Consider the following 53907-nt stretch of genomic DNA (forward strand, 5'->3'; position numbering starts at 1 on the left):
ACAAAACGTCATAAAACGCTAGTGAAATATGATTAATTTTAAAAATAAAAAAAGCCTGTCAGCCGCTAAATAAAAGGCTTTCAAGCTACAAGCAAACATGTGATGCTGCAAAACTGTGGAGTAACCGTATCATTCACTGCACTTACTTCGGATTCCTCGATCTTAGGGTTCTCATCCCCGGAAGCATTTTCTTCCTTATTCACTGTACTGACATTCTGCACGGCAGCTTCTTCACCAAACACGGTAACAGGCATTAGCGTCGAAACGCATAATGCCATCATCAATATCTGTTTCTTCATGAATCTGTATCTCCTTACTTGTCTGTTTTATGAAAAGTTCATCGTTTCTTACTCTTTCCGATAAACATCAGCTTCCCCCTGCTCTTTGTTTATCATATCACAGCCCCCTCTGGTTTTCAAACCCTAACCCCTATTTAAATTTTTTATTTTTTTAAAAAAACATTTGACAAATTACTCTTTATCGTGTAATATACATATTGTCGCTGATACAGATAGCGAAACATAAGAGATGCGATAGTGGCGTAGTTGGTAACGCGCGACCTTGCCAAGGTCGAGACCGCGGGTTCGAGCCCCGTCTATCGCTCTAAGGCTCCGATTGCATCGGAGCTTTTTTATTGCTTGTTCTATAAAAATTCTTTCTATAATAAAAGCCCTGCACTTTCAGGAAAGAATATCCGCATTCAAAAATGCATTCCGTCCGTTTTCCTGGTGCAGGGCTTATTTTTATTTGCTTTTAGTGGTGGAACAGTCTGATTCCGGTAAATGCCATGGCCATATTGTATTTGTTGCAGGTCTCAATGACATCTGCATCTCTTACAGATCCGCCTGGCTGTGCAATGTATTTCACACCGCTCTTGTGAGCTCTCTCAATATTATCGCTGAATGGGAAGAATGCATCAGATCCAAGCGTAACCTCTGTCATCTGATCCAGCCATGCCCGTTTCTCCTCTTTTGTAAATACAGATGGCTTTTCGGTAAAGGTCTTTTCCCAATTTCCATCTGCCAGAACATCCATATATTCATCCCCGATGTAAACGTCGATTGCATTGTCACGTTCTGCTCTTGAGATGGTATCTTTAAATGGAAGATTCAGAACCTTAGGGCTCTGACGAAGGAACCAGTTGTCTGCCTTCTGTCCTGCAAGACGTGTGCAGTGTACTCTGGACTGCTGTCCTGCTCCAACTCCGATTGCCTGTCCGTCTTTTACATAGCATACAGAATTGGACTGGGTATATTTCAGAACGATCAGAGAAACCTTCATATCACGCTTGGCTTCCTCAGATAATACTTTGTTTTCTGTTACAAGATTGGAAATCAATGCATCATCAATGGCAAGCTCCTGTCTTCCTTGCTCAAAGGTTACACCGAAAACCTGTTTATGTTCCAGCGGAGCAGGTACATATTCCGGGTCGATCTCGATCACGTTGTAGTTACCCTTTTTCTTCTGCTTCAGAATTTCAAGAGCTTCCTCTGTATATCCGGGAGCGATCACGCCATCGGATACTTCTCTCTTGATCAGAAGTGCTGTATCTTTGTCGCACACATCAGAGAGGGAAATGAAATCACCGAAGGAGGACATTCTGTCAGCACCTCTGGCACGGGCATAGGCGCAGGCAAGAGGGGAAAACTCTTTCCAGTTCATGTCGTTTACCCAGTAGATCTTCGCCAGGGTCTCTGTCAGCGGAAGTCCGATTGCTGCTCCTGCTGGAGAAACATGCTTGAAGGAAGTTGCTGCCGGAAGTCCGGTTGCTTTTTTCAGATCGCGCACCAGCTGCCAGCCGTTAAATGCATCCAGGAAGTTGATGTATCCAGGTCTTCCGGAAAGAACTTTGATGGGAAGCTCGCTTCCATCCTCCATGTAAATTCTGGAAGGTTTCTGGTTGGGATTGCAGCCATATTTTAATTCTAATTCTTTCATGCCAATTTCCTCCGTTTTATCCTCAAATTCATCCATTTCAAATGGAAAACTGTCTTTTTACTTTTATAAATCTTCTTCTCAGTGATTTTTGTTGATGATCTTTGTCTCATATTTTCCAGTTGCAATATCAATATATCTCACAAAAAGGGAAACCTTATTGTCTTCATTCAGGCTCTCCCACAGCATACCTGCAAATGCATCCATATCATCCGGGATGGCAACCAGCTTTGGCTCTCCCTCAAAACTTGGAAGAGGATTTCCATCGCATTTGTAGGTGTGGATGAAATGTCCCTCGCCAGCCTTGGCATTCTGGTATGCGAAGGTGTAGCGGTTGCAGGAGGAAGGATCTCCATTGTTGCTTTTCAGAATGGACATTGCGTAGCTGTAGCTTCCGTTCTCCACATGCATGATTCCGGAAATACGAGGCGTATAGTTCGGGCCGTCCGGCTCAAACTCTCTAGAACGCAGGGACTGCTCGAAAGTAAGCTGATGATCCATTCCCTCGTAAATGGTATCTGTCTGATCTCCGTTGGTCACGATTGTTTTATTTCCAAGTACGCGTACAGGTGCATAAATGATCAGGCTTGGATCTACCAGCTTGGAAGGATCAAAGGCCTGTGTACGGATTCCCTCTCCGTCCTCTACAAACACACGGTTGCGGCTGTTCTCGCTTCTTCCCATGATAAAATACGCGGTAACTGCCTTGGTTCCGTCAGCGGAGCGACCGATTACGATTCCTCTTCCCGGATAAGAATTCTCTTTCAGTTCTTTGTCAAGTGCTATCATTTCCATGCAGATGTTCTCCTTTCAAGATTAGAACGTATTATCCTGTGGTATAAAAAAACGCCTGGGAAGCCCTTCTTCCAGGCTGCCCAGGCGGTCGGCACAAATTCAGCACTGCACTCCCTGTGGGTATTCCCACGATCCGCCAGTCATGCAGTTCTTTTTTATACTACAATATTTCCAAAGGTATTTCAAGATGGAAAAAATTTTATTTATGCGGCAATTTTTTTGTAACGCTATGCATAAGAGAATTTCAGGAAATTCCCATAAGCCCCTGATCCACTGTGATCTGCGCTGCAATGTCCGCTTTCATCTGCTCCCAGGCATCCGGATGATCCACATAATATTTTGGGCACTCTTTGCCGGTTACATCATAATGGCGGATCACCTGCTCAGAGGTCAGTCCGAATCTGGCGCACAGCCAGGCAGTCAGCTTCACTGTAGAATCATAGGTTGCCTGCTCGAACACCCCAGTCTCGTCATTGTGGCAGCACTCAATGGAAATGGAGTCCACATTTCTGGAATTGGTGGCATAGGACATCTCCGAAGTAGGGATGCACTGGATCACTTCCCCCTCTAACCCAACCACAAAATGACTGCTCACCTTGGCCTCATGAGTAGTGGCAAGATTTTCAAAATAATCCCTGTTATTCTGGGCTGTGGCACCTGGATTGGCCGTATAATGAATGGCAATGTAATCCACCTCATTCAGAGGCAGCTGAGGTCTGGAATACTCATTGGGCGTCAGAAGCTGCACATCTATGTACGGTGCCCCCTGTTCCATCCACTGCTGCGGTCCGCTGCTGTCCGTATTTTCTGCTTCTGAAACCGTCCTCGCTGCCTGTTTATTTCTCTGGCCATGATACACCACCAAAATAATAATTCCAGTCAGCGCCAGCAGAAAAAGGAGGGCCAGAAGCGCCACTCTTTGGTTTCTCTGACGGGTTCTTCCCGCTTTGTCTAATTTTCTCTTTTTGTTAAAAGAGGGCCGCCTTGAAAAAGACGGCCCAGCAGATTTTCTTTTCATTTATTTGTCATCTACACTGTAGTTTGGTGCTTCTTTTGTAATGTGGATGTCATGCGGATGAGACTCTTTTAAGGAAGCAGCGGAAATCTTCACGAATTTACCGTTCTGCTTCAGAGCTTCAATGTTCTCAGCACCACAATAACCCATACCGGAACGAAGTCCTCCGATCAGCTGGAATACAGTATCCTCAAGGTGTCCCTTGTAAGCTACACGTCCTTCTACGCCTTCCGGTACAAGCTTCTTGGCATTCTCCTGGAAATAGCGGTCCTTGCTGCCGTTCTCCATGGCTGCAATGGATCCCATGCCACGATATACCTTGTATTTTCTTCCCTGGTACAGTTCGAATGTTCCCGGGCTCTCATCGCATCCGGCGAACATGCTTCCCATCATGCACACATTGGCTCCGGCTGCAATTGCCTTGGTAACATCTCCGGAGTACTTGATACCGCCGTCTGCAATAATCGGAATGCCGTAGCGCTTGGCAACCTCATAGCAGTCCATAACGGCTGTAATCTGCGGAACACCGATTCCGGCAACAACACGGGTCGTACAGATGGATCCAGGTCCGATACCAACCTTCACTGCATCTACGCCAGCATCGATCAGCGCCTTGGTAGCAGCTCCGGTAGCAACGTTGCCTGCAATAACCTGCAGTTCCGGATATGCTGCTTTGATTTCACGTACAGCACGGAGAATATTCTCTGAATGTCCGTGAGCGGAATCTACAACAATAACATCTACATTAGCCTTCACAAGAGCATCTACACGAGCCAGCACATTAGCTGTAATGCCAACAGCAGCACCGCAGAGCAGACGTCCCTGCTCATCTTTGGCAGCGAGAGGATATTTGATCTGTTTCTCGATGTCCTTGATGGTGATAAGACCCTTCAGGTTAAAATCATCATCTACAATGGGTAATTTCTCTTTGCGGGATTTCGCAAGGATCTGTTTCGCCTCTTCCAAGGTGATGCCTTCCTTGGCTGTGATCAGCCCCTCAGATGTCATGGACTCTTTGATCTTCTTGCTGAAATCTGTCTCAAACTTCAGATCACGGTTGGTAATAATACCTACTAACTTCTTGCCTTCTGTGATCGGGACTCCGGAAATACGGAATTTTGCCATTAAGTCATTGGCATCCTTCAGTGTATGCTCTGGAGATAAGAAAAACGGATCTGTGATAACTCCATTCTCAGAACGCTTAACCTTGTCCACCTCTTCTGCCTGAGCTTCGATAGACATGTTCTTGTGAATGATACCGATACCGCCCTGTCTTGCCATGGCGATTGCCATATTGTACTCAGTAACGGTGTCCATTCCTGCGCTCATCATGGGAATGTTCAGTTTAATCTTCTTTGTAAGGTAAGTTGAAACGTCAACCTGATTCGGGATTACTTTGGAATATGCCGGAACTAAAAGGACGTCATCAAAAGTAATACCTTCACCAATGATAGTACCCATTGCTTTTCCTCCCTTGTCTTATAGTAACTTTTGGTTTGTAGATTAGTGTAGCAAAAAACTAAAAAGGTGTCAATCCAGTAAATTAATCCAAAAATACCTTGCTGGGAGCGGTATTTCTCATGGTTTTTGCCAATGTTTCATCTGGCTCAATGATTACCTTACAGGTATCTGCACCATCACGGGCAATAATCGCGAAGCGCTTATGTTCAGGATTTCCAGAAGAAAAATCCTGTATTTTCAGCTTCTGATTGCTGTTGTAATAGTCCATTCTGTGGGAGTTAAGAGGTGCCATCAGATCACATTCTGAAATGTTTAAGTTCTTTACTCTTTTTCGTTTGGACTTGGCCATGATCTTGTCAATGTCAAGCTCTCCGTTGACAAACAGGTACTCAAATTCCAGGTCTGTGCCGGGAATGACTACAAAGTAGGCCACAATGCCAAGTGCGATGGCCACAAAAAGAAGCAGGGGCATAAATAAAATTCCTGCCAGGCCGAAGATCACAACCAGTGCGATCATTCCGCCCTTCATCAGCTTGTCCTTCATGGTCCGCTCTTTTTTGACAAGCAGTTCTGAATACAAATCACTCATATTACTGTTCTCCTTTGTTTCTAAAATTAAGCATTAGTATAACACACAAAAGGGCCAGCGTCTATGACACCGACCCTCTCTAATTCTAAACTTTTAGTGAATTGTTGTAAAATCTCCAGGACTTTTTATTACATCATGCCCATACCCTGGCCGCCTGCTGGCATTGCCGGAGCATCCTCTTTGATATTTGCAACAACAGATTCTGTTGTAAGCAGAGTAGATGCAACGCTTGTTGCGTTCTGAAGAGCGCTTCTTGTAACCTTTGCAGGATCCAGGATACCCTCGTCTACCATGTTTACATATTTCTCATTCAGAGCATCAAAACCAACGCCTGGCTCAGACTCTCTTACTTTGTTGATAATGACTGCGCCTTCAAGGCCAGCGTTTGCTGCAATGCGGAACAGCGGAGCTTCCAGTGCTTTCAGAATGATGTTTGCACCAGTCTTCTCATCTCCCTCAAGTTCAGCTGCAAGCTTTGCAACCTCTTTGGAAGCGTGGATGTATGCGGAACCGCCGCCTGCGATGATTCCCTCTTCCACTGCTGCTCTGGTAGCTGCAAGAGCATCTTCCATACGAAGCTTAGCCTCTTTCATCTCTGTCTCAGTAGCTGCACCAACACGTACAACTGCTACGCCGCCTGCCAGTTTTGCAAGTCTTTCCTGAAGTTTCTCTCTGTCGAAATCAGATTTTGTCTCCTCGATCTGAGCACGGATCTGAGCAACACGGTTTGCGATCTGATCCTTGTCGCCCATACCATCAACGATAACAGTTGTCTCCTTTGCAACCTTAACGGATTTTGCACGTCCTAACTGAGCCATTGTAGCATCTTTCAGTTCCAGGCCAACCTCATCAGAGATTACAGTACCGCCTGTAAGGATTGCGATATCCTGAAGCATTTCTTTTCTTCTGTCGCCATAGCCAGGAGCTTTGACAGCTACTACCTGGAAGGTTCCTCTTAATTTGTTTACGATAAGTGTTGTAAGAGCCTCGCCCTCAACGTCCTCAGCGATGATGAGAAGTTTTGCGCCAGCCTGTACGATCTGCTCCAGTAACGGAAGAACTTCCTGGATGTTGGAAATCTTCTTGTCTGTGATCAGGATGTATGGATCTTCAAGAGTTGCTTCCATTTTCTCCATATCAGTAGACATATATGCGGAAATGTATCCGCGGTCAAACTGCATACCTTCTACCAGGTCAAGCTCTGTATGCATGGTCTTGGACTCTTCTACAGTGATAACGCCGTCATTGGAAACCTTCTCCATTGCATTTGCAACAAGCTCTCCAACCTCTTTGTCACCAGCGGAAATAGATGCAACGTTTGCGATCTGTTTCTTTCCGCTTACTTTCTGGCTCATATTCTTGATTGCTTCTACAGCAGCGTCAGTTGCCTTCTTCATACCGCGTCTCATAACGATCGGGTTCGCACCTGCTGCAAGATTCTTCATTCCTTCGTGAACCATTGACTGAGCAAGTACAGTAGCAGTTGTAGTACCATCACCAGCTACGTCATTTGTCTTGGATGCAACCTCTTTGATCAGCTGAGCACCCATGTTCTCAAAAGCATCCTCAAGCTCGATTTCTTTTGCAATTGTAACACCATCGTTTGTAATAAGCGGAGCACCGAACTGTTTGTCAAGTACTACGTTTCTTCCTTTCGGTCCAAGTGTTACTCTAACGGTATCAGCCAGTTTATTTACACCAGCCTCTAATGCTGTTCTGGCTTCTGCGCCATATTTAATCTCTTTTGCCATGATAAATCAATCCTCCTGTTTTCCTACTTTTGCGGCTATTATTTTACAATTGCAAGGATATCACTCTGTTTTACGATAATATACTCTTCGTTGTCAAGCTTTACCTCTGTTCCTGAATATTTGGAATAGATAACCTTGTCTCCTACAGCAACTTCCATTTTTACTTCTTTACCATCCACAACTCCGCCAGGTCCTACAGCGATTACTTCTGCCTGCTGTGGCTTCTCCTGAGCCTGTCCCGGAAGAACAATACCGGATTTGGTTGTTTCTTCTGCTTCTAACTGTTTTAATACAACTCTGTCACCTAATGGAACTAATTTCATGATCTATTTCCTCCTTTAGATTTCTTTCTTTCTATGATTTACTAGCACTCATTATTATCGAGTGCTAACTACTGTCCATTATATTATTGAATTATTGCTTTTTGTGCAACTCTTTTCATTGTTGTATTTTTAAGTATATTCTTTCTTATACTCATTTATTCTTTTATTTTCTCTTATTTTCTCACTTTTATAATTTTCTGAAATTTTCACACAGGATTCTTTACGCAGAAAAAAAGCTGACCCTTTCCGCAAAAACAGGCACGCATATATTCTATGCAGCTTTTCCGCAAAAAAATCAGCTTTTGTATTTTCGTACTATGTGTGGTGCAGGAAAGCACCTTTCTTCTCAGGCTTTCTTATTTCTCTGTGCCTTGATCTCCTCAAGCTCATCGAAAATAACCTCATTGAGAACCTTGATATAAGTTCCCTTCATGCCGGAAGAACGGGATTCAATAACCCCTGCACTCTCAAACTTGCGCAGTGCATTGACGATAACGGATCTGGTAATGCCTACCCGGTCTGCAATCTTGCTTGCTACAAGAATTCCCTCGTCTCCGTCCAGCTCATCAAAAATATGGATGATGGCTTCCAGTTCAGAGAAGGAAAGGGTATTAAACGCAGACTTCACAACCTGTTTCTTACGGTCCTCCTCCGCATTCTCCTCGTGTACGGCACGCATCATCTCAAGTCCAACGACTGTGGTGCCGTATTCGCTGACAATAATATCCTCAATGTCGTAAGGATTGTCCTTGCGGTACATAAACACGGTTCCAAGACGCTCTCCTGCAATATCGATAGGATTGATGATTCCCTGATAACTGCTGGAAACATGCTCAAAGCCCAGTGTCTGAAGATTCACATTCTCCTTGGTGGACAGAACTCCCAGAAATCTCTCGTTGAGAAGAGGGTCAACATGACCGCCAACCTCATCTGCAATCAGTTCCTGTATCTCCTCAACACCAGGGCAGAAGCTTACGCCAAGCACCTTCCCTTTCTTGCTGAGAACAAGGATATTAGAACTTAAAGTGTCCATCAGGACCTGACAGATATCGTTAAATACCACCTTACTGGAACTGCTGTTGTGCAGAAGCTTATTGATTTTTCTAGTTTTATCAAGTAACTGAACGCTCATTTTGTCCTCCCTTCGCTTTTGTTCCGTAAAATTCACTTGTTACCCTAATACTACACGTTTTTCGAACTATTTACAAGCTATTTTTTACTATTTTTCAATTTTGTTTAGCTTTTCTGAAAATATAACGTTTTTGGAACTATTCACCAAACAACATCAGTAATCGGTTTCCGGTTTTTGCTTCCAAAAACGTACAAAAAATCTCCCCGCCAGGCGGCAGGGAGACATTTTATCCATTTATCATTCAGACTTCAGCACTTCTTAGTCTTCTTTTTCTTCCTTTGGCTTAGGCTCCACGTAGCTGCAGGTTTCCTGGCTGCACACCAGCTTATTGCCTTTCTCTACCATGTAGCTTCCGCAAACCGGACATTTCTTGTCAGACGGCTTCTGCCAGGACATGAAATCGCACTCCGGATTATCCTCACAGCCGTAGTACTTACGGCCTTTTTTCGTCTTTTTCAGGACTACTTCCTTGCCGCATTTCGGGCAGGCTACGCCAATCTTCTCGTAGTATGGCTTGGTATTTCTGCATTCCGGGAAACCCGGGCAGGCAAGAAATCTTCCGTGAGGACCATATTTGATCACCATATGGCGTCCGCAGCTGTCACAGACCACATCGGTCTCCTCGTCATGGATGTCCACCTTCTCAAGCTCTTCCTGTGCTGCATCCACATCATGCTTCAGATCCGGGTAGAAATTGCGCACAACGGTCTTCCACTGGACAGTGCCATTCTCCACGCAGTCAAGAAGCCCTTCCATAGTCGCGGTGAAATTCACATCCACAATACTTGGAAATGCCTGCTTCATAATGCTGTTTACCACTTCACCAAGCTCTGTCACATACAGGTTGCGCTGCTCCTTGGAAACATAGCGGCGGCTGATAATGGTGGTAATGGTTGGCGCATAGGTACTTGGACGTCCGATTCCAAGCTCCTCCATGGTCTTAACCAGGGAAGCCTCTGTATAATGTGCCGGCGGCTGGGTAAAATGCTGCTCCGGCTTTAATTCCTTTAAATTCAGTTTCATGCCCTTGGTAAGGCTCTGGCTGAGCACATTGCTCTTCTTCATATCCTCTTCCTGCATGTACACGGAAAGGAAACCGTCAAATGCCACCTTTGAGGCAGATACGGTAAAGGTATATTCCCCGCCGGAAACCTTTACGGAAGTGGTTTCATATCTGGCTGGAGCCATGCGGCTTGCAGTAAAGCGCTTCCAGATCAGCTGATAAAGGCGGAACTGGTCCCTGGTCAGGGATTCTTTGATCTGTACAGGCGTACGGCTGATGTCAGTAGGACGAATGGCCTCATGGGCATCCTGGATCTTCTGTCCCTTCTTCACGGTCTTGGCAGCTTCAGACACATAGTTCTCCCCGTACTGGCTGCCGATATAGCTTCTTGCCGCAGCATCCGCCTCATCGGAAATACGGACGGAATCGGTACGAAGATAGGTGATCACACCCACAGTGCCGCTTCCCTTAATGTCAACGCCCTCATAAAGCTGCTGCGCCAGACGCATGGTCTTCTGGGTGGAAAAATTCAGGGTCTTGGAAGCCTCCTGCTGCAGGGTACTGGTGGTAAACGGCAGGGGAGCATTCTTAATTCTTTCCCCCTTCTTTACCTCGGAGATCTCGAACTCCTCATCTTTCAGATTCTCAAGGATGGCATCCATCTCTGCCTTGTTATGGATATCCATCTTCTTGTCTGTTCCATAGAATTTGGCTTCCAGAGGCTTCTTCTCCCCGTCTACCAGAAATTCTCCGGATAAGCTCCAGTACTCTTCCGGAATGAAAGAGTTGATCTCTTCTTCCCTGTCACAGATGATTCGAAGAGCCACAGACTGTACACGGCCTGCACTTAAGCCTCTTTTTACCTTTGCCCACAGAAGGGGGCTGATGGTATATCCAACCATACGGTCCAGCATTCTTCTTGCCTGCTGCGCATCCACAAGGTTCATGTTCAGGCCTCTTGCGTGCTTCAGGGAATCCTTTACTGCAGTTTTGGTGATCTCGTTGAAGGTGATTCGGTGCATTTTGTCCGGATCCTCCTTCAGAGCCTGCATCAGATGCCAGGAAATGGCCTCTCCCTCACGGTCAGGGTCAGTTGCAAGATAAATCTTATCTGCCTTCTTGGCTGCCTTGCGAAGCTTGGCAAGCAGCTCGCCCTTTCCACGGATGGTAATGTATTTCGGCTCGAAATCATTCTCCACATCTATTCCAAACTGACTCTTGGGAAAATCACGCACATGGCCGTTGGAAGCCTCCACATCATAATTTGCCCCAAGAAATTTCTTTATTGTCTTTACTTTTGCAGGTGACTCAACTATCACCAGATATTTAGCCATACTACCTCTCCTACTTTGTATTCATATTGCGCAGCTGCTTGCTTACCAGCTACTGTCCGCCCCGGGCACAATAACCTTAACCAATCCTTTCACAGCTGCCATATTTTCGCCGGATGCAGATCAGTTCTCTGGCACCCGGCAATATTTTCTTCCTGTCTCCTGCACCAGCCCCATAAGCTGTAATTCCGTGAGAATGGTGCAGACCTTTGCTGCTGAAAAGCCTGTTTTTCTTATGATATGATCCATATTTTCAGGTCGTAAATCGAGACCACTATACACCAAATCCAAATCCGGCGCAAGCCCCAACTTCTTTTTTTGTATATTTGCAGGAGGATTTTCCACCTGGATTCCCCACTCCATCAACATGATCTCCGGAGTGTAGGCAATGCCTGCGCCGTCAAAAATCAGCTTGTTGCAGCCCCGGCTCAGCTCATCTGTCACAGCCCCCGGCACTGCGTAAACACTGTGTCCATGCTCCAAGGCAAAGTTTGCTGTGATCAGGGAACCGCTCTGTTCCTTTGCCTCCACCACAAGTACTGCATCTGAAAGGGCGCTGATGATCCGGTTTCTTGCAGGAAATGTCCAGTTCTGGGGCTTTGTTCCAGGGGGAAGCTCACTGATGATTCCGCCGCCCTTTTCCAGAATCCGCTCATAAAGCCGGCGGTTGGATTCCGGATAGCACACATCCACGCCGCTTCCCAGGACAGCAAAGGTAGGCGTATCCGTATCCAGTGCTCCCTTATGCCCCTCCGAATCAATTCCTCTGGCCATGCCGCTTATGATCTGCACGCCATGCTCTGCCATAGTCCTTGCATACTTAAATGCCTGGCATCTTCCGTAAGGGCTGCTCATTCTTGCCCCCACAACTGCTGCCGAAGGCTTTGCCGGATCCGGCAGGTTTCCAATATAGTACAGCTTTTTCGGCATGCCGGTAAGCTTTTTCAGCCGCTCCGGAAAGTTCGCATCCTCCCTGTTTACCCAGTGTATTTCGTATTTCTTCCTTTCTTCCATTCTAAAATACCTCCAAAAGCTCTTTTTTATGAATACTTCTTCCGGCATCATTTGTATTTTTTATCAAATGCCCTGTAAGTAAGAGCTTCCGCAACATGTCTGGAATGGATTTCCTCCTCCCCCTCCATGTCCGCAATGGTTCTGGAAACCTTCAGGATCCTGTGGTAGGAACGGGCACTTAAATCCATCAGTTCAAACGCATTCTGGGCCATCTTAAAGGCATGCTCAGTGAGCACGCAGTATTTTTGGATCTGTTTGCCGGACAGCTCCCCATTGAAACAGATCGGCTCCTTTTCATACCGTTTGCTTTGGATCTGCCGGACCCGTTCCACTCTTTCCCGGATCACGGCAGAGCTCTCACCCGGCTTTACACAGGAAATCTGGGAAAAATCCACAGGCGGCACATCTGCGCAAAGGTCGATTCGTTCCAGAAGGGGCTGGCTTAGCTTATGAAGATAATGGCTCACCTCTCCCGGACTGCACCTGCATTTGTTCATATCCGGGTAGTACCCGCAGGGACAGGGATTCATAGCTGCCACCAGAATAAATCCTGCCGGAAACACATAGGTTCCGCTTGCCCGGGAAAGCTGGATCTGCTTATCCTCCAAAGGCTGGCGCAGCACCTCCAGTCCTCTTCTGGAAAATTCCGGCATCTCATCCAGAAACAGAACGCCTCTGTGGGCCAGCGTCACCTCGCCTGGTCCTGGAATTTTTCCGCCGCCAGCAAGGGAGGCCGCAGAGCTGGTGTGGTGAGGGCTGCGGAAGGGCCTTGCCCGGATCAAGGGCCTTTTGGGGGTTAAAAGTCCTGCCACGCTGTAGATTTTGGTCAGCTCCAGGCTTTCCTCAAAGGTAAGGGAGGGCATGATCGTTGGAATTCTTCTTGCCAGCATGGTTTTGCCTGTTCCAGGAGGCCCGATAAACAGGATATTGTGAAATCCGCTGACTGCAATTTCGGCTGCCCGCCTGGCGCTTTCCTGTCCGCAGATCTCCATGAAATCTGCCTGGGTCTGTTCTTCCAGTGCCCTCCCTTCTTCGCCTGTCTGTTCCTGTTTGAAGCTGTCCGGATCTGCAAGAAAGTTCACCATTTCCGTTATATTTCTCACCCCGATCACCTTCATGTCCCGCACAAGCCTGGCTTCCTCCAGATTTCCAAAAGGGACCATACAGTATCTGCACCCCAGCTCCCTGGCCCGGATCACCCTTGGCAGCACCCCGGAAACACTTCTTACCTCACCGCTTAAGCTGATTTCCCCCATAAGCATCGCCCCGTTCAACTGCTTTGGCTCCAGAAAACCAGATGCACCAAGCACTGCTGCCGCCACGGGAAGGTCAAAGCCTGCCCCTTCTTTTCTTAAGTCAGCAGGTGCCAAATTCACCGTCACTCTTTTGGGCGGCAGGCTGATGCCGTTGTTGCGAAGGGCTGTGCGCACCCGGTCCTGAGCCTCCTTCACCTGTGTGCTTGGAAACCCAACCATAGTAAAACAGGGAAGCCCGTCACTGACATCCGCTTCCACATTCACCGGACAAACTTCCATCCCGGAAATTGCCGCTGACATTACACTTGCAAACAAATTTTTTCCTTTCTGCAGACACCGTTCCTCCCCGATTCCAAAACGATTCTGCCATTTCAATGTCTCCCTGGAATATAAACGAGTAAAAGATCAAAAGATATGATAAAAAGATATATAAAATTTATTATAGCCCATTTTGCTCTGTATTGCAATAGTGCATTTCGTTCTGATTTATACTTTTTGAAATTACAGAAGAAAAAGAGGTGAACCCATGAAATTTCAGCGAATTCAGGATCTGAGAACAGACGCTGACCTGTCTCAGAAGCAGATCAGTGAGATTCTCCACATCAGCCAGCGTTCCTATTCTCATTACGAAACAGGCTCACGGAATATTCCCATCGAAATGCTGATCCGTCTGGCCAACTACTATGAAACCAGTATTGATTATCTGGTAGGCCGCACTGACAAGAAGAAAATGCCAAAATAAGGGGGAAAACTGATTTCCCCCCTCACATCTGCCCTCTTTTCAAAGGGCAACACCTCTTTTATTCTCTACTCGCCTTCACTTCGGCGTTGTTCCTCTGTATCTGCGATTTTGGAAATGTTGGCCACCTCATATTCATTGAAAATATACCCCTGATTGTTGTCAAAAGTCTCCGGATCCTCCGTTCCCTTGTACCAGGATTTGCTGTTAAAGTAGTCTGCGATCCTTGGCGTCACAAACTTCCTGCCGTGCCGGGCATAAATCTCATTTTTCGCAAGCTCCAGCTCAGAAGAAGAATATCCCTCCAGATCCGCATCTGTGAGATAGCGGCTGTCGCTGTCCGGGAAAATATAATCCCGGTCTGCAATGTCCCCGCTTACGGACGCAGTAGGAGTCGGCGCAGCTGCAGCTGTATTCTGTTCCCTTGTAAGCACCTCATCCACAGAAGGAGACATGCCTGCTCCGTCAGCGATCTGGGTCGTGCTAAGCTTCAGATAAAGCTTGCCCTGGTCAAAGGTCATATTTCCGCTGACCTTATTGCCCCAGGAATCCGTAAAGGAAATCTTCGCTGCATTTCCTGCAACCTTGGCTGTGCCGGAGGCTTCGCTCACCTTAGTGCCTGCGCTGTCAGAGGCCTGGGAAAAAGAATAGGAAACAGACTTCAGGGTCAGCTCCTCAATATTCAGACACGCCAGGCCGTCCTTACTGTACCACATTCCATAGTAATCATTTGCATCAAAAGCAGGCGCACGCGTAATAACCGGTGTCGGCGTTACCGTAGCAGTCGGCTCCGGAGTAGGCGTAGCAGTTACCGCCGGAGTGGGCGTCACCGTAGGAACCTTTTCCAGTGCCTCAATGGCCGCATTCTTCTGCTGCTCCTTCTGCAGCTTCTTTTTGTGCTCGGCAAACAGAAGGCCGGCAGCCCCGATCATAATAAATATGGCAATCAGCGCAAACAAAGTTGCCCGAAGCACGTCTTTGTTATGCTTTTTCATACGCAGTTACCTCCTTGGAAAACAGGTTTACTCCTGTCCGTTCCAGCAATAAGTGCAAAGCTTGCATGGTTCAATGTCAATGGATTTCTTCAGGTCATCCAGGCGATGATATTTCAGGGATGTGAAATTCAGCTCGCTGCGGATTTCCTCCAGCATTTCCTTATAGTTGGTGGAATCCGGATTTGCATAGTCCTGCAGGATCTTATCGGACACATTGTCTCCCTCACGCTTTGCGATCACACGTCTTGTGATCAGATCCATCTCGGATTTGGAGCGGGAGAAATTCAGGTACTTGCATCCATATAAAAGCGGCGGACATGCCGGACGGATATGCACCTCCTTGGCACCGTTGTTGTAAAGGAATTCTGTTGTCTCACGAAGCTGGGTTCCCCTTACAATAGAGTCATCGATCATCAGAAGGCTCTTATCCTTAATCAGTTTATGTACCGGAATCAGTTTCATTCTTGCGATCAGATTTCTCTGGCTCTGCTGGGTCGGCATAAAAGATCTGGGCCAGGTTGGAGTATATTTGATAAACGGCCGTGCAAAAGGCACCCCGGAACGGTTGGCATAGCCGATGGCATGGGCAATACCGGAATCCGGCACGCCTGCAACCAGGTCCGGATTTACCTCCCCCGCATCTCTTCCTGCCAGAATGTCACCGCATTTATAACGCATTTCCTCTACATTCACACCCTCATAGGTGGAAGTCGGATAGCCGTAATATACCCACAGGAAGGAACAGATCCGCATCTTATCCCCTGGCTTTTGCAGCACCTTTACGCCTTCCGGGGTGATAAAGTCGATTTCCCCTGGTCCTAACTCCTTCAGATCCTCATATCCCAGATTGATATAGGCATGGCTTTCAAAGGAGGCACAGCAGGCATCCTCTTTCTTTCCGATTACAAGAGGAGTTCGTCCGTAACGGTCACGGGCTGCGTAAATGCCATCTCCTGTCATCAAAAGCAATGTCATGGAACCCTCGATCATCTCCTGGGCATAGCGGATTCCCTCCACTATGCTGTCCTTCTGGTTGATCAGGGCCGCCGTCACCTCTGTAGGATTCACGCTGCCGCCGCTCATTTCCAGAAAATGGGTATGTCCATCGCGGAAGCATTTCTCCACCAATGCTTCTATATTATTGATCTTGCCAACTGTGGTGATGGCAAAATTTCCCAGATGGGAGCGCACCAGAAGAGGCTGGGGCTCGTTGTCAGAAATACAGCCGATTCCCAGATTGCCTTCCATCTCTGCCACATCCTTGTCAAACTTGGTACGAAACGGAGAATTCTCAATATTATGGATCACGCGGTTAAATCCGCTCGCTTTTCCATATACTGCCATTCCACCTCTTCTTGTTCCCAGATGGGAGTGATAATCAATTCCAAAAAACAGATCCATTACACAATCAGACTTTGACGCAACACCAAAAATTCCACCCATTTTTCCTAAGTCTCCTTATTTTTTCTCCTTTATAACGCCTTTTCTGTAGGCCTCCAAAAGCTGTTTCAGCTCCTGAATTCGTTCTTTGAGTGCCTTGCCGTTATCGGTGTCCCCCACAAGAGCCCTTCTTGGATTGTAGCGCACAGCCACACGGTTTGACACAATGTCCCTCTCTGTCGCCACTGCATCCTCTGCTGAGGTAAAAGGCTCATGTGCAGTCAGGCTTAAGCCGTAGGAACTGTAGATCAGAGTATATCCGGCAATACCGGTTACATTCCGGTACGCCTCACAGAAACCGCCGTCAATGACGATCACCTTGCCGCCGCACTTCACCGGATTTTCTCCCTCCAACTGGTGCACAGGCACATGACCATTGATAATATGCCCGTTCTCCGGGTCAAGCCCGAATTCCTCAAGCATACGGTTCACCACCTCTTCATTCTCCCAGAGATGGTAGTAGGCATTCTTTTTCTCCCTGTGTGTCTCCTTGTCTGCGATAAAATACCGCTCAAAGGTTGTCATCTTATCTTTTCCATAAAGAGGAGAGTTTGGTCCCGCCCAGATGTACCACAAAATATCCTGGCTGTCCTTCTGCTCCTTCTCGTCTACGGTAAAAAATGCTTTTCTTACGTAGGCTTCCAGTTTATCATAAAGTGCCTTGCCTTTACAAGTCTCTCCGTAAATCTGAACCTCCTTGAAGGTTCCGTCCTCATTCAGGGGAATGCTTCCATGGAATAGAAGATTGCCGTTATAGGTCTTGTAAAGCCCGCCCTTGTCCAGAAGAAGCTGCATATGGTTCTGAAGCTTCTCACAGTTGCGGAAGGCTGAGGTCAGACGCTCCATCACATCTTTTTCCCCATCTGTCAGCTCATAAGGATGTTCCCAGTCGATGGTCGGGAAATTGTGGTCCAGAAGCTCATGCACGCTTCCGTCCGGCAGCCTTACCGTTCCCTCCACAGGATCAATTCCTTCCAGCACGCAGCGGTTCTCCATGTGAAAATCCGGATGCTCCTTGGCCAGGGCACCCTCCAGCTTAAACTGGATCATGGCGATGGCCTTGTGCATCTTCCGGCTCAGTTCCTTCTCCAGTGCATTGTAATTGGAAGGATTTCCATGCACCTCAAAAACCTGGCAGGGATCATCCCCGTACACCTCCATGGCAAACGCAGCCAGAGGCATCATATTGATTCCGTATCCATCCTCCAGAATGTCCAGATTGCCGTAGCGGATGCTGTTTCGGATCACCGTTGCCATGCAGGCAGCCTGTCCCACAGCGGCTCCCATCCACACCACGTCATGGTTTCCCCACTGGATGTCAAGGGAATGGTAATCCATCAAGCGATCCATGATAAAGTGCGGGCCAGGTCCTCTGTCATAAATATCCCCAAGCACATGAAGATGATCCACAACCAGTCTCTGGATCAGCTCTGCAAGGGCAATGATGAAATTCTCCGCTCTTCCAATGTCAATAATGGTATCCACAATGGAGTCGTAATAAGCTTCCTTGTCCAGAACCTCTGCCTTCTCCGTGATCAGTTCCTCGATCACATAGGCGTAATCAGCAGGCAGGGCCTTGCGTACCTTGGATCTGGTATATTTGGAGGCAGTCGTCTTGCACAGCTCGATCAGACGGTACAGGGTGATCTTGTACCAGTTCTCCATGTCCGTCTCTTTTTTCTTCACATAGGCAATCTTTTCCTTGGGATAGTACACAAGAGTTGCCAGGGAACGTTTGTCACTGTTGCTTAAGGTATGACCGAATACATCGTCTATTTTCTTTCGCACTGCACCAGAGCCATTGCGGAGCACATGGGAAAAAGCCTCATACTCTCCATGGATATCGGAAAGGAAATGCTCGGTTCCCTTTGGCAGATTGAGAATAGACTGAAGGTTGATGATCTCTGTGGATGCCTTGCCAATGGTGGGGTAAAGCTCCGCCAGACGTTGTAAATAGCGCAGTTCTTCTGTCTTCATGAAACCTCCTGTTATCTGTAAAAGCAGTTATCCAACATTACTTGTAAAATCAAACAGTGAAATCTGGTTGGACTGTGGGATATCTCCGAACAGTCCTAATTTATCCATTAAATCAATCACAGTCTTGCTGACCTTGGTGCGGTCGCGGAAATCATCCTTGGAAAGGAATCTTCCCTGTACAGCGGCATCCACCACAGCATCTGCTGCCTTGTCTCCAAGACCCTCTATGGAATCAATGGACGGCATTAGCTTGCCCTCTATGATCTGGAAACGGTGGGCCTTTGCCCGGTAAATATCAATGGGCATGAAATCATAGCCTCTGGCGTACATCTCCTGGACAATACGCATATCCTTCAGGGTATCCTGCTCCTTCTTGGAGGCAGAGTCTCCCTTCTTTCGGATCTCAGCCATATAAAATTCCAGCTTTTCTTTTCCCATGCACATCAGCTCATAGGAAAAGGCTGTGGCACGGATACTGAAATATGCCCCATAATAAGCCAGCGGCTGGAATACCTTGAACCAGGCAATTCGGTACGCCATCATAACGTAGGCGGCCGCGTGGGCTTTCGGGAACATGTACTTGATCTTTTTACAGGACCAGATGTACCAGTCCGGAACGCCGTGTTCCTTCATGGTGGTGATCCACTCGTCACGAAGGCCCTTTCCCTTACGGACGCTTTCCATAATGGTAAACGCAAGACCACTCTCCACACCCTGGCCGATGAGATAGATCATAATGTCATCTCGGGTACAGATTGCAGTGGAAATGGTTGCCTTTCCTTCCTCGATCAGGGTCTGGGCATTTCCCAGCCACACGTCTGTACCGTGGGAAAGTCCGGCAATACGTACCAAGTCGGAAAAATATTTCGGCTTGGTATCCACAAGCATCTGCATGGCGAAATCAGTACCAAACTCCGGAATTCCCAGGCAGCCAAGCTTGCAGCCGCCAATATCCTCCGGCTTAATTCCAAGAGCTTCGGTGCTGGCAAACAAAGACATGACCGCCTTGTCATCAAGAGGAACCTCTCTGGCATTTAAATCTGTCATATCCTCAAGGGTACGGATCATGGTGGGATCATCGTGTCCCAGTATATCCAGCTTCAGAAGGTTTCCGTCAATGGAGTGGTAATCAAAATGGGTGGTGATAAATCCACTGCTGGAATCGTTGGCCGGATACTGGACCGGGGTAAATTTCTCGATTTCTTCTCCCATGGGAAGTACGATAATACCTCCCGGGTGCTGTCCTGTGCTTCGCCGGATTCCGGTGCAGCCCTGGACAATACGGTTGATCTCGCAGGAACGCTTGTGCTGTCCCCGCTCTTCAAAATAATTCTTCACGTATCCGAATGCGGTCTTATCCGCAAGAGTACCGATAGTACCGGCCTTGAAGGTCTGGCCTTTTCCGAATATAACTTCTGTATAATGATGGGCATTGGACTGATATTCTCCTGAGAAGTTCAGGTCGATATCAGGCTCCTTGTCTCCCTTGAAACCAAGGAAGGTCTCAAATGGGATATCAAAGCCCTGCTTGGTCATCTTGGTGCCGCACTTCGGGCAGATCCGGTCTGGCATGTCGCATCCTGCCATACCTGCAAATGCCTTGATCTCCGGCGAGTCAAAATCACTGTACTTGCACTCCGGATTGGGGCACAGATAATGAGGCGGCAGCGGATTTACTTCCGTAATACCGGACATGGTGGCTGCCAGGGAAGATCCTACGGAACCTCGGGATCCAACCAGATAGCCGTCCGCATTGGATTTCCACACCAGCTTCTGGGCAATGATGTACATCACCGCATATCCATTGGAAATAATGGAGTTCAGTTCCTTGTCAAGACGGTCCTCCACGATCTTCGGAAGCACTTCCCCGTACATCTCGTGAGCCTTCTGGAAACACATGTCCTTCAGATCCTGGTCAGAGTTCTCGATGACCGGCGGATACTTGTCCGGATGGATCGGTGACATTTTCTCTATCATATCCGCTATCTTCACCGTATTTGTAATTACCACTTCCTCTGCCTTCTCACTTCCCAGATAGGAAAATTCCTCCAGCATTTCTTCTGTGGTACGAAGATACAGCGGTGCCTGATTGTCCGCATCCTTGAAGCCGCTTCCTGCCATAATGATCCGTCGGTAAATCTCATCCTGGGGATCCATAAAATGCACGTCGCAGGTGGCCACTACAGGTTTGTGGAACTGGTCGCCAAGCTTCACGATCTTCTTGTTGATCTCGATCAGGTCTTCCTTGGAATGGATGGTGTCGTTCTTCTCATCCTCGATCATGAACATATTGTTTCCAAGAGGCTGGATTTCCAGATAATCGTAGAAGCTCACCAGCCTTGCGATCTCCTGCTCCGGCGCATTTCGAAGCAGAGCCTGGTAAAGCTCTCCCGCCTCGCAGGCGCTTCCGATGAGAAGTCCGTCCCGGTGCGCCTCAAAAACACTCTTCGGCACACGGGGCCTGTGGTTAAAATATTTGATGTGGGACTGGCTTACCAGCTTGTACAGATTGATTCGCCCGGTCTCGTTGCGCATGAAAATAACCGCATGGTAGGTAGGCAGCTTCTTGATGGTATCCGGGGAAATTTTTCCCTGCTCATTGAGCTGGTTGACATCGGTAATGTCCTTATCCGCGCACATTCCCACAAATTTCTCAAATATGCGTGCCGTACATTCCGCATCGTCTACCGCACGGTGGTGATGATCCAATGACACGCCAACCGCCTTGGCTACGGTGTCCAGCTTAAAACGGTTCAATGCAGGCAGAAGAAATCTTGCCATGCCCACCGTGTCTACATAGGTAAAATCATTAGGGATGCCCATGCGATTACAGTTCTCTATAATAAAGCTCATATCGAAATCCGCGTTGTGGGCTACCATAGTCGCCCCTTCGCAGAATTCCAGGAACTTAGGCAGAATCTCCTCAATAGTGGGTGCGTCCATGACCATGCCGTCATTGATGCTGGTCAGCTGTTCAATTCGAAATGGAATGGGCACCTGGGGGTTGACAAAGGTGGAAAAACGGTCTGTGATCTTGCCATTTTCCACCAGAACCGCGCCGATCTCAATGATCTTGCAGGTCAGCGGGGAAAATCCGGTGGTCTCAATATCAAAGACAACAAATCTGCCGTCCAGCGCCTGGCCCTTGGGATTGGTTACCATACCTTTCAGATCATCTACAAGGTACGCCTCCATACCATAAAGCACCTTGAATTTGGAGTCCTTCGGCACACAGCCGCCCCAGGCATCAAAGCAGTGGTTTGCCTCAGGGAATGCCTGTACCACACCGTGGTCTGTGATGGCAATGGCAGGATGTCCCCACTCATAGGCACGCTTTACCAGAGCTTTCGCCTCTGTGACGCCGTCCATGTCGCTCATCTTGGTGTGGCAGTGAAGCTCCACTCGCTTCTGAGGACTGGTGTCCACTCTGGCGCTTCTGAAATCTGCAATCTTCTTGATTCCGGAAATGGAACCAATGGTAAGCTCGCTGTCGAAACGGTCGATGGAGGTGACGCCCTTGATTTTCAGGAAGGCGCCTTTTTTCACATGCTCTGTTACTTCCGGCACCTGCTCGTTGCGCAGGAACATTTTTACTGTGATGGAATCGGTAAAGTCTGTAACCGGGAAAATCAGAATAGTTTTCTCGTTTCGTATTTCCCTCGCTTCCACTTCCATAACCTGGCAGCGGACAATGACCTCGCCCATCTCCTGGACAATACTCTCAAGAGGAATGGGCTCGCCTTCGAAATCCCTTCCATATATAACATCCGGGTTGGGGTCCTTGCGGTAACCGCCGCGGAAATCTCCCCATTTGCCCTTCTTTTCGAATGGCTTTTTCTCGAAGGATTTCTTCTCCTGTGCAGCCTCCTGCTTTTTCTCCGGCTTTGCTGCTGGGGTTTTTTCTGCCTTTTTGCCCTCTTTTTCCTCTTTTGCAGTTTCTGCTTCTGCCGCTTTATTAGCCTCGGAAAGCTTGGCATGCTTCAGCACATTTGCCACTTCCTGCTGGATCTGGATTGCCGCATTTCTGCGGTATTTGCTCTCCTCAGTTTCCACATAATCCAGGGAAACCTTCAGGTCCATACCGCAGCGCTCGCAGAAAATCTTGTGCAGATACTCGATGAGGATCTCGCTTTTCTGTCTGGCGATGACGGAATCCGGCAGTACCATGTGCAGACAATCCTCCTCCGGGAAGGTAATCTGTGCCTGCTTGAACAGGTTGTACTCCAGCATGTTGTAATTGCGAAGCTCCAGTTCCATGCTGGAACGATAGGTGTCCAGAAAGTTCTTCGGCGTGTACTGTCTGGACAGATGAAACTTCTCAATGACCTTCACAGATACCTCAAGCCCCGGGAAGCACTGTCTTTTGATCTGCTCTTCCAGGCTGAAAATATGCTTTTTGTGGATCCAGCGGTCGCTTCTCAAATAGACGCGCACACAAGTTTTGGCTGCGTTGCACGCTACCTTGGTGACGATTACCTCTTCCAGAAGCTCACTTAGTTCCTGTTTCAGTTTTAAGTTTGGAAATACATCAAAAAATTCTTTTTCCATTTATAAAGTCTTCACCTTTAATCACTGTTGTTCCTTGCTTTCCCAGTTCATTAGCTCTTCCCGCAGGGTATCCAGAAGCTGATCCTCCGGCACTTTTTTTACGATCTCGCCGTCTTTGATCAGCAGTCCCACGCCGACGCCTCCTGCGATTCCAATGTCCGCTTCCTTGGCTTCTCCCGGTCCGTTTACCACGCAGCCCATAACGGCTACCTTGATATCAAGAGGGATATCCTGAACCATAGTTTCCACTTTGTTGGCAAGGCCGATCAAGTCAATCTGGGTTCGGCCGCAGGTGGGACATGATACTACCTCTACGCCGCCTTTGCGAAGCCCTAATGTTTTCAGGATCCGCTTGGCTGCTTTCACTTCCTCAAGAGGTGCGCCTGTCAGGGATACGCGGATAGTGTCTCCAATTCCCTGGTATAAAATGATTCCAAGTCCGATGGCAGACTTGATGTTTCCGGAGTAAAGGGTTCCCGCCTCTGTGATTCCCACATGAAGGGGATAGCTGGTCTGCTTTGCGATCAGCTCGTGAGCTTTGGCACACATCATAACGTCAGAAGATTTGATGCTGATCACCAGATTGTCATAGCCAAGCTTTTCAATAATGTGTACCTTGTCCAGTGCGCTCTCCACCAGACCCTCTGCAGTAACGCCGTGGTATTTCTCCACCAGTTCCTTCTCAAGGGAACCGCTGTTTACACCAACACGGATGGGGATATTCCGTTCCTTTGCCACGTCAACTACAGCCTTGATCCGCTCTGTACTTCCAATGTTTCCCGGATTGATGCGGATCTTATCTGCGCCGTTCTCCATGGCCGCAATGGCAAGTCGGTAGTCGAAATGAACGTCTGCAACCAGGGGAATATGAATCTGCTTCTTAATCTCCTTCAGCGCCCTGGCAGCTTCCATGGTCGGCACTGCACAGCGGATGATGTCGCAGCCTGCTGCCTCCAGGGCAAGGATCTGGGCTACTGTTGCTTCTACATCTTCTGTTTTGGTATTGGTCATGGACTGGATCAGAATGGGATTGCCTCCGCCGATCTTTTTGTTTCCAATCTGTATTACTTTTGTATGGTCTCTGTACATATTTTTCCTCCTATATCTAAAGGGCACGAAAGGGATGCCGTAATCTGACAGACACCCCTATTGTTTTCAGTGCTGGATCTCCAACAGTTTATTCTTAAGCTCGTCTTCCATTCTGCGCATTTCCACCTCTGCCTGCTGTCTCTTGATGCGGCCTTCCTTCTGGATCTTCATCACATCATCCAGTGTACTGATCAGCTCCTGGTTGGTCTGCTTCAAGGTCTCAATGTCCACAATTCCCCTCTCGGATTCCTTGGCTGTCTCTGTGGATGCAAGGTGAAGGGCCTGGGCATTCTTTTTCAGAAGCTCGTTGGTAAGGTCGGTTACCTGTCTCTGGGCCTGGGCTGCCTCTGTGGAATGGGCGATTCCAAGCGCAAGAACCATCTGGCTCTTCCACAGCGGAATGGTATTTACAATAGTAGTCTGGATCTTCTCTACCATAAGCGTGTCGTTGTTCTGTACCAGACGGATCTGGGGCGCAGTCTGCAGGGAAATGGTTCTGGTCAGCTCCAGATCATGAAGCTTCTTCTCGAAACGGTTGCACTTGCTGTCCAGATCCTTGGCTTCCTGTGCATCCTCCGGAAATCCGCTGGCTGCTGCCTTGGCCTCTAAGTCTCTTAATTTGCCCTCGCGTACCTCCTGCAGCTTCTGCTTGCCTGCCAGAATGTACATGGTCAGTTCTTTATAGTAGTTCAGGTTCTGGGCGTACATTTTCTCAAGAACTGCTGAATCCTTCATCAGACGCATCTGGTGGTCCTGAAGGGAAGTGGTGATCTTCTGCACATTCACCTCTGCCTTGGCATAGCGGTTCTTCATATTCTCGATCTTGTTTCCCTGCTTTTTGAAAAAGCCAAGGAAGCCTTTTTCCTCTTCTGTGGCGTCAAAGTCACGGAGCTCGCCTACCACCTGTGTGATCAGCTCCCCTACTTCGCCCAGATCCTGTGTGCGCACATTCTCAAGGGCTGCATCGGAAAAATCAGCCATCTTCTTCTGGGTTCCAGCTCCGTACTGAAGGATCTGGTTGGTGTTCTCAATGTCGATTTTCTGTGCAAAGCTGTCTACCATCTGCTGTTCCTCTGGGGTAAGAATGGTCTGCTCCATCTCTTTTTTCACAGCTTCTGCTTCCGGCACTGCAGGGGCTGCTGGCTTCGCCTCCCCAAGATCCGGTTCCAGTGTCAGTGTAGGTGCAGTTTCTTCAAAGCCTTTCAATTCATCTCCCATGATATCCTCCTTATGTGCAGATTTCCTGATGATCTGCAGCTGTATCCTGATATGGTTCTATTTTCTTTTATGCCTTCTCTTTCGCTTCCCGTCTCATGCGGGTAAGCTCGTCTTCTGTCAGGCCCTCCTGGGCAAGTACGGTGTTCAGCACGGAAATGTCGCTGGAAACGTCAATTGCCGTATCCTCAAACACAGAATCCAGAAGCTTCTCAAACGCAACGTTCAATGTGTCAATGGTGTCCTCAATCTCCTTCTTGGAAGAAGCAATATTCTCTCCCTGTATGGGCTGGCTGTCCATGTCCTCATAGGCATTCAGAAGCTTCACCGTCATCGGCAGGTAATAATCCATCAGTCGGTTCAGATCTGGAATGATCTCCGGGTGTGCCTTGGCACGCTCAAAAATCTTCTGGACGATCAGCTCCATTCTGGAGATCTTCCTGGAGATTTCTTCTCCTGGAATGGCATCGTTGCTGCGGCGAATCTTCTCCAGAAAGTCATTGCCTTTATCCAGAACCAGCTGTACCTCCGGGGAAATCTCTGCCCGTTCTCTTTCTTTTGCCTCAGCTTCCTTCCGGGCTTTTGCATCTGCCTGCTTTTGAAGTTCTGCCTCATGGCTCGCCCGCTCTTCGTCCTGGCGTTTTCTTTCTTCCAACTGCTTCTGAGTGCTTACGTACTGGTCGTATGTCTCATTGCTGGTGATCAGGCAGGTCTCCTGGGTATCCACATGTCCCTGCAGAAACCAGCCTTTGTCTATCATTTTCTTAATGTCTCTTTTTACAAATTTCACAGGCTTGCCAACAGCAAGGGACAGATTTCGGAAATCACAGTAGGTGTGGTCTCCAAGTGCCCGAATGTATTTGCTACGGCGCTTCAGGCCTGCAAGATTGCTGCAGCCATTGCCAAGAAGCACGCCGCCCGCTGCGGTAAAAGCACCGAAGATTCCGGTGATCACCATGCCTCCCGTTCCCACGCCGAAGATCCCCATTCCGATCAGGCTGACCATAAGCCCTATTCCCATGGTTCCAGTGAGAATGCCGCCGAACACGGTTTTCAGGATTCCTTTCACCTTAATGCCGTTAGTTGGCATGTATAGGGCAGGAAGTTCCGGCTTCTGGCTGCTGCCTGAATTTCTCTGTGTGTAATTCCATGCTTCTGAACGTTCTTTCTGGCCTGTGCCCGTCTGGTTCTTCTGAAAATCCCAGGTACGGTTCTGTCTGTAATCGTAAGAGCTTCCGGTGCGGTAATTGGTGTATTTGCCACTGTTCCCGCCAAATGTATTGTTCAGGGCATCCCGCAGCGCCTCGCTTCCATTGTCGATTGCCTTATTTACAGTCTGATTAATGGTCTGGTTCAGTTTCTGGTAGTTCTTCTCATTGATTGCACTGTCAATGATGTCCTGGATTTTTTCTCCAAGCTCATCTAATTCGTGATATCCCATTTTTTCCTCCGGATATTTTATTCCATAACGCCTGTCCTTTCATTATACAAAAATCCCTCTAAAAAAACAAGACAGCATAAAATATAAACACGCTCCAGATCCTTTTCCCCAACTTTTTCACAGGAAAAAACTGAAAAATCTACTTTTCCCATTGAATTTCACACGTAAAAGTTTTACAATGGTAAAAACGTTGTGGATTCACATTCAGAATCTACCCCAAGAAACCACGCTAGGAGGAAATTGTTATGGAGAAAAAAGACATTGACTGGGGCAACCTGGGCTTTGGTTATGTAAAAACAGACTATCGTTATGTATCCAACTACAAGAACGGTGCCTGGGATGAGGGTGGCCTGACCACAGATGATACTGTTACTATCAGCGAGTGCGCAGGTGTACTTCAGTACGCACAGACTGTTTTTGAAGGTATGAAAGCATACACCACAGAAGACGGACGTATCGTTACTTTCCGTCCTGACCTGAACGGAGAGCGTATGGAGCACTCCGCAGCAAGACTGGAGATGCCGGTATTCCCGAAAGACCGTTTTGTTGACGCAGTTGTTCAGACAATTAAAGCAAATGCTGCATATGTACCGCCATACGGATCAGGCGCTACTTTATATGTACGTCCGTACATGTTCGGAAGTGACGCTGTTATCGGTGTTAAGCCAGCGAACGAGTATCAGTTCCGTGTATTCACCACACCGGTTGGACCATACTTCAAAGGCGGCGCTAAGCCGATCACAATCCGTGTCAGCGATTTCGACCGTGCTGCACCGAACGGAACCGGACATATCAAAGCAGGCCTTAACTATGCAATGAGCCTTCACGCAATCGTAGATGCTCATAAGAACGGATTCGATGAGAACATGTATCTTGACTCCAAGACACGTACTAAAGTTGAGGAGACAGGCGGAGCCAACTTCCTGTTCGTAACAAAGGACGGCAAGGTTGTAACACCGAAGTCTGACAGTATCCTTCCATCCATCACACGCCGTTCCCTGATCTATGTTGCCAAGGAATACCTTGGACTTGAGGCAGAGGAAAGAGAAGTATACTTCGATGAAGTAAAAGACTTCGCAGAGTGCGGTCTTTGCGGTACTGCTGCTGTTATCTCTCCTGTTGGAAAGATTGTTGACCACGGCAAAGAGATCTGCTTCCCAAGCGGCATGAACGAAATGGGACCGATCACCAAGAAGCTGTACGAGACACTTACCGGAATCCAGATGGGCCGCATCCAGGCTCCAGAGGGATGGCTGAAGGTAATCGAGTAATTTTTCCGGAATTTGCATTTTCGTATCTGAGGATATGAATTTTACACAGCACATAAAGAATCCGGCATTTTCATTCTTGAAAGTGCCGGATTTTTTTATATGCCGTATGACAAATTCCATCTTTTATTTATTTCTCTCGTAACGTACAAATTTGTACTCCAGGTCAAAATAGGTCTGCTCTTCGCTCTCGGCTGCTGCATGCCATTCCGGGTCTTCGTCCAGATTGGGGAAATAGCTGTCTGCAATGTAGGCGAAATCAATTTTGGTCACCTGTGCCACGTCGCAATATGGAAGAAGCTGTTTGTAGATGGTGTCACCGCCGATGCAGTAAACATCTTCTGCATTGTATTTTTTCAATTCTTCTAACAGTTCCTCGATGGAATGAACAATGATTGCGTCCTTTACCTTGTAATTCTGATTGTGGGTCAGTACAATATTAGTACGGTTCTTAAGGGGAAGTCCTCCTGGAAAGCTTTCCAGGGTTTTTCGCCCCATGACGCATACCTTTCCGGTGGTCTCCTGACGGAACATTTTCATGTCTGCCGGAATGCTTACCAGAAGCTTGTTGTCTTTTCCAATTCCCCAGTTTTTATCTGCTGCTACGATAATTTTCATTACTTATAATCTCCTTTATACAAACTCAGTTTCCTATTCCATGCTCAAATTGCAATGGGAATATTCTTGATCTGCGGCCAGGTCTGATAGTTCTCTACTATCAGATCATCTGTAGTAAAATCATAGAAATTCTTCACATCCGGATTCAGCTTCACAGTTGGTGCCGGATAAGGGGTTCTGGAAATCAGCTCCTTAATTACCGGGATATGTCTGTCATAAATATGGCAGTCTGCGATCACATGCACCAGTTCTCCGGCCTCCATGTCACAGCTCTGGGCAATCATCATTAGAAGAATAGAATACTGGCACACATTCCAGTTGTTTGCAGCCAGAATGTCCTGGGAACGCTGGTTCAGGACGGCATTCAAGGTAAGCTTGTCCTTTCCCGGCTCCTTTGTCACATTAAAGGTCATGGAATATGCACAGGGGTACAGATTCATCTCATGGAGATCCTCATGCACATAAATATTGGTCATGATTCTGCGGCTGTAGGGATTGTTCTTCAGATCGTAGAGGACGCGGTCCACCTGGTCCATCATGCCTTCCTTGTACTGGTGCTTCACGCCCAGCTGATAGCCGTAGGCTTTTCCAATGGAACCGTCCTCGTCTGCCCAGCTGTCCCAGATGTGGCTGTGAAGATCATGGATATTGTTGGATTTCTTCTGCCAGATCCACAGGATCTCGTCCATGGCACTTTTCAGCGCAGTTTTTCGAAGGGTCAGCGCCGGGAATTCCTTTCTCAGATCATAACGGTTCACCACACCGAAACGCTTGATGGTATAAGCGGAAGTACCGTCCTCCCATACCGGGCGCACCTTTTCCCCTTCCGTACTGGTTCCGTTCTCAATTACATCCTTGCACATATCGATAAATATATTATCTGCTAAACTCATGCCTGTCCTTTTCCTCCTGTTTCATCACGTTCTTCACTCAATGCTTCACCAATTTTAGCATAGATTTTCATAAATAACAAGGTTTTAGAGACTTCGGGTAAATTACCTTTTTTCTTTACATTCCCTCAATCCCATGTTATAGTAGACCCCATGAAGAAAATTTTAATCCATTTACTGAAACCTCTTTCTTTTCTTCCTGCAATTCTGATGATGTATCTGATTTATTCATTTTCAGCCCAGACAGGGGAGGTGTCTGGTGCCCTAAGCTATGAAGTCAGCTACCAGATTGTAGAGACAAAGAATGAAGTTCTAAACGAAAACAAAACGGAGACAGAGCTTGCCTATTCCGCAAGTTCCATCGAATTTTACGTAAGAAAAGCAGCGCACATGACAGAGTACTGTATTCTTGCCATTGCCATCTCTTTTCCCTTTTATGTGTACGGGGTGAGGGGCATCTGGCTGATTCTGTTGGCTGGTGCGGTCTGCGTAGGCTTTGCAGGTCTTGATGAATATCACCAGTCTTTTGTGAATGGACGCGGTCCTTCTGTGAGAGATGTGTGCATTGACAGCAGCGGTGCCGCCATCGGAATCCTGCTTGTGCAGGCCTTCTGCTGGTCCACCACCCACAACCCCAGCAGCAAAAAACGCCGCCGAAAACGCCGTTAAACATACCACGATATCGAAAAAAGAGGAAGGATTCCACGTAATTATGGAATCTTTCCTCTTTTTTGAATTTTTACAATTTGGACTGTGACCCTCTGATTACATAGAAACCCGTAAGGGAATCAGTCGGAAAGGAGGGCTAGAGCGTGCTCCCAAAAGGCTTTCTGCGAGATGTACGTCACAATTTGTGGGAGATTTTGTTCGGATGAGGGCGCCGTAGCGGGCTACGGCAACTGAATTCGGGCAAAATATACCGCAAAGTGGGGCGTGCAGATTGCGGGAATGATTTTGGGGGCACGCTCTAGGCCAATGAGACTTCTTATTTCTCTTCCTCATCCTCCTGCGCATCCCCCAGCTTGCTTACCAGGTTGGCGCGGTCTGCGATGGACATCTTTTTGCCAGGTTCTGTACTGTTTTTTGTCTGTGGCAAAACTGCAGCAGATGCGCTTTCGTTGGCAGCGCCCTGTGCCTGCTGCGCGTTCTCAGCATTCGCCTGCTCTTTTTGCGCTTTGCTGACCTTTAAGCTGCCGCGGATTCCATTGATCACGAAAATCACGCCCAGCACAATAAACACAACGCCAGCCACCATAAATCCCGGGCTGCTGCCCTCTGCGCCTTTCATCACGCCCTGGCAAAGGGACACGCCAAGATAAGCCACATAAGCCCCTGCCAGTATCATGATCAAGTAAGTGCGCAGGGGAACCCCGCTCTTGGGATTCTCCCCGCCTGCCTTCTCATCGGAAGCAGCTGCCGCTGTATTTTCTTTTATTTTCCCCTCACGATTTCTGTTTTCGAAATCTCCCATCCTACATCCTCCGTTCTTTTTTGCAGATACCATCTGTTCGAAATTTGATGATCTGCCAGACAAATCACCGCACTCTCATATTAGGACACTGCAAACTGGCTCTCATACAGGTTCGCATAGAAGCCCTTCTTCGCTAACAGTTCCTCATGCTTGCCCTGCTCAATAATATTTCCATCCTTCATAACCAGGATCAGGTCAGCCTCCTGAATGGTAGAGAGACGATGGGCAACAATAAAGCTGGTTCTTCCCTCCATCAGCTCTGCAAAAGCCTTCTGGACTTTCACCTCTGTACGGGTATCAATAGAAGAAGTCGCCTCATCCAGGATCAGCATTGCAGGATGCATCAGCATAACCCTTGCAATACATAAAAGCTGCTTTTGTCCCTGGGAAATATTTCCGCCGCCCTCAGAGATCACTGTATCGTAGCCATTTGGCATACGCTTGATAAAGCTGTGGGCATGGGCATGCCTGGCCGCCTCCATTACCTCCTCAAGAGTCGCATCCGGCTTGCCGTAAGCAATGTTCTCACGGATGGTTCCAGCCTTCAGCCAGGTCTCCTGAAGCACCATACCAAAGTTTCTTCTTAAGCTGTCACGGGTCAGCTCCTTTACCGGATGTCCGCTGACCAGAATCTGTCCCTCATCCACATCATAGAAACGCATCAAAAGATTGATCATCGTTGTCTTGCCGCATCCGGTAGGACCTACAATGGCAATTCTCTGTCCCGGCTTCACGTCAATGGAAATATCGGTAAGAAGCGGAACCTCTTTTCTGTAGGAGAAAGAAACATTCTCCACATTCACTCTTCCGTCTGCCTTTTCCAGTTCTATTGCACCCGGCGCATCCGGCTCCTGTACCGGAGTATCAATAAAGTCAAACAGTCTCTTGGCACAGGCAAGGGCATTCTCCAGCTCCGTAACAACGCCTGAAATCTCATTAAACGGCTTGGTATACTGGTTGGCATAGTTCAGGAAGCTGGTAAGCTGTCCCACTGTCATGCCGCCCCTGATAACGGTAAACGCACCGAAAATTCCAACTGCCGTATAAACCAGACCATTCACAAAACGTGTGGACGGGTTGGTGATCGAGGAGAAAAAGATTGCCTTAATACCGCAGACCCGAAGCTCCTCATTCACCTTGCCGAAACGCTCATTCGCTCTCTCCTCATAGGAAAAAGCCTGCACGATCTTCTGATTTCCCACAAGCTCCTCCACAATGGAAGTCATCTCGGCTCTTTTCTCAGACTGCTCCTGGAACATGCGGAAGGTTCTGCCCGCAATAAAGCTTGCCACAAACAGGGAAATCGGGGTAAGCAAAATAACGATCACCGCGATCTTCACACTGATGGAAAGCATAAATCCAATGGTTCCAAAAATCGTCAGCACACCGGTAAACAACTGGGTAAATCCCATAAGAAGTCCGTCGGAAAACTGGCTGACATCAGACACGATACGGCTCAAAATATCTCCCGGCTGGTTGGCATCGATATAAGATACCGGAACCTCCTGAAGATGGGCAAATGCCTGGCTTCTTACATCCTGTACCACGCTGTAGGTGACCTGGTTGGTCAGAAGGTTCATCACCCACTGGGAAACTGCATTTCCTATAACAACCACCGCAAGCGTGCCAAGAACCTTCAGAAGTCCTGCCACATTTACATTTCCCGGACCAACAATATTATCCACTCCATTACCAATCAGAATCGGTGTATACAAAGTAAAACCAACTGTGACAAGCGCTGTCAGAAGCATAATAATGATCTTTGCTTTGTAAGGGCTGATAAACTTCAACACCCTTTTCATGGTATCTTTATTCTTTCCCATCAGCGGTTCACCTCCTGCTCGGAAAGCTGTGACAGACAAATTTCTCTGTAAACCTCACAGGATTCCATAAGTTCTTTGTGCGTTCCCACGCCTACCAGCTCCCCATCATCCAGAACCAGGATCTTGTCTGCCTGTTTGATGGAGGTTGCTCTCTGGGAAACAATAAATACGGTCATTCCCTTGGTCTGCTGGTGAATAGCATGACGAAGGGCTGCATCTGTAGCAAAATCAAGGGCAGAAGCACTGTCATCCATGATCAGGATCTCAGGATCTCCCACCAGTGCTCTTGCAATGGTAAGACGCTGGCGCTGGCCGCCGGATAAATTGGCGCCGCCCTGGCTTACCATAGTGTTCAGCCCCTCCGGCTTGCTGTTTACAAAATCACTTGCCTGTGCAATGGAAAGGGCGCGCTGAATTTCTTCCTCAGTGGCATCCTCCTTGCCCCATTTCATATTGTCGCGGATGGTTCCCTTAAACAGAACTGCCTGCTGCGGCACCATTCCCACTTTTTTACGAAGCTGGGAAAATGGATATTCTTTTGCATTATTTCCGTCAATTACCACACTTCCTTCAGACGCATCATAAAAACGGGGGATCAGGTTCACAAGTGTGGACTTTCCGCATCCGGTACCTCCGATGATACCGATGGTCTCACCCGGCTTTGCAGTAAAGGAAATATGGGAAAGTGCAGGCTCCTTGCTGCCTGCATAGGTAAAGCTTACATCCTCAAATGCAACTCTGTCTGCTTTCGCCTTCTCCTGCTGCGTGCTGCTGCCCTCATCTGTAAGAGACGGCTGTGTATCCAGAACCTCGTTAAGACGCACGCCAGAAGCCATAGCCTTGGTAACTGCCACGATCAGGTTGGCAAGTGCGATCAGAGCGATCAGGATCTGGTTCATATAGTTTACAAGGGCAACCACCTCACCCTGTGTCAGGGTACCGATGGAAACCTCCTTGCTTCCATACCACAGGATTCCGATAATGGCAAAGTTCATGATTACAGTAGTTGCAGGATTTAAAAGCGCGGAAATTTTACCTGCTGTCACCTGAACCTTGGTGTAATCATCATTTACCTGGGAAAATTCCTTATACTCTTCCTGCTGTCTTCCAAAAGCACGCACCACTCTGGCACCTACATGGTTCTCTCTGGTGATCAGGGAAATGCGGTCCAGGGAGGACTGTGCCTTTTTGTAAATGGGAACGGTGGTTCGCATAATCGCATAAATCACAACCGAGATCAGCGGCACTGCGATCAAAAAGATCAGTCCGATCTTCCAGTCAATGGTAAAGGACATGATCACCGCACCCACAACAATAAAGGGGGAGCGAAGGAACAGACGAAGCACCATGTTGACACCTGTCTGTGCCTGGTTTACGTCATTGGTGATCCTGGTCACAAGGGTCGGGGTTCCAAGCTGGTCTAATTCCCTGTAGGAAAGCTTGCTGATATGGGCAAACATTTCCTTACGAAGGGCCGTACTAAATCCCATGGCAGCCTTCGCGGAAAAATACTGGGCCGTAAGCGCACACACAAGTCCGATCACGCCAAGCAGTACCATGATCACGCACTGATGCCAGATATAGGCATTATCCTGGTTCTTAATACCGATATCCATAATATTTGCAACAACCAGAGGCACGATCAGCTCAAAGGTAGCCTCCAGCATTTTAAACAAAGGTGCCAGAAAGCTCTCCTTCTCATAGCCCTTCAAAAATCGAATCAGCCTTTTCATTTCTTCTTATACTCCTGAGTTCTTCCGTATAATTTGGTCATGGCTTTGATCTGCCCGATTACCTCATCGGTCAGCTGTCCTCTTCTGAGACGCCATTTCCAGTTATCGCCTAAAGTAGAAGGCGTGTTCATTCTTGCCTCATTTCCAAGGCAGAGATAATCCTGCAGCGGGATCACGCAAAGCTCAGCCACACTTGACTGGGCAGCACGGATCAGTCCCCAGACGCACGCATCTGCATCCTTATTCTCGCATGCAATGTACCGTTTCACATAATCCAGATTGGACTTGGAAAGTCCTTCCAGCCAGCCTTTGGTGGTCTCATTGTCATGGGTTCCTGTATAGACAATGCAGTTGCTCTCATAACGGAAAGGCAGATAAACGCTTTCCCCGCTCTCGTCAAAGGCAAACTGCAGCACCTTCATGCCCGGGTAGCCGGAATCTGCAAGAAGCTCTCTTACCGTATCGGTAAGGAAGCCAAGATCCTCTGCGATCACATCCAGATTGGAAATATTCTGCTCCAGAACCTTAAACAGTTCAATTCCCGGTCCTTTCTCCCACTTTCCATTCTCAGCAGTCTCATCCTTATAAGGAACTGCCCAGTACTCATCAAAGCCGCGGAAATGGTCGATACGCACCTTATCGTACAGCTTCATACAATGGGACATGCGAAGAATCCACCACTTATAGCCTGTTTTCTTATGGTAATCCCAGTTATAAAGGGGATTGCCCCACAGCTGTCCGGTTGCGGAAAAAGCATCCGGCGGGCATCCTGCCACAGCTACCGGCGCAGCGTCCTCATCAAACTGGAACAGATCCGGGTTTGCCCATGCATCTGCGCCGTCAAAGGCAACGTAAATGGGCAGGTCTCCAATGATCCGGATATCCCTGTCATTGGCATATTTTTTCAGCTGGCTCCACTGGCGGTAGAACCAGAACTGCTGGAATGCATAAAAGCTGATATCCTCCCTCAGCACCTGTCTTGCCTTTGCCAGTGCCTCCGGCTTCCTGGTCTTAAGCTCTTCCGGCCATTCATTCCAGGAAATGCCCTCCAGGCTGTCCTTCACTGCCATATACAGGCAGTAATCCTCCAGCCAGAAGCCCTGCTCCTTCTCAAAAGCTTCCATCTCCTCACGGAGCAGCTCAAGCTCTTTCTTCTTTGTATCCATCTGGTAAAAACGGTGATAGGCCTTGCGAAGAAGGGCAAATCTGGAATGGTAGATTTTCTCATAATCCACATAGCTAAGACTTCCGCCCCAGTCGCACTGCGCGCACTCCTGTGCTGTCAGAAGATCTCTCTGGATAAACTCCTCCAGGTCAATAAAGTAAGGGTTTCCTGCAAATGTGGAAAAGGACTGATACGGGGAATCTCCATATCCGGTAGGTCCAAGTGGCAGAATCTGCCAGAATTTCTGTCCTGCTTCTGCAAGCTGATCTACAAAAGCGTACGCTTCTTTAGAAAAGCATCCAATTCCGTAGTTGGAAGGGATGCTGGATATCGGCAACAAAATACCGCTGGCTCTCATCATGTGTTCCTCCTGTCTGTTACTGTTTTTACAATAACCGTTATCTGTTTATTATACAGCTTCCATGCATCCCCGGTCAATATAAATAAACCCGGATTGATAACACACTTTCCCAAAAACGGATGCCTCATCTGCAAAAAATCGCAGGCATCCGGAAAATTCCCGAATGCCTGCTGTATTTTACGTATGCGTAAAACCTTATATTTTCCCTGGATTATTTCTTGGTTGTATAACCGAAGAAGAAGTATCCAAGTGGTGTGTAGTACATACCGTCAATATCCGGATTGAGCATGTATGGCTGTGTATAGAAGTAGATCGGAGCAAGTACGCTGTCCTGTCCAATAAGGAGATCCTCAGCTTCGTGGAATGCTTTCATACGCTCTGCTGGATCGGAGGTAGCTTTTGCTGCATCGATAGCTGCATCATAGTCCGGGTTGGAGTACTGAGCGTCGTTGTTTCCACCGTCTGTGTACCACATATCCAGGAAGGAGCAAGGATCATTGTAGTCTGCAATCCAGCCGTTACGTGCAATCTGGAAGTTTCCATCTTTTCTGTTCTGAAGGAATACGTTCCAGTCCTGGTTGTTCAGATTAACAGTTACGCCAAGCTCTGTCTGCCACATGTTCTGAAGAGCCTCACCGATCTTCTTGTGGTTATCAGCTGTGTTGTACAGATACTCTACAGTTGGGAAGCCTTCGCCGTTTGGATATCCGGCATCTGCAAGAAGCTGACGGGCTTCTTCACAGTTCTTCTCATAATCCTCCTCGGAAATGCTATAGTAAGAGCCGCCTACTGTACGGAAATCATCACTTCCAGGACCAGCTGCATCGTTTACACCGTTCGGAACATATCCGTCAGCCGGAACCTCACCAGCCTGGGAAACGTTCTCTACAATGTAGTTACGGTCAATTACAAGAGAGAATGCTTTGCGGATATTCGGGTCAGAAAATACCTCATCCTCTGTATTGAAGCATACATAATATGTTCCAAGATAGTCTCCGATCTCAAGCTCTCCGGAAGCAAGGTATGTCGGGATCTCATCTACAGGAAGGTTTTCGATGAAGTCAAGCTCTCCGTTGTTGTAGCCTTTGAGCATAGCGTTGTTATCATCAAGAAGAGTAAACTTGATGGTATCCGGTCCAAGATTGTCATAATCGTAGTAGTTCTCATTTTTCTCCATGGTAATGTAAGCGTTATGAGACCACTCTGTCATTTTATAAGGTCCATTGCCAATGTAGGTGCTTGGATCAAATGTCCAGTTGTCACTTCCCTCAACCATGTCCTGACGAACCGGGAAGGTTGCCGGGAATGCCATGATTTCTTCAAAATATGGGCAGTCATAGGTAAGATTAATCTCAAGAGTCTTATCATCAACTGCTTTAATTCCAAGGGTATCCGGTGTTGCACTTCCGTCAGCAACTGCGTCATATCCCTGAACCATATCGATCATATAGCAGTAATCTGCTGCTGTTTCAGGATTTGCAAGACGCTGCCATGCATAAACGAAATCACCAGCTGTTACATCCTGTCCATCAGACCACTTAATTCCATCACGAAGCTTAACTGTGTAAGTTACAGTACCATCCTCGTTCTCTGTCTTTTCCCAGGACTCAGCCTGTCCAGGAGCTGTAATGGCATTTCCCTCACCATCATTTACCCATTTAACAAGGCCCTCAAACATATGGTTGCACATAATTGCTCCATCAACAGCAGAGTTCAGTGCCGGGTCAATAGTCTGTGGTTCAGATGCAATGCAAAGATTCAGGTTAAATCCTTCGTCAGCTGCTGTATCCTCAGCGAATACCGGTGTTGCAGCCATGCTTATTACCATAGCTGCTGTAAGTGCCATAGACATAAATTTTCTTCTCATTACATTTCCTCCTTTTTTGCTTTTTCGCGCCGCATGAGAAATGAGAACCGACGCATGTATTAAGCAGTTCTCCTTTATGGAAAACCTAATACCAAAATTATAATTTACTTATCCAGCAGATGACATGCAGCCCAGTGACCCGGCTCATGTTCCTTGAATACAGGAGTCTCCCGGCTACACTTTTCGGTAGCATAAGGACACCTGGTATGGAAGCTGCATCCGCTTGGCGGATTCATAGGACTTGGTACATCCCCTTCCAGAATAATACGTTTTCGGGTTCTGCTAAGCTTTGGATCCGGTACCGGAACCGCAGAAAGCAGTGTTTGCGTATAAGGATGAATCGGATGTCTGTTTAGCTCATAGCTTTCTCCAAGCTCCACAAGGGAACCAAGATACATAACACCAATTCTGTTTGAAATATGACGGACAACGGAAAGATCATGTGCAATAAACAGATAGGTCAAGTCCATTTGCTCCTGCATATCCTCAAGCATATTCACCACTTGTGACTGAATCGAAACATCCAGCGCAGAAATCGGTTCATCGCATACAATGAATTCCGGTTTCACTGCAAGTGCACGGGCAATACCAACCCTCTGCTGCTGGCCACCTGAAAACTCATGGGGATAACGGTTTGCGTGCTCTGTATTAAGTCCAACCTGTGCCAGAAGCTCCTTAATCATATCTGCACGATCTTTTTTGCTGGAGGCAAGCTTGTGAATATCAATTGCTTCTCCGATAATCTCGCCGACAGTCATACGTGGGTCAAGAGAAGCAGACGGATCCTGAAAAATAATCTGCATTTTTCTTCTGTATGGAAGCATTTTTACTGCTTTTGCTTTTCCAAGAGGTTTGCCGTCTTTATCAAGTGGATTATCGTATATGGTCTCTCCATCATAAATAATTTTTCCTCCGGTAGGCTCATACAGCCGAAGAATAGTTCTTCCAAGTGTTGTTTTTCCACATCCGGATTCTCCTACAAGACCAAGTGTTTCTCCTTTATTGATAAAAAGTGAAACATCCTGTACAGCCTGTACCACCGGTCCCTTTGCACCATTTATCGGAAAATATTTTCGTAAATTCTGAATTTCAAGAAGTTTCTTTTCTTCTGCCATTATTTTCCCTCCTTGTTCATAAGCTCCTGAACACGAAGCCAGCAGGCAGAGCGATGTTTCTCGCCCACTTCCACGTAAGGAGGCATTTTCTTCAGACAGATCTTCATGCAGTGCTCACAGCGGGGAGCGAACGGACATCCCTCTGGTGGATTCAGCATATCAACCGGTGTTCCCTCAATAGGAATCAGACGTTCATAGCTCTCGGCATCAACACGAGGCATAGAACGAAGAAGACCTTTTGTATATGGATGAGCAGGCTCATAGAAAATATCATCCACAGGTCCCTGCTCTACAATCTTACCTGCATACATTACCGATACCTTATCACAGATGTCTGCAACAACGCCAAGATTGTGCGTAATAAAAATTATTCCCATTCCTGTTTTCTTCTGAAGATTCTTCATCAGATCCAGGATCTGAGCCTGAATGGTAACATCAAGTGCTGTGGTAGGCTCATCTGCGATCAGCAACTGCGGATGACAGATCAGTCCCATAGCAATCATTACACGCTGACGCATACCGCCTGAAAATTCATGAGGATACTGCTTCATACGCTTCTCTACATTGTTGATTCCTACCAGCTCCATCATTTCCATGGCACGCTTCTGTGCTTCTTCTGCACTGATTTTTTTATCATGGGCACGAAGAGCCTCAACCAGCTGGTTTCCAATGGTGTAAACCGGATTCAGACAGGTCATGGGATTCTGAAAAATCATCGCTACTTTATTTCCGCGAAATGCAGTCATTTCATCCTTTGAAAAAGAAAGGACATCCTTTCCCTCGAAGGTGATAGATCCTCCGATTACCTTGCCTGGTGACTGAAGAAGCCCCATAATAGAATATGCTTCCTGGCTCTTTCCAGAACCGGATTCTCCAACCACGCCCATAACTTCGCCATAATCAAGATCATAAGAAATACCGCCAACAGCCTTTACTTCTCCTGCCGGAGTAAAGAAGGAGACTTTCAGGTCTTTTACTTCCAATAATTTATTTTTCTGTTCAGACATTTTTCTCCTCCTCTCTTATTTCTTCAGCTTCGGATCAAGAGCATCGCGAAGACCGTCGCCAAATAAATTGAAGGCAAGAATCATAATACTCAGGATCACAGAAGGCACAATCAATCTGTAAGTATAGGTGTACATACCACTTAGTGCATCTGTTGCCATGGAGCCAAGGCTTGGAAGCGGTGCAGAGACACCAACACCAAGATAGGATAAGAAGGACTCCAGGAAAATAGCAGAAGGAATCTGCAGGCAGGTAGTAACAACGATCTGTCCGATACAGTTTGGAAGCAGATGGCGACGAATGATTCTGCCGCCCGATGCGCCAAGTGCTCTGGCTGCGGTTACATATTCCTGCTGCTTCAGCTGAAGCACCTGACCGCGGATAATACGGCTCATGGTTACCCAGTACAAAAGACCAAAGGCAATGAACATGGAAATCAGATTAGGTCCAAGAACATTAACAAAGGATTTCAAAGGACCGGTTCCTGCAGAGTTTACATAGTCAGTAAGAATCGGCTTCAGTGCAGTTGCAATCAAAAGGACAACAAGCATCTCAGGAACCGCATAAATAAGCTCTACAATACGCTGCATTACTGCGTCAACCTTACCTCCGCAATAACCAGAAATTGCTCCGTAAAGAGCACCGATCACAAGTACAAGAATAGCGGCAAACACACCAACGGACATGGAAACTCTGGCACCGTACATAACACGGACCAGAATGTCACGGCCATACATATCCGTACCAAATACATGAGGAAATACGTTTTCCCCATTTGCTTTACGCTCAAGCTCAGCCTGAGAATAGCCGAAAATATGCTTTTTAATTCCAAGCTCCTTACGGACGGAATCCTCATCTACGCTCTGATCCTCAGAAGAAGAATCTGCCGGCTTTGCAGCAACTTTTGCCTTCGCACGGATAACGGCTTCGTCCTTCTTTGTAAATTTCTCACCTTTTTTCTCCGCTTCAGCCTTCGCCTGTGCGATCATCTCATCTACATCGACCACATCAGACTGAGTTCTTGCAGCAATCTCATCATTCACACGCTGCTGATCTTCTAAAGTATAGTGATATGGGTAAAGATTCTCAGCACCCTTGTTAAACTCATCATATCCATAGGGAATCAGAAGAGGTCCCACAAAAGCAAATAAAAACAGGAACACGATCACACCAAGTGCAACCATAGCTACCGCGTTCTTTTTCAGTCTTCTCCAGGCATCCTTCCAGTAAGATACGCTCTGGCGGTCCTGAATGAAATCGTCCTTCTCCTGTCTGGATGCAGCTGTAAAATCATCCGGGACAAGCTCCTGAAGAAGAGTCTCAATATCCGGCTGAAGGCTTACCGGACATTTTTTGATTTTCTTATCTTCTGTCATAATCATTCTCCTCCTTTCGTAAGGCTGATTCTCGGGTCAGCCACCTTATAGAGGAGGTCTACAACCAGGTTCATCAGAATAATAAATGCTGCCAGGAAAATGGTTGTTCCCATAATAACCGGATAATCACGGTTCTGGATGGACTGTACAAAGTAACGTCCAAGTCCCGGAATGGAGAAAACACTCTCTACAACGAAACCGCCGCAAAGGGTAAAAGCCACCTGGGGTCCTAAATATGTAATAACCGGAATCAGGGCATTTCTAAGAGCATGCTTAAAAATTATCTTTTTGTTTTTCAGACCTTTGGCACGGGCTGTCTTAATATACTCCTGACCTAAAGAATCCAGCATAGCTGAACGTGTCTGACGGGCTGTATAGCACATAGGATAAAATCCCAGGGCAAAGCAGGGCAGAACATAAGCGCGCCATCCCTGTGACGGGTCAAAAATAGACGGAAACAGATTCAGTGCATTGTTTCCAGTAAGTGTAACCAGAAGAACAGATGCCACAACAAAGCTTGGCATGGAAATTCCAAGTGTACAGATCACGCGAAGGATACTGTCTGTAAGCTTGCCGCGCTTAAATGCTGCAAGACATCCAAGAGGTACGCCTACCAGGATCGCCCAGAGGAGCGCAAGCGCACCTACCTTGGCAGATACCGGAAACATATCCACAATAATGTCAAGAACTGCACGGTTCTTCTGCATCTTAAGAGATACGCCGAAATCACCGTGAAGAATATTTTTCAGATACATAAACAGCTGTACATAAACTGGCTTGTCCAGTCCGTATTTGGCATTCAGTGCTGCAAGTGTGGTTTCAGAAGGTGTCTTTTCACTGAGCCATGGGCTTCCCGGTACAGCATTCATCAGCAGGAATGTCAGACAGGCTACCAGAAAGATCGTCAGGATTGCCATTCCCAGTCTTTTTACAAAGTACTTTCCCATTTTTCCTCCTTAATTCACCTGGTTGAAATCTTTCCTTCTTTAATTTCTGACCAGGATTCATTTTTAATAAGATATGAAAAAAATTATAGCATCTTCGTTCGCTTTAGGCAAGTAACTTTTTAAACTTTAACAGGGTGATATTGTAATTTTTTAAGTTTGTAGTACGCTTACGCGGCACTGCCATAAGTTTTTTAGGCACATATTGCAATCTGGCAGAAGCATTTTCGAAAATTTTTCTGTTTTTGTCAGTAAAAAAGGAAGAGCACCATAGGGTACCCTTCCTGTTCCGTTCTCACCAGTTCACCTTTTGCCTCATCCGGCTCTGTATCCTTGCCGCAGCTGATCAGAAAAGCCACGCACAGCAGGACAAGCAGCAAAATCCAGCCTCTTTTTCTCATAGAAATCTCCATTTTCCAATAAACCTCTTTCGTCGTTGCCTCTTATATCCTCATTATGCTCCAAATGGATTTTTCTATGCAAAACATTGATTTTCTGTTTTCTCCCATTCCTTAACGCTTCTGAACAGGTGCTCTTCTTATCAGAAGCCTTTTTTCCTTATGTAGAATGCAATATCGTGATAAACCCGTTTCTTATCAGTCTCATTGAGGATCTCGTGGCGCATGCCCGGATAGAGCTTGCCTTTTACGTCCAGATAACCTGCGTGGCGCATATCTTGCACTGCTTTTGCGAAATGGCGCACATTGATCATACAGGGATCGTCTGCACCGCTTACAAAAAGCACAGGCATTTTCGGCTTTGTGCAGTGCCAGTGCTTCACATCGTAGGCTCGCTTCATCAGCTCGAAAAGTGCCAGGTAGCCATCGTCTGTGAAAGTAAAGCCGCACAGCTCAGAATCGGAATACTCCTGTGCCGCTGCCTTATTGGCACAGATCCAGGAGGTACAGTTCTGGTCCTTACGAAAACGCATTACATTTCCGCCAAAGGACAAGGCCTCGATCACATGGCTTCTGTGAGTCGGGCCGAAAACAGTGCTCTCCGCATGGGCCAGTGCCACCCCTAATGGCCTTGCTGTATTTTTGCTTGGGGAACCGCAGATGATCAGCATATCCATGCAGTCATCATGATCCCTTGCAAAAGCCCTGACTGCCAGGGAACCCATGCTGTGACCGAACAGGATCAAGGGAAGATCCGGAAGCTGCTGGTGCATTTCCCGGTTCACCACCTCAATATCCTTCAGAATGGCATCTGCACCGCCGCCATACATATAACCAAGGTCATCCATGGCGCGGACGCTTTTCCCATGGCCTCTGTGGTCGTGGATCACGCATACATAGCCTCTCTTTGCCATGTATTCCATAAATGGAAGATAACGCTCCTTGTATTCGCTCATGCCGTGAACAAGCTGCAGGATTCCCCGGTAAGGCGTCTCGTCCGGAACCACTGCCAGAACGGAAATATCAAGGCCGTCCGCCTCGGATTCTATATAAGCTTCGTATTTTGCACTCATAGTTTTTCCGCCTTTCTTTTTTTCTTAGTATAACATGGACGCCCCTGTTTTTCCACTATTTTGACATGCCCTCCTTTGGACAAATGCTTTGACACAAATCTTTTCGTATACTATAATGGAAGCAATTCCAGCAACGAAAAGGAGGAAACATGAGAGAGCCACAATTAAATACCCCGGATGAGCAGTCCGTTCCCCGTAAAAAGAAAAAAAAGGGCAAGATTGGGCGCGTCCTGATTCTGCTTGCCCTTATCCTTGTGATCGGAGCAGGCGTGGGATACTATTTCTACGAGCGAAGTCAGCCAGCCAAAGAACTGGAGACATACCTTACCGCGATCCAGTCCCTTGATCTTAACGCCATGCAGTCCCACCTTCAAAGCGCCGATCTGTCTGCTCTTGACAATGCAGATGTGACAAATGCTGCATACGAAAGCTTTTTCAAGTCCATCAATGCCAAAATGACCTGGTCCATCACTAAGACCAGCTTTAGCTTCCAGAATGGAACAGCCGATGTGACAGCACGCATCCGTTATATCGACGGCTCTGATATTTACAGGGAAACGGTCACAGAATTTCTTCGTCAGATCGTGTCCAGCGCCTTTTCCGGCGAAAGCCTCACAGAGCAGGAGACACAGGAAAAGCTTGCCGCGATCTTAATGGAAAAATCAGACAGTCTGGAGGATAAATTCAGCGAGGCTGATATCACTTATCCTATGATCAAGGTAGACGGCCAGTGGAAGGTCACTTCCCTGGATGATGAGACTGTAAAGATCATGTCCGCAAACTTCAAAAGCGTGGAAGACGAAATCAGCCAGACCTTAAGCGCTTCTTCTGAAGAGGCAGATGGCTCTTCTTCAGAAAATGCCCAGGCGCCTGCTGCTTCAGACGGCACCATTGATCTTTCAAATGAACGTTTTTCCATTCACTATACCAGAAATGTAGTCTCCACAGACTTCGGCGGTGAACCCTGTCTTCTTGTTTACTACGACTACACCAACAACGGTTCCGGTGCTTCCAGTGCCATGGTGGATGTGAACCTGACCGCTTACCAGAACGGTGCTTCTCTTGAGGCCGCCATTCCGGCAAACAGCGACAGCGCCATCGATGCCTTTATGAAAGAGATCCAGCCAGGGGAGACCGTGAATGTATGCCAGGCCTTTTCCCTGAAGGATATGAGTCCGGTTACCTTACAGGCTGTGGACGCTTTTGGACTGGACACCAGTGTAACAGCGGTGCAGACCCTGAACCTGCAGTAAAAACTGCTTTTTACTTTTAAATTTTAAAATGCGCGAAAATCTTTTAACTGGATTTTCGCGTATTTTTTATGCATATTTTGCGAAAAAGAAGAGACACTATGGATACGAAAGGATGGTGACTTATGGGAAATAAATTTTTGAGATGTTTTTGTCTGACGCTTACCATAATCGGTGCAATCAACTGGGGACTGATCGGATTCTTTAATTTCAATCTGGTGGCCCTAATCTTTGGAAGCATGAGCTGGATTTCCAGAATTATCTATGCACTGGTGGGACTTAGCGGCCTGTATCTGCTCAGCTTCTATGGAATCATCTGCGCAGACGAGGCAGACGCATAAACCCAGGCAACATAGGCTTTTTTCAAAACACTCTTTCATCTTATGAATATGCAAAAGCAGCCTGCACTTCGCGGATCGAATCCCAAAGCGCAGGCTGTTTTCCTATTATAAACAAAAAACCAGGAGCAATATGTCCTGGTTTCTCAAGAGCGATAGACGGGGCTCGAACCCGCGGTCTCGACCTTGGCAAGGTCGCGCGTTACCAACTACGCCACTATCGCACAAGCGGGTGATGGGAATCGAACCCACGTATCCAGCTTGGAAGGCTGGTGTTCTACCATTGAACTACACCCGCACATCTGTATTCAAATGTGCCTGCCTGACTTTCGTCAGAAGAGCGATAGACGGGGCTCGAACCCGCGGTCTCGACCTTGGCAAGGTCGCGCGTTACCAACTACGCCACTATCGCATAAGCGGGTGATGGGAATCGAACCCACGTATCCAGCTTGGAAGGCTGGTGTTCTACCATTGAACTACACCCGCACATTTGTGCTTGTCCGTCACAACGAAGCTTAGTATATCCGATGTGGACGGATTTGTCAATAACTTTTTTGAAATTTTTTCAAATTTTTTCTTTTGTTTCTAAGATTGACGCAATAGAACTGTTTTTAGGGGATTTCCAGAAGAGCCAGACCCCTGCTCCTACACCCTAAAGTGTGTTTGAAAAAGGCTCTGGCTCTCATTTATCACTTTCCAAATCGATTTTGCCAAGATCAGTTCTCCCAGTCCCACACATTGGAAGTCTCCACGCAGGTGCGCGGCTTCTTGATCACAAGCTCCGGGCTCTTGGCGCTTACCTTGGAGTTCGCCGGGATGGACTCTGTAATGAAGGTGTTACCGCCGATGATGGTATTTTCTCCAATGACAGTCTCACCGCCAAGCACGGAAGAATTGGAATAAATGGTCACATTGTCCTCAATAGTAGGATGACGCTTCACACCGGACAGCTGCTGTCCCTTTCTGGTGGAAAGCGCACCAAGAGTCACGCCCTGATACAGCTTCACATTATTTCCAATAGTAGTAGTCTCACCGATTACCACGCCGGTTCCATGGTCAATGAAGAAGTACTCTCCAATGGTGGCACCTGGGTTGATATCGATTCCTGTATGGTCATGTGCATACTCTGTCATGATTCTGGGAATAAAAGGCACCTCCTCCAGATAAAGGATATGGGCCAGACGATACACATAAATTGCCAGAAATCCCGGATAGGAGAAAATAATCTCTTCCCTGCTCTTGGCAGCCGGGTCACCGTCAAAGCCTGCCTGCACATCCTTCAGAAGCATTTCCTGCACATCCGGCAGCTGTTCAAAAAAGCTGGCTGTTACCCTGGCAGCCTTGCCGCATGCGCTGGCAGTATCCTCGCCCACATAGAGAAATGCAGTCTCAATCTGCTCCTTCATACGGTCAAACAGGTCGTTCAGCAGATATCCGGTGTAATGCTCTGGAAAAACCGCCGCGCCGGAATCAATGTCAAAATATCCCGGGAAAATAACGGATCTCATCTCTTTCACAATATCAATAATCGCCGCACGGACAGGAAGGTGTCTTCCACTCTTTGTCAGAAACAGCTCTTCCTTGCGGTAATTGGCAGTCAGACGGGCTACTGCATTCTCTATGGATGTCTTCTTATCACTCATAACTGTTCTCCTTATTTCACGAAAGCAGATATGCTCCCGCCTATTTTCTATATAGTATGCCGGATTCTTCCGGCATGATTGCCACAAATGGTTACCTTCCCATAATATTACACTATTGTTTTCCCGTCAATAATAAAAAAAGGATTGACCTTTCTCCCATCCCCCGATATAATGAGAAATGTCGTGGAGATGTACCCAAGTGGCTGAAGGGTCCGCACTCGAAATGCGGTAGGTCGGGCAACCGATGCGAGGGTTCAAATCCCTCCATCTCCGCTTTTTGCTATTATGCACAGCACTTTGTCCGCCAGGTACACCGCTTTTATAAAAATTTTCGCGAAATCTAACATTTTATCTTGACAAGTGTGCCTTTTGTATGTATAATTGCAACAGAAGCAAAACATAGGGGATTGGTCAAATGGTATGATAGGGGTCTCCAAAACCTTTGGTGGGAGTTCGATTCTCTCATCCCCTGTTCTCCAACAAGTCGGAAAGCTTTCTAATCAAAGTTTTCCGGCTTTTTGCTTTATCTATTCATAAAAAATATGGGAAGAAATCCACCATTGCGATTTCTTCCCGTTTTTTATTTCTTAAGAAGCATGAGATGCTCCGGCGGAAAATACAGATACGCAGGTACCCGATCCTCTGTTTTCTCCTGGAAATCTTTCTTCTGGCACATCCACCAAAGGGGTGTGCTTCCATCGGCTTCCTTATTGCGGATCAGATACTGATGCTCAAATGTATTCTCAATATATTCCTCCACCTGCACGGCCATTACATTTTCCCCGCTCTCATTGGCAGGACGCATCCAGTGGCCGCGTATTCCCACATGGGTGATCTCATCGGAAACTTCCTCCTGGATATGAAACATCAGCTCCCAGTCAAGGGCATACACCTGATGCGGTCCCATCTTCTGCACAGCGGAAAAATTCTTGCAGCCGGTAAGCTTAGCAGCCTCCAGATACTGTGGCTTCTCAAAGATCTGCCGTGTCTCTCCCGTCAGGATCTCCTTGCCATTATGCAGCAGCGTCAGCTGACTGCAGAACTTGTACGCCTCATCCCTGCTGTGGGTAACCATGATCATGTCACCCTTATAGTCCTTCAGGAAATTCTGCATATCCCTCTGTAAAATATCTTTCAGATAACCATCCAGCGCAGAAAACGGCTCATCCAGAAGAATTACCTCCGGTTCCCCGATCATCATCCGCGCAAGGGCAACTCTCTGCTGCTGACCTCCGGAAAGCTGAGACGGCAGATGCTTCTCAAGCCCCTCCAGATGATAACGTTTTATGTAATCTGCCACTTTCTCGGCCATTTCATTTTTGTCCCCGCGGAATCCGCAGGCAATGTTCTTCTCCACTGTCATTGTAGGAAAAAGGGCATAATTCTGAAACAGGTATCCCACCCGTCTCTCCTGGGGACGCAGATTGATCTTCTGCTCCGAGTCAAAAACCGTTCTTCCATTTATCACGATCTTCCCGGAATCCGGCGTCTCAATTCCCGCAATACTGCGAAGCGTCATGCTCTTTCCGCTTCCGGAAGCTCCCAGGATTCCCATGGTTCCGTCCTGCCCCTTCAGCTTTACATTCAGGGAAAAGCCTTTGAAATTTTTCTGAATATCAAGTTCAATCGCCATTATATCCACCTTCTGGTCTGCATTCCTCTGCCGGAGACAATATTGATTGCCGCAACCACCAGGAATGAGATCAATATAATTACCACAACCCAAAAGCCAGCCATATCAAAGTTTCCAGCTGCTGTCTCTGAAGCGATGGCAACTGAAACTGTCCTTGTTTTTCCAAGAATGTTGCCGGCAAGCATGGAGGTAGCGCCGTATTCTCCGATTGCACGGGCAAAAGCCAGCACGGTACCGGATGCGATTCCAGGTCCTGCTGCAGGCATGATCACCTTCCAGAAAATCCTGCTCTCACTCATTCCCAGAGTCCGTCCTGCATAGATCAGGTTCACATCCACCTGCTCGAAAGCAGCTCTGGCATTTCGGTACATCAAAGGAAACGCGATCACAGAAGCCGCGATCACACAGCCTGTCCATGTCTGTACTACCTTGATATCAAAATTTTGAAGCAAAAATTTTCCAAAGGGTCTTTTCAGGCTGAAAAGCAAAAGCAGACAAAATCCCGCTACAGTAGGCGGAAGAACAAGGGGCATAGTCAGGATGCCGTCCATAATAGCCCTGGCTCCTGGTTTTAATTTCATGATCTTCCTTGCGCAGAATACACCCAGGAAAAAGGCGATTATGGTTGCCACCACACCTGTTTTCATGGAAATCCATAACGGGGTCCAGTTTATTTCACTGAGAAATTCTCCCATATTATTCTGCTGTATCCTCAGCTGCCTCTTCTGTCTCTTCAGCGGCATCGTCAGCCTGGGCATCATCAGCATTCTCATCTGTTACATAAGCTGCAAATCCGTATTTCTCAAATACTTCAAGAGCCTCATCAGACTGAAGATACTCAAGGAATGCTGCTGCAGCTGCCTTGTCATCATCGCTTGCTTCCTGGTCTTCTACAAGTCCTACCGGATAAAGTACAGGTGTCTCAAGGCTTCCAGCCGGTGCCTCTGCGATAATATCAACGGAATCTGCTACAGAAGCTGCGTCAGTGGCATAAACGATACCAACCTCGTTGCTTCCCTCACTTACAGCCGCAAGTACTTCAGTCACGTTCTTGCCTTCGTTGATCTCCATCTTGTTTACTTCGTCTGTAATTCCAAGATTGTCAAAAATCTCACGGGAATACTGTCCAACCGGAACATCCTCGCCTGCAAGTGCAAGGTTGGCAGCGTCTGTAATATTCTCAAAGCCTGTTACCTTAGTCTCGCCATCCTTTGGTTTGATCAGGACTACCTTGTTTTCAAGAAGATCTACAACGGAATCCTTGTCTGCAAGGCCTTCATCTACCAGCGCATTCATCTGCTTCTGTGCTGCGGAGAAGAAGATATCGCAGCGTGCGCCTTCCTCAATCTGAGTCTGCAGTGTGCCTGAGCTGTCTGCATTGTAAAGGATCTCAACGTCCGGATATGTCTCATTGAAGTTCTTCTGAAGCTCTTCCATGGCATTGTTCAGGCTGGCTGCAATAAACGCGTAAACCTCGCCTTTCAGCTCCGGAGTCTCAGCCTCAGCAGATACTAAAGTGATACCAAACATCATAGTTCCCATAACACCAGCCATCAGTGCTGCAAAAACTCTTTTTTTCATGTCTCGTTCCTCCATTTTCGTTTCGTTTTGTTGAGTTTTGTTCTGTTTTATCCATTATACTTGATTTGTTTTTCTATGTCAATTCCTGCGCCTGCAAATTGTACAAATTCTTTTTATCCATGCAAATATTTTTTGTAAATTTTCCTATAACCAGAACGTGTTTGGAATCGTGTCGAAGCTTGTTATTTCCCACATTCCATGCTATCATAGTAGGACAGCGAAAGCATGGAAAAACTGCTGTTTTTTGTCTTTCGCAGCGATTACTTCTGAATCAGATTTTATTTAAGAAAAGAGGATTTTTACTATGAAATTAAGCGCACGCAATCAGTTAAAAGGCAAAGTTATCAATATTAACAAGGGAGCTGTAAACTCCATCGTCACCATCGATATCGGCGGCGGAAACATCATCACAGCTACCATCTCCTGCGCAGCTGTAGAGGAGCTTGGACTTGAGGTAGGCTCCGATGCTTATGCCGTAATCAAGGCTACCAACGTAATGGTGGGAATTGATGAATAAGCTTTATACTGCCCAGGAAGTCGCAGACAGGCTTCAGATTAAAAAAACAACCGTATATGAGCTGATCAAGCGGGGAGAATTATATTCCTCCAAGGTTGGCAAGCAGCTGCGGATCAGTGAACAGCAGCTGAACCAGTATCTGGAGCACAGCAATTCCGGAAATCCCGGGAATTCTGGAGCCTCTGCTTCCGGGATTTCCCCCATGTCCAGCCTGCAGGTTCCGGAATTTCCGCCAGAAAGCTCCCTTTTGAAGCGGGATTATCTGCTTCATTCCAGCGGACTGATCCTGTGCGGACAGTTTTCCCCGGCTCTGGAGCTTCTGGTCAGCCAGATGTCCATTCATCCACAGGGAATTCCAGTGCTTCAGTCTTTTATGAACAGCTACAACAGCCTTTATTCCCTTTATTTCAAAAAGGCCCATATTGCCTGTGCCAGCCTGGATCTGGAAGATATCCGCCATCTGGTTCCCGGCACTGCACTGTCCGTGATCTGTCTTTATGAATATGCCATTGGCTTTTATGTTCTATCCGGCAACCCTAAGGGAATCACATCCCTTAATGCCCTTTCTGGAAAAAACATTACCATTGCTAACCGTGAGAAAGGCAGCACTCCCAGAATCTATCTGGACCGTTTCCTTCTTGGCAGCCAGATTTCCCCTGCCAGTGTTTCCGGTTATTCCACAGAGCTTGTGTCTGACATTTCTACAGCTGCAGCTGTGGCTAATCACAAAGCGGACACGGCCCTTGGGGAAGAATATGCGGCTCATCAGTCCGGGCTTTTAGATTTTGTTCCCCTGGAAACACTGCCCATGTATCTTGTTATGGAAACAAATGCTCTTTCCCAGCCTGGATTTGCTGCTTTGCTGGAGATCGTCCGTTCTGAGGATTTTCGCACCATCCTTCAGGGACAGACAGGATACGACGTAACCCGCACAGGAGAACTGTTTTCCCTGTAATCTTTTGCTTTAAATTCAAAAATGCGTTTCATTTCTTTGGCAGCGAATGTTTTTGAAATGAAACGCATTTTTTATTATGGAATTTTCCAATACAAATGATGTTCGGGGCAAAAGGTCTTTTGGCAGTTTAACGGCCGGAAACAATATTCTGCATCCATACGCCCTTTTTCACCAGAACGAAGCCAACAATGCATTTCAGAATATCTCCGATCTGCACCATGGTAAATACTGCCAGCACATGAAGCCCTGTAAATCGGCTGAGGCAGTACGCAATGGGCACACTGACGCACCACACGAACACACTGTCAAACAGGAATGTAATAATGGTCTTGCCGCCGGAGCGCAGAGTGAAATAAGCCGCATGGAGAAATGCATTCTGCGGCATAAAGATGGCCATGATCATAATGAAATATTTCGCCAGCTCTCTTGCATCCTGATTGGTCTTATAAAGCCTTGGGAAAAACGGCGCAACCACAAGCATCACAATCGCAACTCCCGTACAGCACATAACGGAAAATGCGATCATCTTATTATCCGTATCCCTTGCTTTCTTCATATCTCCAGCCCCCAGAAGCTGTCCCACCACAATGGCAACCGAATCTCCAAGAGCAATAAACACCACGTTAAATACATTGTTAATGGTATTGGCAATATTCTGAGCAGCTACTACATTCAATCCGCGTACAGAATAACACTGTGTCAGGATTGCCATGCCAGCCGCCCACAAGGTCTCGTTCAGAAGAAGCGGGGTACCTTTTATCAGAATTTTCTTCGTCAGGCTGGCTGGTACCTTCAAAGTGCTGTACAGCCCCTTTGCAAATGGCATTCTGTCTGTATGGGTATGCGTCCAGACAATGACAATGGCTACCTCCACATAACGGGATATAACGGTAGCAATTGCTGCCCCTCTTACTCCCAGCTCCGGGAAACCAAATTTACCATAAATAAGAAGATAGTTAAATACCAGGTTCACAAGGACAGCTGTGACGCCTGCTTTCATCGGCGGTACAGTTTCTCCGCACTCACGAAGGGTGCTGGAATATACCTGACTGATCATAAATGGCGGAAGTCCGATAAGCATAATCCAGAGATACTGCATACCATATCTGCTGGTAGCTTCTAATGCAGCTGCGCTTCCTTCCCCTTTCAGATACATGCCGATCAGAGCTTCCCCGGATGAAATCAGAAGCAGTACTGTGATAATTGTAAGAATGATTACCAGCCACAGCTTATATCGAAAAGTCTGACGCACACCCTCGTGATCCTTCTGTCCTGCATACTGAGCAGTGAAAATACCAGCTCCGGATACCCCGCCGAACAGGCAGAGGTTATAGACAAACAGCAGCTGATTCACGATTGCCGCCCCTGACATCTGCTCCGTGCCGATTCTTCCAATCATAATATTGTCCAGAAGGCTGACAAAATTGGTAATACCATTCTGGATCATAATCGGTATTGCAATTGCAAGTACCATTTTGTAAAAGGCCTTGTCTCCCAGGAATTTCTTCCGGAAGCCAGCCTTAACTGACGTGTTTTCCATTTTTCATTTTCCCCTTCCACTTTCCCTTGCAGACAGAATGTTTGTTCTGTATCTGCAGCGTAATAAATATTAAATTACTACATATTTCAGCAGAATGCAAGAGGGAAATGAAGAGAATTATATTTTTCAGCAATAAAAAAAACGATAACCAATCGGCTACCGTTTGCTTACTGTGCCTTCAAAACTACATACATGCCATATCCTTGTCTGGAATCTTTTCTGAATCATTCTTCAACCTTGCGAATAACCTGGAAGCTCCATCTCGCTTCGTTCAATGGAACGACCTGTGCGCTT

Annotated in this window: 44 protein-coding genes, 7 tRNA genes, 1 pseudogene and 1 riboswitch; of the genes and pseudogenes, 10 read left to right on the plus strand and 42 right to left on the minus strand. The window is 47.2% G+C overall.

The genetic code is table 11. The features are described 5' to 3' along the window. Window positions 1-80 precede the first annotated feature (80 nt). Window positions 81-299, minus strand: a complete 219-nt coding sequence (locus tag H8S54_RS11770) for a hypothetical protein (RefSeq protein ID WP_186901550.1) — start codon at window positions 297-299, stop codon at window positions 81-83. A 231-nt stretch (window positions 300-530) separates the two neighbouring features. On the opposite strand from H8S54_RS11770, the gene H8S54_RS11775 reads away from it, so the two are divergent. Continuing rightward, window positions 531-603, plus strand: a tRNA-Gly gene (locus H8S54_RS11775). Window positions 604-753: 150 nt separating this feature from the next. Here the strand turns inward: H8S54_RS11775 and H8S54_RS11780 are convergent. The 11 genes from H8S54_RS11780 to H8S54_RS11830 all read right to left on the minus strand — a co-directional run bounded on the left by H8S54_RS11780 (window position 754) and on the right by H8S54_RS11830 (window position 13980). Next, window positions 754-1974, minus strand: coding sequence for a phosphoribosylaminoimidazolecarboxamide formyltransferase (locus H8S54_RS11780; RefSeq protein ID WP_021924944.1), 1221 nt, complete (start codon window positions 1972-1974; stop codon window positions 754-756). 42 nt (window positions 1975-2016) lie between these two features. After that, complete coding sequence (locus H8S54_RS11785) at window positions 2017-2730, minus strand: IMP cyclohydrolase (protein ID WP_117854094.1); 714 nt, start codon at window positions 2728-2730, stop codon at window positions 2017-2019. 71 nt (window positions 2731-2801) lie between these two features. Then, window positions 2802-2884, minus strand: a riboswitch (ZMP/ZTP riboswitch). Between the two features lie 90 nt (window positions 2885-2974). Further along, window positions 2975-3748 (minus strand): peptidoglycan recognition protein family protein, encoded by a 774-nt coding sequence (locus tag H8S54_RS11790; protein WP_186901551.1) that lies wholly within the window; start codon window positions 3746-3748, stop codon window positions 2975-2977. Further along, window positions 3749-5206 (minus strand): IMP dehydrogenase, encoded by a 1458-nt coding sequence (gene guaB / locus H8S54_RS11795; RefSeq protein ID WP_021924947.1) that lies wholly within the window; start codon window positions 5204-5206, stop codon window positions 3749-3751. An 82-nt stretch (window positions 5207-5288) separates the two neighbouring features. Further along, window positions 5289-5795, minus strand: coding sequence for a DUF6106 family protein (locus tag H8S54_RS11800; protein ID WP_021924948.1), 507 nt, complete (start codon window positions 5793-5795; stop codon window positions 5289-5291). Window positions 5796-5923: 128 nt separating this feature from the next. Next, a complete protein-coding gene (gene groL / locus H8S54_RS11805) occupies window positions 5924-7546 on the minus strand; it encodes a chaperonin GroEL (RefSeq protein WP_117854097.1) in 1623 nt (540 codons plus the stop codon). A gap of 38 nt (window positions 7547-7584) precedes the next feature. Beyond that, window positions 7585-7869 carry a co-chaperone GroES gene (groES, locus tag H8S54_RS11810; RefSeq protein WP_021924276.1) on the minus strand — a complete coding sequence of 95 codons (285 nt, stop codon included), beginning with the start codon at window positions 7867-7869 and terminating at the stop codon, window positions 7585-7587. A 346-nt stretch (window positions 7870-8215) separates the two neighbouring features. Next, on the minus strand, window positions 8216-9001 hold the full coding sequence (gene codY, locus H8S54_RS11815) for a GTP-sensing pleiotropic transcriptional regulator CodY (RefSeq protein ID WP_021924275.1): 786 nt from the start codon (window positions 8999-9001) through the stop codon (window positions 8216-8218). 258 nt (window positions 9002-9259) lie between these two features. Beyond that, complete coding sequence (gene topA, locus H8S54_RS11820) at window positions 9260-11338, minus strand: type I DNA topoisomerase (protein WP_021924274.1); 2079 nt, start codon at window positions 11336-11338, stop codon at window positions 9260-9262. 120 nt (window positions 11339-11458) lie between these two features. Then, window positions 11459-12349, minus strand: a complete 891-nt coding sequence (gene dprA, locus H8S54_RS11825) for a DNA-processing protein DprA (protein ID WP_186901552.1) — start codon at window positions 12347-12349, stop codon at window positions 11459-11461. 47 nt (window positions 12350-12396) lie between these two features. After that, window positions 12397-13980, minus strand: coding sequence for a YifB family Mg chelatase-like AAA ATPase (locus H8S54_RS11830; protein ID WP_021924272.1), 1584 nt, complete (start codon window positions 13978-13980; stop codon window positions 12397-12399). Window positions 13981-14131: 151 nt separating this feature from the next. Between H8S54_RS11830 and H8S54_RS11835 the strand changes: the two genes are divergently transcribed. Further along, complete coding sequence (locus tag H8S54_RS11835) at window positions 14132-14347, plus strand: helix-turn-helix domain-containing protein (RefSeq protein WP_021924271.1); 216 nt, start codon at window positions 14132-14134, stop codon at window positions 14345-14347. A 65-nt stretch (window positions 14348-14412) separates the two neighbouring features. On the opposite strand, the gene H8S54_RS11840 is transcribed toward H8S54_RS11835, so the two are convergent. The 7 genes from H8S54_RS11840 to H8S54_RS11870 all read right to left on the minus strand — a co-directional run bounded on the left by H8S54_RS11840 (window position 14413) and on the right by H8S54_RS11870 (window position 27049). Beyond that, a complete protein-coding gene (locus tag H8S54_RS11840; protein ID WP_021924270.1) occupies window positions 14413-15339 on the minus strand; it encodes a YARHG domain-containing protein in 927 nt (308 codons plus the stop codon). Between the two features lie 27 nt (window positions 15340-15366). After that, on the minus strand, window positions 15367-16782 hold the full coding sequence (locus tag H8S54_RS11845; RefSeq protein WP_186901553.1) for an amidophosphoribosyltransferase: 1416 nt from the start codon (window positions 16780-16782) through the stop codon (window positions 15367-15369). A 15-nt stretch (window positions 16783-16797) separates the two neighbouring features. After that, on the minus strand, window positions 16798-18756 hold the full coding sequence (locus H8S54_RS11850) for a fructose-1,6-bisphosphatase (RefSeq protein ID WP_117854105.1): 1959 nt from the start codon (window positions 18754-18756) through the stop codon (window positions 16798-16800). Window positions 18757-18783: 27 nt separating this feature from the next. After that, window positions 18784-23304 (minus strand): PolC-type DNA polymerase III, encoded by a 4521-nt coding sequence (locus H8S54_RS11855; protein WP_186901554.1) that lies wholly within the window; start codon window positions 23302-23304, stop codon window positions 18784-18786. 21 nt (window positions 23305-23325) lie between these two features. Next, window positions 23326-24393 (minus strand): flavodoxin-dependent (E)-4-hydroxy-3-methylbut-2-enyl-diphosphate synthase, encoded by a 1068-nt coding sequence (ispG, locus tag H8S54_RS11860; RefSeq protein ID WP_021924278.1) that lies wholly within the window; start codon window positions 24391-24393, stop codon window positions 23326-23328. A gap of 66 nt (window positions 24394-24459) precedes the next feature. Then, window positions 24460-25611 (minus strand): toxic anion resistance protein, encoded by a 1152-nt coding sequence (locus H8S54_RS11865; RefSeq protein ID WP_021924279.1) that lies wholly within the window; start codon window positions 25609-25611, stop codon window positions 24460-24462. A gap of 67 nt (window positions 25612-25678) precedes the next feature. Beyond that, window positions 25679-27049, minus strand: coding sequence for a 5-bromo-4-chloroindolyl phosphate hydrolysis family protein (locus H8S54_RS11870; RefSeq protein WP_117854113.1), 1371 nt, complete (start codon window positions 27047-27049; stop codon window positions 25679-25681). Between the two features lie 245 nt (window positions 27050-27294). On the opposite strand from H8S54_RS11870, the gene H8S54_RS11875 reads away from it, so the two are divergent. Further along, on the plus strand, window positions 27295-28320 hold the full coding sequence (locus H8S54_RS11875) for a branched-chain amino acid aminotransferase (RefSeq protein WP_021924281.1): 1026 nt from the start codon (window positions 27295-27297) through the stop codon (window positions 28318-28320). A gap of 123 nt (window positions 28321-28443) precedes the next feature. Here the strand turns inward: H8S54_RS11875 and H8S54_RS11880 are convergent, their stop codons facing one another. Both H8S54_RS11880 and thyA read right to left on the minus strand, forming a co-directional pair. Next, the gene (locus H8S54_RS11880; protein ID WP_186901555.1) at window positions 28444-28935 is read right to left on the minus strand and encodes a dihydrofolate reductase; all 492 of its coding nucleotides are present in this window, start codon (window positions 28933-28935) and stop codon (window positions 28444-28446) included. Window positions 28936-28979: 44 nt separating this feature from the next. Further along, window positions 28980-29828: a thymidylate synthase gene (gene thyA, locus H8S54_RS11885; RefSeq protein WP_021925155.1), complete on the minus strand. Its 849-nt coding sequence runs from the start codon at window positions 29826-29828 to the stop codon at window positions 28980-28982. A gap of 150 nt (window positions 29829-29978) precedes the next feature. Here thyA and H8S54_RS11890 point away from each other — a divergent pair, with 150 nt between their 5' ends. Continuing rightward, a complete protein-coding gene (locus H8S54_RS11890; RefSeq protein ID WP_186901556.1) occupies window positions 29979-30494 on the plus strand; it encodes a VanZ family protein in 516 nt (171 codons plus the stop codon). 96 nt (window positions 30495-30590) lie between these two features. Here H8S54_RS11890 and H8S54_RS19045 read toward each other — a convergent pair. The 12 genes and pseudogenes from H8S54_RS19045 to H8S54_RS11945 form a co-directional block, all read right to left on the minus strand. Next, window positions 30591-30719: pseudogene (locus H8S54_RS19045) on the minus strand (DUF6783 domain-containing protein); the annotation flags it as partial. A gap of 91 nt (window positions 30720-30810) precedes the next feature. Further along, window positions 30811-31296, minus strand: coding sequence for a hypothetical protein (locus H8S54_RS11895; protein ID WP_021924962.1), 486 nt, complete (start codon window positions 31294-31296; stop codon window positions 30811-30813). 80 nt (window positions 31297-31376) lie between these two features. Next, the gene (locus H8S54_RS11900) at window positions 31377-33119 is read right to left on the minus strand and encodes an ABC transporter ATP-binding protein (protein WP_186901557.1); all 1743 of its coding nucleotides are present in this window, start codon (window positions 33117-33119) and stop codon (window positions 31377-31379) included. Next, window positions 33119-34852, minus strand: coding sequence for an ABC transporter ATP-binding protein (locus H8S54_RS11905; protein WP_117854132.1), 1734 nt, complete (start codon window positions 34850-34852; stop codon window positions 33119-33121). Before H8S54_RS11905 ends, H8S54_RS11900 begins: the two co-directional genes overlap by 1 nt. After that, window positions 34849-36375: a 4-alpha-glucanotransferase gene (gene malQ, locus H8S54_RS11910; protein ID WP_117854135.1), complete on the minus strand. Its 1527-nt coding sequence runs from the start codon at window positions 36373-36375 to the stop codon at window positions 34849-34851. The genes H8S54_RS11905 and malQ overlap by 4 nt, the downstream gene beginning before the upstream one ends. Window positions 36376-36589: 214 nt before the next feature. Beyond that, window positions 36590-38245 carry a peptide ABC transporter substrate-binding protein gene (locus tag H8S54_RS11915; RefSeq protein WP_186901558.1) on the minus strand — a complete coding sequence of 552 codons (1656 nt, stop codon included), beginning with the start codon at window positions 38243-38245 and terminating at the stop codon, window positions 36590-36592. A 104-nt stretch (window positions 38246-38349) separates the two neighbouring features. Next, complete coding sequence (locus H8S54_RS11920) at window positions 38350-39360, minus strand: ABC transporter ATP-binding protein (protein WP_186901559.1); 1011 nt, start codon at window positions 39358-39360, stop codon at window positions 38350-38352. Next, the gene (locus tag H8S54_RS11925) at window positions 39360-40367 is read right to left on the minus strand and encodes an ABC transporter ATP-binding protein (RefSeq protein WP_186901560.1); all 1008 of its coding nucleotides are present in this window, start codon (window positions 40365-40367) and stop codon (window positions 39360-39362) included. The genes H8S54_RS11920 and H8S54_RS11925 overlap by 1 nt, the downstream gene beginning before the upstream one ends. A gap of 15 nt (window positions 40368-40382) precedes the next feature. Continuing rightward, window positions 40383-41741, minus strand: coding sequence for an ABC transporter permease (locus tag H8S54_RS11930; protein ID WP_186901561.1), 1359 nt, complete (start codon window positions 41739-41741; stop codon window positions 40383-40385). Window positions 41742-41743: 2 nt separating this feature from the next. Continuing rightward, a complete protein-coding gene (locus H8S54_RS11935; RefSeq protein ID WP_186901562.1) occupies window positions 41744-42688 on the minus strand; it encodes an ABC transporter permease in 945 nt (314 codons plus the stop codon). Between the two features lie 245 nt (window positions 42689-42933). Continuing rightward, entirely contained in the window at window positions 42934-43086 is a 153-nt protein-coding gene (locus H8S54_RS11940) for a hypothetical protein (RefSeq protein ID WP_021924953.1), read from the minus strand. A 140-nt stretch (window positions 43087-43226) separates the two neighbouring features. Beyond that, a complete protein-coding gene (locus tag H8S54_RS11945; RefSeq protein ID WP_021924952.1) occupies window positions 43227-44156 on the minus strand; it encodes an alpha/beta fold hydrolase in 930 nt (309 codons plus the stop codon). Between the two features lie 149 nt (window positions 44157-44305). On the opposite strand from H8S54_RS11945, the gene H8S54_RS11950 reads away from it, so the two are divergent. Beyond that, entirely contained in the window at window positions 44306-45409 is a 1104-nt protein-coding gene (locus H8S54_RS11950) for a DUF5067 domain-containing protein (RefSeq protein ID WP_021924951.1), read from the plus strand. A gap of 122 nt (window positions 45410-45531) precedes the next feature. Continuing rightward, window positions 45532-45747, plus strand: a complete 216-nt coding sequence (locus H8S54_RS11955; protein WP_021924950.1) for a DUF378 domain-containing protein — start codon at window positions 45532-45534, stop codon at window positions 45745-45747. Between the two features lie 148 nt (window positions 45748-45895). Here the strand turns inward: H8S54_RS11955 and H8S54_RS11960 are convergent. From H8S54_RS11960 to epsC, 5 genes are all read right to left on the minus strand, one after another. Next, window positions 45896-45968, minus strand: a tRNA-Gly gene (locus tag H8S54_RS11960). A gap of 3 nt (window positions 45969-45971) precedes the next feature. Continuing rightward, window positions 45972-46042, minus strand: a tRNA-Gly gene (locus tag H8S54_RS11965). Window positions 46043-46083: 41 nt separating this feature from the next. After that, window positions 46084-46156 (minus strand) — tRNA-Gly (locus H8S54_RS11970). 3 nt (window positions 46157-46159) lie between these two features. After that, window positions 46160-46230 (minus strand) — tRNA-Gly (locus H8S54_RS11975). A 230-nt stretch (window positions 46231-46460) separates the two neighbouring features. After that, window positions 46461-47387: a serine O-acetyltransferase EpsC gene (epsC, locus tag H8S54_RS11980; protein WP_021925680.1), complete on the minus strand. Its 927-nt coding sequence runs from the start codon at window positions 47385-47387 to the stop codon at window positions 46461-46463. Window positions 47388-47572: 185 nt separating this feature from the next. Here epsC and H8S54_RS11985 point away from each other — a divergent pair. Both H8S54_RS11985 and H8S54_RS11990 read left to right on the plus strand, forming a co-directional pair. Beyond that, window positions 47573-47660: transfer RNA gene (locus H8S54_RS11985), tRNA-Ser, on the plus strand. Window positions 47661-47788: 128 nt separating this feature from the next. After that, a tRNA-Trp gene (locus H8S54_RS11990) sits at window positions 47789-47859 on the plus strand. 108 nt (window positions 47860-47967) lie between these two features. Here the strand turns inward: H8S54_RS11990 and H8S54_RS11995 are convergent. Genes H8S54_RS11995 through modA form a run of 3 tightly spaced genes read right to left on the minus strand, consistent with a single transcriptional unit; the run spans window position 47968 to window position 50601 of the window. After that, window positions 47968-49020 (minus strand): sulfate/molybdate ABC transporter ATP-binding protein, encoded by a 1053-nt coding sequence (locus H8S54_RS11995; RefSeq protein ID WP_021925677.1) that lies wholly within the window; start codon window positions 49018-49020, stop codon window positions 47968-47970. Continuing rightward, complete coding sequence (gene modB / locus H8S54_RS12000; RefSeq protein WP_117854137.1) at window positions 49020-49715, minus strand: molybdate ABC transporter permease subunit; 696 nt, start codon at window positions 49713-49715, stop codon at window positions 49020-49022. The genes H8S54_RS11995 and modB overlap by 1 nt, the downstream gene beginning before the upstream one ends. Before the next feature lies 1 nt (window position 49716). Then, entirely contained in the window at window positions 49717-50601 is an 885-nt protein-coding gene (gene modA, locus H8S54_RS12005) for a molybdate ABC transporter substrate-binding protein (protein WP_186901563.1), read from the minus strand. A gap of 304 nt (window positions 50602-50905) precedes the next feature. Here modA and H8S54_RS12010 point away from each other — a divergent pair, with 304 nt between their 5' ends. Together H8S54_RS12010 and H8S54_RS12015 are read left to right on the plus strand one after the other, a co-directional pair. Next, on the plus strand, window positions 50906-51118 hold the full coding sequence (locus H8S54_RS12010) for a TOBE domain-containing protein (protein WP_118579240.1): 213 nt from the start codon (window positions 50906-50908) through the stop codon (window positions 51116-51118). Next, the gene (locus H8S54_RS12015) at window positions 51111-52073 is read left to right on the plus strand and encodes a substrate-binding domain-containing protein (RefSeq protein WP_186901564.1); all 963 of its coding nucleotides are present in this window, start codon (window positions 51111-51113) and stop codon (window positions 52071-52073) included. Before H8S54_RS12010 ends, H8S54_RS12015 begins: the two co-directional genes overlap by 8 nt. 127 nt (window positions 52074-52200) lie before the next feature. Here the strand turns inward: H8S54_RS12015 and H8S54_RS12020 are convergent, their stop codons facing one another. Then, a complete protein-coding gene (locus H8S54_RS12020) occupies window positions 52201-53613 on the minus strand; it encodes an MATE family efflux transporter (RefSeq protein ID WP_173766732.1) in 1413 nt (470 codons plus the stop codon). Between the last annotated feature and the right edge of the window lie 294 nt (window positions 53614-53907).

It is taken from the genome of Blautia segnis, from assembly GCF_014287535.1.
GTDB classification, from domain to species: Bacteria; Bacillota; Clostridia; order Lachnospirales; family Lachnospiraceae; genus Blautia_A; species Blautia_A acetigignens.

Excerpts from the sequence above, each read along its gene's own strand:
- H8S54_RS11770 (WP_186901550.1), bottom strand. The coding sequence starts at position 299 with ATGAAGAAACAGATATTGATGATGGCATTATGCGTTTCGACGCTAATG.
- H8S54_RS11780 (WP_021924944.1), bottom strand. The coding sequence starts at position 1,974 with ATGGATGAATTTGAGGATAAAACGGAGGAAATTGGCATGAAAGAATTA.
- H8S54_RS11785 (WP_117854094.1), bottom strand. The coding sequence starts at position 2,730 with ATGGAAATGATAGCACTTGACAAAGAACTGAAAGAGAATTCTTATCCG.
- H8S54_RS11790 (WP_186901551.1), bottom strand. The coding sequence starts at position 3,748 with ATGAAAAGAAAATCTGCTGGGCCGTCTTTTTCAAGGCGGCCCTCTTTT.
- guaB (WP_021924947.1), bottom strand. The coding sequence starts at position 5,206 with ATGGGTACTATCATTGGTGAAGGTATTACTTTTGATGACGTCCTTTTA.
- H8S54_RS11800 (WP_021924948.1), bottom strand. The coding sequence starts at position 5,795 with ATGAGTGATTTGTATTCAGAACTGCTTGTCAAAAAAGAGCGGACCATG.
- groL (WP_117854097.1), bottom strand. The coding sequence starts at position 7,546 with ATGGCAAAAGAGATTAAATATGGCGCAGAAGCCAGAACAGCATTAGAG.
- groES (WP_021924276.1), bottom strand. The coding sequence starts at position 7,869 with ATGAAATTAGTTCCATTAGGTGACAGAGTTGTATTAAAACAGTTAGAA.
- codY (WP_021924275.1), bottom strand. The coding sequence starts at position 9,001 with ATGAGCGTTCAGTTACTTGATAAAACTAGAAAAATCAATAAGCTTCTG.
- topA (WP_021924274.1), bottom strand. The coding sequence starts at position 11,338 with ATGGCTAAATATCTGGTGATAGTTGAGTCACCTGCAAAAGTAAAGACA.
- dprA (WP_186901552.1), bottom strand. The coding sequence starts at position 12,349 with ATGGAAGAAAGGAAGAAATACGAAATACACTGGGTAAACAGGGAGGAT.
- H8S54_RS11835 (WP_021924271.1), top strand. The coding sequence starts at position 14,132 with ATGAAATTTCAGCGAATTCAGGATCTGAGAACAGACGCTGACCTGTCT.
- H8S54_RS11840 (WP_021924270.1), bottom strand. The coding sequence starts at position 15,339 with ATGAAAAAGCATAACAAAGACGTGCTTCGGGCAACTTTGTTTGCGCTG.
- H8S54_RS11845 (WP_186901553.1), bottom strand. The coding sequence starts at position 16,782 with ATGGGTGGAATTTTTGGTGTTGCGTCAAAGTCTGATTGTGTAATGGAT.
- H8S54_RS11850 (WP_117854105.1), bottom strand. The coding sequence starts at position 18,756 with ATGAAGACAGAAGAACTGCGCTATTTACAACGTCTGGCGGAGCTTTAC.
- H8S54_RS11855 (WP_186901554.1), bottom strand. The coding sequence starts at position 23,304 with ATGGAAAAAGAATTTTTTGATGTATTTCCAAACTTAAAACTGAAACAG.
- ispG (WP_021924278.1), bottom strand. The coding sequence starts at position 24,393 with ATGTACAGAGACCATACAAAAGTAATACAGATTGGAAACAAAAAGATC.
- H8S54_RS11865 (WP_021924279.1), bottom strand. The coding sequence starts at position 25,611 with ATGGGAGATGAATTGAAAGGCTTTGAAGAAACTGCACCTACACTGACA.
- H8S54_RS11870 (WP_117854113.1), bottom strand. The coding sequence starts at position 27,049 with ATGGGATATCACGAATTAGATGAGCTTGGAGAAAAAATCCAGGACATC.
- H8S54_RS11875 (WP_021924281.1), top strand. The coding sequence starts at position 27,295 with ATGGAGAAAAAAGACATTGACTGGGGCAACCTGGGCTTTGGTTATGTA.
- H8S54_RS11880 (WP_186901555.1), bottom strand. The coding sequence starts at position 28,935 with ATGAAAATTATCGTAGCAGCAGATAAAAACTGGGGAATTGGAAAAGAC.
- thyA (WP_021925155.1), bottom strand. The coding sequence starts at position 29,828 with ATGAGTTTAGCAGATAATATATTTATCGATATGTGCAAGGATGTAATT.
- H8S54_RS11890 (WP_186901556.1), top strand. The coding sequence starts at position 29,979 with ATGAAGAAAATTTTAATCCATTTACTGAAACCTCTTTCTTTTCTTCCT.
- H8S54_RS11895 (WP_021924962.1), bottom strand. The coding sequence starts at position 31,296 with ATGGGAGATTTCGAAAACAGAAATCGTGAGGGGAAAATAAAAGAAAAT.
- H8S54_RS11900 (WP_186901557.1), bottom strand. The coding sequence starts at position 33,119 with ATGGGAAAGAATAAAGATACCATGAAAAGGGTGTTGAAGTTTATCAGC.
- H8S54_RS11905 (WP_117854132.1), bottom strand. The coding sequence starts at position 34,852 with ATGAAAAGGCTGATTCGATTTTTGAAGGGCTATGAGAAGGAGAGCTTT.
- malQ (WP_117854135.1), bottom strand. The coding sequence starts at position 36,375 with ATGAGAGCCAGCGGTATTTTGTTGCCGATATCCAGCATCCCTTCCAAC.
- H8S54_RS11915 (WP_186901558.1), bottom strand. The coding sequence starts at position 38,245 with ATGAGAAGAAAATTTATGTCTATGGCACTTACAGCAGCTATGGTAATA.
- H8S54_RS11920 (WP_186901559.1), bottom strand. The coding sequence starts at position 39,360 with ATGGCAGAAGAAAAGAAACTTCTTGAAATTCAGAATTTACGAAAATAT.
- H8S54_RS11925 (WP_186901560.1), bottom strand. The coding sequence starts at position 40,367 with ATGTCTGAACAGAAAAATAAATTATTGGAAGTAAAAGACCTGAAAGTC.
- H8S54_RS11930 (WP_186901561.1), bottom strand. The coding sequence starts at position 41,741 with ATGACAGAAGATAAGAAAATCAAAAAATGTCCGGTAAGCCTTCAGCCG.
- H8S54_RS11935 (WP_186901562.1), bottom strand. The coding sequence starts at position 42,688 with ATGGGAAAGTACTTTGTAAAAAGACTGGGAATGGCAATCCTGACGATC.
- H8S54_RS11940 (WP_021924953.1), bottom strand. The coding sequence starts at position 43,086 with ATGAGAAAAAGAGGCTGGATTTTGCTGCTTGTCCTGCTGTGCGTGGCT.
- H8S54_RS11945 (WP_021924952.1), bottom strand. The coding sequence starts at position 44,156 with ATGAGTGCAAAATACGAAGCTTATATAGAATCCGAGGCGGACGGCCTT.
- H8S54_RS11950 (WP_021924951.1), top strand. The coding sequence starts at position 44,306 with ATGAGAGAGCCACAATTAAATACCCCGGATGAGCAGTCCGTTCCCCGT.
- H8S54_RS11955 (WP_021924950.1), top strand. The coding sequence starts at position 45,532 with ATGGGAAATAAATTTTTGAGATGTTTTTGTCTGACGCTTACCATAATC.
- epsC (WP_021925680.1), bottom strand. The coding sequence starts at position 47,387 with ATGAGTGATAAGAAGACATCCATAGAGAATGCAGTAGCCCGTCTGACT.
- H8S54_RS11995 (WP_021925677.1), bottom strand. The coding sequence starts at position 49,020 with ATGGCGATTGAACTTGATATTCAGAAAAATTTCAAAGGCTTTTCCCTG.
- modB (WP_117854137.1), bottom strand. The coding sequence starts at position 49,715 with ATGGGAGAATTTCTCAGTGAAATAAACTGGACCCCGTTATGGATTTCC.
- modA (WP_186901563.1), bottom strand. The coding sequence starts at position 50,601 with ATGAAAAAAAGAGTTTTTGCAGCACTGATGGCTGGTGTTATGGGAACT.
- H8S54_RS12010 (WP_118579240.1), top strand. The coding sequence starts at position 50,906 with ATGAAATTAAGCGCACGCAATCAGTTAAAAGGCAAAGTTATCAATATT.
- H8S54_RS12015 (WP_186901564.1), top strand. The coding sequence starts at position 51,111 with ATGAATAAGCTTTATACTGCCCAGGAAGTCGCAGACAGGCTTCAGATT.
- H8S54_RS12020 (WP_173766732.1), bottom strand. The coding sequence starts at position 53,613 with ATGGAAAACACGTCAGTTAAGGCTGGCTTCCGGAAGAAATTCCTGGGA.